A 57230-nucleotide genomic window follows, 5' to 3' on the forward strand; every position below is an offset into this window, starting at 1 on the left:
GGATGGATGCGTTTATCGGCAACCTGCCCGGTTCTATCGGCGAAGTATCCACGTTGGCGCTTTTAATCGGCGGCGCATTTATCGTGTTTGCCCGCATTGCTTCTTGGCGCATTATTGCCGGCGTGATGATTGGTATGATTGCCATGTCTTCGCTGTTTAATGTTATCGGTTCGGACACCAATCCGATGTTCAGCATGCCTTGGTACTGGCATCTGGTTGTTGGCGGCTTCGCCATCGGGATGCTGTTTATGGCGACTGACCCTGTTTCCGCCTCCTTTACCAATGTCGGCAAATGGTGGTACGGCGCGCTAATCGGCGTGATGTGCGTGTTAATCCGCGTGGTCAATCCGGCTTACCCCGAGGGCATGATGTTGGCGATTCTGTTTGCCAACCTGTTTGCCCCGATTTTCGACTATTTCGTCGCACAAGCGAACATCAAACGCAGAAAGGCGCGCAGCAATGGCTAAGAAATTCGATAAAGACAGCTTCAGCGGCACGCTGATTGTGGTGTTGGCGGTCAGCCTGATTTGCTCGGTCATCGTGGCGGGCGCGGTTGTCGGCTTGAAACCGGTGCAGGAAAAACAAAAGGTTCAGGATAAGCAAAGCTACATCCTGAGCGTTGCCGGTTTGCTCGATAAAAATACCGACATCAGCAAAACCTTTGCCGACCGCATCGAACAACGCGTGGTCGATTTGGCGACCGGCGAATATGTGAAAGACGCGCCGAAAGACTTCAGCGCGCGCGTTGCCGCCAAAGACCCTGCGCAAAGCATCCAAATCAAACCCGAAGACGATTTGGCAGGCATCAAAAGCCGCGCCAAATACACCGAAGTTTATTTGGTAAAAGGCGATGACGGCAAAGTCAGCCAAATTATTCTGCCTATGCACGGCAACGGTTTGTGGTCAGTCATGTACGGCTTCGTCGCCATCCAACCTGACGGCAACACCATCAATGGCATCACTTACTACGACCAAGGCGAGACTCCGGGCTTGGGTGGCGAAATCGGCAATCCGTTGTGGCAACAAAAATTCGTCGGTAAAAAACTCTTTGACGAACAAGGCAAACTTGCCCTGCACGTCGGCAAAGGCGCAGGTTCGGATAAAGAACACGGCGTAGATGCACTCTCCGGTGCATCGCTGACTTCCAAAGGCGTACAAGGCTCGTTCGACTACTGGTTCGGCGAAAACGGCTATATCCCCTACCTGAACAAATTGAAATCAGCAGGAGCACAATAATGGCTGATATGAAACGCTTGAAACATTTGATGTTTTCACCCTTTATCGACAACAACCCGATTGCCTTGCAGGTTTTGGGTATTTGTTCGGCGCTGGCGGTTACCACCAAACTTCAGACGGCCATCGTGATGGGTATTTCCGTCAGTTTGGTAACCGGTTTTTCCAGCTTCTTCATCTCGCTGGTGCGCAATTACATTCCAAACAGCATCCGCATTATCGTGCAGATGGCGATTGTCGCGTCGCTGGTTACGCTGGTTGACCAATTATTGCAGGCCTATGCTTACGAATTGTCCAAACAGCTCTCTGTATTCGTCGGTCTGATTATTACCAACTGTATCGTGATGGGTCGCGCTGAAGCCTTCGCCATGAAAGAGCCGCCGCTGGAAAGCTTGGTGGACGGTATCGGTCAGGGCGCGGGTTACGGCATGTTGCTGATTATCATCGCCAGCATCCGCGAATTGATCGGTTCAGGCAAACTCTTTGGGTACACCATTTTCCAAACCGTACAAGACGGCGGCTGGTATCAAACTAACGGCCTTTTCTTGCTGGCACCGAGCGCGTTCTTCATCATCGGCTTTTTGATTTGGGGTTTGCGCACATGGAAACCCGAACAGGCGGAGAAATAAGACATGGAACACTATTTAAGCCTTTTTGTGAAATCCGTCTTCATTGAAAACATGGCGCTGTCCTTCTTCTTGGGCATGTGTACTTTTCTGGCGGTATCGAAAAAAGTATCCACCGCATTCGGCTTGGGCGTTGCCGTTACCTTCGTACTCGGCCTGTCCGTCCCAGCCAACCAGCTCGTTTACTCGCTGCTCAAAGACGGCGCGATTGTCGAAGGCGTGGATTTAACCTTCCTGAAATTCATCACCTTCATCGGCGTAATTGCGGCTTTGGTGCAGATTTTGGAAATGTTCTTGGACAAATTCTTCCCTGCTCTCTACAACGCACTGGGTATTTACCTGCCGCTGATTACCGTAAACTGCGCGATTTTCGGTGCCGTTTCGTTTATGGCGCAACGCGAATATAACTTCGGCGAATCCGTCGTGTACGGCTTCGGCGCGGGCTTGGGCTGGATGTTGGCGATTGTCGCTTTGGCGGGCATTACCGAAAAAATGAAATATTCGGACGCTCCCAAAGGCCTCAAAGGACTGGGCATCACCTTCATCTCCGCCGGCCTGATGGCGATGGCGTTTATGTCGTTCTCCGGCATCCAGTTATAAGAAAGGATTCGGCATGGAAATTATTTTAGGTATCGTGATGTTCACCGTCATCGTCTTGGCTTTGGCACTGATGATTCTGTTTGCCAAATCTAAGCTGGTGAGCGAAGGCGACATCACCATCAAAGTCAATGATGAAAAAGAGCTGACTATGCCCGCCGGCGGCAAACTGCTAGGCGCGCTTGCTAGCCAAGGCATCTTCGTTCCCTCCGCCTGCGGTGGCGGCGGTTCGTGCGGACAATGTCGCGTTGTCGTGAAAAGTGGCGGCGGCGACATTCTGCCGACCGAGTTGTCCCACATCAGCAAACGCGAAGCACGCGAAGGCTGCCGACTGTCTTGTCAGGTCAACGTCAAAACCGACATGGACATCGAAGTACCGGAAGAAGTGTTCGGCGTGAAAAAATGGGAATGCACCGTCATTTCCAATGAAAACAAAGCCACGTTCATTAAAGAACTCAAGCTTGCCATTCCCGAAGGCGAAGAAGTTCCCTTCCGTGCCGGTGGCTATATCCAAATCGAAGCCCCGCCGCACACCGTTGCCTACAAAGACTTCGACATTCCTAAGGAATATCACGAAGACTGGGATAAATACAATCTGTGGCAATATGTTTCGAAAGTGGATGAGCCGATTTTGCGCGCATACTCCATGGCTTCATATCCAGAAGAAAAAGGCATCATCATGCTGAACGTGCGTATCGCCACGCCGCCTCCGCGCGTACCCGATGCGCCTCCAGGACAAATGTCGTCCTACATCTGGTCGCTCAAACCCGGCGATAAAGTAACCATCTCCGGTCCGTTCGGCGAATTCTTTGCCAAAGACACCGATGCTGAAATGGTATTCATCGGCGGCGGTGCAGGTATGGCGCCGATGCGCTCCCACATTTTCGACCAGCTGAAACGTTTGAACTCCAAACGCAAAATCACCTTCTGGTACGGCGCACGCTCCAAACGCGAAATGTTCTATGTTGAAGACTTCGACCAACTGGCAGCAGAGTTCCCGAACTTCACATGGCACGTCGCCTTATCCGACCCGTTGCCGGAAGACAACTGGGACGGCTACACAGGCTTCATCCACAACGTGGTTTACGAAAACCACCTGAAAAACCACGAAGCACCGGAAGACTGCGAATTCTATATGTGCGGCCCGCCGATCATGAACCAGTCCGTCATCAAAATGCTCAAAGACTTGGGCGTGGAAGATGAAAATATCCTCTTGGATGACTTCGGCGGTTAAGTATTCGGCTTCAAATACAAAAGGAAGAAACCTCGGTTTCTTCCTTTTTTTGTTTAGATAAAGATGAAGGTCGTCTGCAAACAGGAAAACGGGTTCCGCTAAAATTTTCAGACGACCTTTGGACTTTTCAGAAAAATAGCATTGTTCTCACTTATTTTGAGAATTATTTTGCTATATTGTTCATGATGAACGATTCAGACGAGTTGCAAGATGTTTGACAATGTTATCTGCTGCTTGACGTTTATCTGTTTCTGGAAATGAAATCTCATTTTCATCATCAATAATGGTGATTTGATTAGTCGTTTTTCCCATTGACAGGGAAATTTGATTTGCAATCAGCATCGGGATATTTTTCCTGATTTTTTTGACTCTGGCATATTCTAGGATGTGTTCGCTTTCAGCGGCAAACCCGACACAGAATGGAGGGGTAGGTAAAGAAGCAATGGAAGCGAGAATATCAGGGTTTTCCGTTAATTCGATAACAGGAACTTTACCGGAACCATCTTTTTTCATTTTTTGAGAACTGCTATTTTTCACCTTATAGTCAGCAACAGCTGCAACGGAGATAAATACATCTTGGTCGGTAATATGATTGTGAACAGCGCGGAACATTTCTTCAGCGCTTACGGCTTGTTCTGTATGTAAAAGTCCGGTCGGAATAGTAGTTTGGAGTTGTCCATAGATCAAAGTTACTTTAGCCCCTGCAGCCCGGCATGCCCGTGCTAAAGCCGTACCCATCTGTCCGCTAGAGATGTTTGTAATACCGCGTACGGGATCGATGGCTTCAAACGTTGCTCCGGCTGTGATCAAAATACGTTTGCCTAATAAGATTTTGGGTATCCATAAGTCGGAAATTAAATCAGCCAAATCAGCTGCTTCAAGCATTCGGCCAAGTCCAATTTCCCCACAGGCCTGTTCGCCATACGCCGGCTGAAAGACAGTAATACCGTCTGAACGTAGTTGTTCGATGTTGCGTAGATTGGCAGGATTGTTCCACATCTCTACATTCATGGCAGGAGCAACTGCTAAAGGACATTTCCGTGCGGCAACAAGATTAGTCAGGAGGTTATCCGCAATGCCATGGGAAATTTTTGCGATCGTATTGGCTGTTGCCGGTGTAATGACCAACGCATCTGCCTCACGTGTTAAATTAATATGAGCCATGCCATTTCCTAAGCCATTTTCATGCGTATCTGTTAAAACAGGATTTCCGCTTAAGGCCTGAAAAGTCAGTGGTGAAATAAATTCGGTTGATGCTTTGCTCATTACCACACTGACTGAATGTCCCTGTTTTTTCAATAAGCGTACCAACTCGCAAGACTTATAAGCGGCAATGCCGCCACTAATACCCAGCAGAATATGTTTACTCATGACTAAAATACATGTTCAAAATATGTTTATACTAACATGGATAAAGAACAAACAAGCAATTTTGAGGAAGGCCTATACCTATATATGTCAACGAGGCGATGCAATATTCAGGAGGGCAAATATTTTCTGAATGAGCAAGATTGGTAAAATATGATGCGAAATTGAATAACAAAGGTCGTCTGAAAGAGATTTCAGACGACCTTTGGTGTTGTTGGCGGTTGTGTTGTTTGTCGGTGTGTGAGTTGGATGGTTTTGGGTTGTTTGGGTTTGGATTGATGGTGTTTTGAAAGTTCTGCAATAGTATCTGAAATAAAAGTTCTTGAATTTCAGTTTGTTGAAGTGTTTTGTAGAATTTTTTGTTGTTTGGGAGTTGACGGTTTTTGAGGGGAGGGGTATAGTTCGGTTCTTCGCTGCTTTGGCGGTGATTGAACGAACTAATAAGTATATCACAGTTGGTCTGATTTTTCGAGGTTTTGAAAAAAGTTTTGATTGACAATGATTTGAAATGCTTTATAATTCGTTTTCGCTCTTTAACAAAACAGATTACCGATAAGTGTGAGTGCGACAGCCTCACACTGTTTAAAAGACAGACAAGATGATGTTTTAGACATTGTCCTGTCAGTTTCTTTGAAACAGACCAGAAGTTAAAAAGTTAGAGATTGAACATAAGAGTTTGATCCTGGCTCAGATTGAACGCTGGCGGCATGCTTTACACATGCAAGTCGGACGGCAGCACAGAGAAGCTTGCTTCTTGGGTGGCGAGTGGCGAACGGGTGAGTAACATATCGGAACGTACCGAGCAGTGGGGGATAACTAATCGAAAGATTAGCTAATACCGCATATTTTCTGAGGAAGAAAGCAGGGGACCATTTGGCCTTGCGCTGTTTGAGCGGCCGATATCTGATTAGCTAGTTGGTGGGGTAAAGGCCTACCAAGGCGACGATCAGTAGCGGGTCTGAGAGGATGATCCGCCACACTGGGACTGAGACACGGCCCAGACTCCTACGGGAGGCAGCAGTGGGGAATTTTGGACAATGGGCGCAAGCCTGATCCAGCCATGCCGCGTGTCTGAAGAAGGCCTTCGGGTTGTAAAGGACTTTTGTCAGGGAAGAAAAGGGCGGGGTTAATACCCCTGTCTGATGACGGTACCTGAAGAATAAGCACCGGCTAACTACGTGCCAGCAGCCGCGGTAATACGTAGGGTGCGAGCGTTAATCGGAATTACTGGGCGTAAAGCGGGCGCAGACGGTTACTTAAGCAGGATGTGAAATCCCCGGGCTCAACCTGGGAACTGCGTTCTGAACTGGGTGACTAGAGTGTGTCAGAGGGAGGTAGAATTCCACGTGTAGCAGTGAAATGCGTAGAGATGTGGAGGAATACCGATGGCGAAGGCAGCCTCCTGGGATAACACTGACGTTCATGCCCGAAAGCGTGGGTAGCAAACAGGATTAGATACCCTGGTAGTCCACGCCCTAAACGATGTCGATTAGCTGTTGGGCAGCTTGACTGCTTAGTAGCGAAGCTAACGCGTGAAATCGACCGCCTGGGGAGTACGGTCGCAAGATTAAAACTCAAAGGAATTGACGGGGACCCGCACAAGCGGTGGATGATGTGGATTAATTCGATGCAACGCGAAGAACCTTACCTGGTCTTGACATGTACGGAACCCTCCAGAGACGGAGGGGTGCCTTCGGGAGCCGTAACACAGGTGCTGCATGGCTGTCGTCAGCTCGTGTCGTGAGATGTTGGGTTAAGTCCCGCAACGAGCGCAACCCTTGTCATTAGTTGCCATCATTAAGTTGGGCACTCTAATGAGACTGCCGGTGACAAGCCGGAGGAAGGTGGGGATGACGTCAAGTCCTCATGGCCCTTATGACCAGGGCTTCACACGTCATACAATGGTCGGTACAGAGGGTAGCCAAGCCGCGAGGTGGAGCCAATCTCACAAAACCGATCGTAGTCCGGATTGCACTCTGCAACTCGAGTGCATGAAGTCGGAATCGCTAGTAATCGCAGGTCAGCATACTGCGGTGAATACGTTCCCGGGTCTTGTACACACCGCCCGTCACACCATGGGAGTGGGGGATACCAGAAGTAGGTAGGGTAACCGCAAGGAGCCCGCTTACCACGGTATGCTTCATGACTGGGGTGAAGTCGTAACAAGGTAGCCGTAGGGGAACCTGCGGCTGGATCACCTCCTTTCTAGAGAAAGAAGAGGCTGTTGCATTCACACTTATCGGTAAACTGTAGAAGATGCGGAAAAATGCTTGAGTGAAGACAAGATTCGCTTAAGAAGAGAATCCGGGTTTGTAGCTCAGCTGGTTAGAGCACACGCTTGATAAGCGTGGGGTCGGAGGTTCAAGTCCTCCCAGACCCACCAAGAACGGGGGCATAGCTCAGTTGGTAGAGCACCTGCTTTGCAAGCAGGGGGTCATCGGTTCGATCCCGTTTGCCTCCACCAATACTTTCCAAATCAAAGCGAGTTAAAAAGGCAGTGTAACTGCTTTCTTTTTTTCTAAAGAGGAGTCTGCTGACGAATCAGTTTGACGGGAAAAGAAAGGCTGCTATAATAATCAGCTCATTTTGATTTGCGAAGTAAATAGCAATATTGAACGCATCGATCTTTAACAAATTGGAAAGCCGAAATCAACAAACAAAGACAATGTGTCTGTTTTTGATGATTGACCGATTGCAAACGGTCAGTTGTCTCCTGGATAGGAAAAGAAAAACAGGTGCAGTATTTGGGTGATGATTGTATCGACTTAATCCCGAAAGACAAAAGGCGGGATTAAGACACAACAAGCAGTAAGCTTTATCAAAGTAGGAAATTCAAGTTTGATGTTCTCGTCAACGGAATGTCAGGCAAAGTCAGAGAAGTTCTTGAAATGATAGAGTCAAGTGAATAAGTGCATCAGGTGGATGCCTTGGCGATGATAGGCGACGAAGGACGTGTAAGCCTGCGAAAAGCGTGGGGGAGCTGGCAATAAAGCTATGATCCCGCGATGTCCGAATGGGGAAACCCACTGCATTCTGTGCAGTATCCTAAGTTGAATACATAGACTTAGAGAAGCGAACCCGGAGAACTGAACCATCTAAGTACCCGGAGGAAAAGAAATCAACCGAGATTCCGCAAGTAGTGGCGAGCGAACGCGGAGGAGCCTGTACGTGATAACTGTTGAGATAGAAGAACAAGCTGGGAAGCTTGACCATAGTGGGTGATAGTCCCGTATTCGAAATCTCAACAGTGGTACTAAGCGTACGAAAAGTAGGGCGGGACACGTGAAATCCTGTCTGAATATGGGGGGACCATCCTCCAAGGCTAAATACTCATCATCGACCGATAGTGAACCAGTACCGTGAGGGAAAGGCGAAAAGAACCCCGGGAGGGGAGTGAAATAGAACCTGAAACCTGATGCATACAAACAGTGGGAGCACCCTTGTGGTGTGACTGCGTACCTTTTGTATAATGGGTCAACGACTTACATTCAGTAGCGAGCTTAACCGAATAGGGGAGGCGTAGGGAAACCGAGTCTTAATAGGGCGAACAGTTGCTGGGTGTAGACCCGAAACCGAGTGATCTATCCATGGCCAGGTTGAAGGTGCCGTAACAGGTACTGGAGGACCGAACCCACGCATGTTGCAAAATGCGGGGATGAGCTGTGGATAGGGGTGAAAGGCTAAACAAACTCGGAGATAGCTGGTTCTCCCCGAAAACTATTTAGGTAGTGCCTCGAGCAAGACACTGATGGGGGTAAAGCACTGTTATGGCTAGGGGGTTATTGCAACTTACCAACCCATGGCAAACTAAGAATACCATCAAGTGGTTCCTCGGGAGACAGACAGCGGGTGCTAACGTCCGTTGTCAAGAGGGAAACAACCCAGACCGCCAGCTAAGGTCCCAAATGATAGATTAAGTGGTAAACGAAGTGGGAAGGCCCAGACAGCCAGGATGTTGGCTTAGAAGCAGCCATCATTTAAAGAAAGCGTAATAGCTCACTGGTCGAGTCGTCCTGCGCGGAAGATGTAACGGGGCTCAAATCTATAACCGAAGCTGCGGATGCTAGTTTACTAGCATGGTAGGGGAGCGTTCTGTAGGCCGATGAAGGTGCATTGTAAAGTGTGCTGGAGGTATCAGAAGTGCGAATGTTGACATGAGTAGCGATAAAGCGGGTGAAAAGCCCGCTCGCCGAAAGCCCAAGGTTTCCTACGCAACGTTCATCGGCGTAGGGTGAGTCGGCCCCTAAGGCGAGGCAGAAATGCGTAGTCGATGGGAAACAGGTTAATATTCCTGTACTTGATTCAAATGCGATGTGGGGACGGAGAAGGTTAGGTTAGCAAGCTGTTGGAATAGCTTGTTTAAGCCGGTAGGTGGAAGACTTAGGCAAATCCGGGTCTTCTTAACACCGAGAAGTGACGACGAGTGTCTACGGACATGAAGTAACCGATACCACGCTTCCAGGAAAAGCCACTAAGCTTCAGTTTGAATTGAACCGTACCGCAAACCGACACAGGTGGGCAGGATGAGAATTCTAAGGCGCTTGAGAGAACTCGGGAGAAGGAACTCGGCAAATTGATACCGTAACTTCGGGAGAAGGTATGCCCTCTAAGGTTAAGGACTTGCTCCGTAAGCCCTGGAGGGTCGCAGAGAATAGGTGGCTGCGACTGTTTATTAAAAACACAGCACTCTGCTAACACGAAAGTGGACGTATAGGGTGTGACGCCTGCCCGGTGCTGGAAGGTTAATTGAAGATGTGAGAGCATCGGATCGAAGCCCCAGTAAACGGCGGCCGTAACTATAACGGTCCTAAGGTAGCGAAATTCCTTGTCGGGTAAGTTCCGACCCGCACGAATGGCGTAACGATGGCCACACTGTCTCCTCCCGAGACTCAGCGAAGTTGAAGTGGTTGTGAAGATGCAATCTACCCGCTGCTAGACGGAAAGACCCCGTGAACCTTTACTGTAGCTTTGCATTGGACTTTGAAGTCACTTGTGTAGGATAGGTGGGAGGCTTTGAAGCAGAGACGCCAGTCTCTGTGGAGCCGTCCTTGAAATACCACCCTGGTGTCTTTGAGGTTCTAACCCAGACCCGTTATCCGGGTCGGGGACCGTGCATGGTAGGCAGTTTGACTGGGGCGGTCTCCTCCCAAAGAGTAACGGAGGAGTTCGAAGGTTACCTAGGTCCGGTCGGAAATCGGACTGATAGTGCAATGGCAAAAGGTAGCTTAACTGCGAGACCGACAAGTCGAGCAGGTGCGAAAGCAGGACATAGTGATCCGGTGGTTCTGTATGGAAGGGCCATCGCTCAACGGATAAAAGGTACTCCGGGGATAACAGGCTGATTCCGCCCAAGAGTTCATATCGACGGCGGAGTTTGGCACCTCGATGTCGGCTCATCACATCCTGGGGCTGTAGTCGGTCCCAAGGGTATGGCTGTTCGCCATTTAAAGTGGTACGTGAGCTGGGTTTAAAACGTCGTGAGACAGTTTGGTCCCTATCTGCAGTGGGCGTTGGAAGTTTGACGGGGGCTGCTCCTAGTACGAGAGGACCGGAGTGGACGAACCTCTGGTGTACCGGTTGTAACGCCAGTTGCATAGCCGGGTAGCTAAGTTCGGAAGAGATAAGCGCTGAAAGCATCTAAGCGCGAAACTCGCCTGAAGATGAGACTTCCCTTGCGGTTTAACCGCACTAAAGAGTCGTTCGAGACCAGGACGTTGATAGGTGGGGTGTGGAAGCGCGGTAACGCGTGAAGCTAACCCATACTAATTGCTCGTGAGGCTTGACTCTATCATTTGAAGAACTTCAAATAAAAAGCTTACTGACTGATTCAGTCATCACCGAATATATTGATTGAGGCTTTACCGATTTGTACAGTTTAAGTTTGGCGGCCATAGCGAGTTGGTCCCACGCCTTCCCATCCCGAACAGGACCGTGAAACGACTCAGCGCCGATGATAGTGTGGTTCTTCCATGCGAAAGTAGGTCACTGCCAAACACCTATTCTAAGCCCCCGACAGATGTCGGGGGCTTTTACTTTGAATCGTTGACAAGTTTGGCGAACCGGACCCTCCTGCCTTGATAGCGGCGGTGGGGCGGAATGGGGTAATACTCCGAATGCTCCGGTTGCAGAAGAATGGACTTTTGAGAATGTGGATGGGGCCGCTTCGAAATTGAGGTGGGTTAGTAGATGTTGTAGAATCAATACATTGAGAGATAGTAAAGTTAGAAATATTTAAAATTGTTTGAATTAAAATGATGTAAAGTATATGATGATAAGATATATAGTGGTAACGTCTCCCCGGTGTTACCGTCCATATTAACGAAATGATAGGAAAACGCCCTTATGAAAAAACTCCTCTTTGCCGCACTCTCCGTTTTAACTGCCTCGCTGTCGCTGGCAGCCGTCAACATCAATACCGCCTCTTCTTCCGAATTGGAAGCCCTGCCCGGCATCGGTCCGGCCAAAGCGAAAGCCATTGTGGACTACCGTCAGCAGCATGGTGCCTTCAAATCGGTGGAAGAGCTCAAAAACGTCAAAGGCATCGGCGAGGGTATCTTCTCCAAACTGAAGGCCGAAGCAACCGTCGCGCCCGCACCTGCAAACTCAAAAGCTAAAAACGCCGTCCCATCACCTAAAAAATAACCCCATCCGCGTATTCGTGAAATTGCAGGTGAATACGATGGTCAAACTAAAAAACGTCCAGTTCCGGAAGGGAGTGGGCGTTTTTGTTTGTCGAACCGATCTTGTTACCGTCGCTCAGAGTGGGAATAGGACAATGTGAGACCTTTGAAAAAATAGTCTGTTAACGAAATTTGACGCATAAAAATGCGCCAAAAATTTTTAATTGACTAAAACCTTCTTAATATTGAGCAAAAAGTAGGAAAAATCAGAAAGGTTTTGCATTTTGAAAATGAGATTGAGTATAAAATTTTAGTAACCTATGTTATTGCAAAGGTCTCAATATACCGTTTCGGCAATTCCTGCAATATTGTGAAATTGTACTCATATGAATGGTAATGATCTGATATAAGAAAACATCGAGTTGTTACACAACAGGTTGAGAAAAATAAGCCTGTAAAACCTCAAAAGGCACTCCCTTCAGACCTTTATATAACTTTACTTTATTTTATTTTATAAAAATTCACAAATCATTGCAGTTTATTTTACTGGTATTCTGAATCCCTAAATAGAAACTCATCATGCCATATTTCCATCAAGGTGAGGATTACACGTTTTGCCCTCCTGTTGATCTGCGGTCAGGTAACTCGAATAAAGTTCTAACCAATACTGCCCTCATAACAAGTCATACCGAAAGCATGGTTGGCTGAGCTTTTGTATCGCGTACTTATTGTCAGAGTAAACGCATTTAATCAGGTGTTCGGTCAGAATTTTGACTGTTCTGTCTGAGGTTTTGTCCAGCAAAATGGCAGTATATAACTTTATTGAAAATCCGTCGATAGCGATAAACAGGTAACCAAAAGCTTATTGGTGCTTTTTGTCCTTTGAATAGCGGTGGCCTTTTGGTACCCAAATGATGTAAATACTCAATTATATTTAGGTCATGAATTATTATTCAGCTATATGATGTAAAGGAGTAAAGTTAGAATAGAGAGTCGTCTGAAAAGGAGGGTAGGATTAAGTTTGCTTTTCAGACGACTTTTATAATTTTAGACTTTTGAAATGGTGGATATTCATAGTAAGCATATAGCTTTGAAATTATGTATTGATTATGGTTTGTTTACAAAAGCTTGATGCTAACAGTTTTTTAATTTATTTGTCCTATAAATAGGAGTTAAGCGATTAGAATCTTCGTGCAGGTATGATTCAGCAGTTAGAGAGCGGGAGTAACTATAGCCGGCCATAAAAATATGGAAGAAGTTTATTTTTATTTGGGGCGGAAGGTGGTACAAATGGCGGTATCGGTTTCAATGAAATCACCGCCGATTAAATCTACGCAATAAGGAATGGCGCCGAATAGACCTGGTACAACGATGCTGCCATCTTCCGAACGTACGCCGCCCAATGTTTCAGCAATGGCTTTCGGTCGGCCGGGTAGATTCACAATCAGGCTGTTGCCACGAATGCCTGCTGTTTGGCGTGACAAAATGGCTGTGGGTACATAATGCAGGCTGATACGGCGCATTTGTTCGCCAAAACCGGGCAGTTCTTTGTCTAATACGGCTTGCGTGGCTTCGGGGGTGATGTCGCGAGGGGCAGGTCCTGTGCCGCCGGTGGTAAAAATCACATCGCAATGCTCTTCATCTGCCATATGGATAAGCACGCTTTTGATTTCGTCTTGATCGTCAGGAATAAGGGCTTCTACATAACGGATCGGATTGAGGACGGCTTTGTCAAGCCAGCTTTTGAGTGCGGGAATTCCTTCATCGGCATACACGCCGCTGCTGGCGCGGTCACTGGTGGAAATTAGGCCGATGGTGATGGTAGGGAGTGTGTTCATGATAATAGCAGACCCAAAAGATAGAAAACTACATTGTACCTGATTAGCTGTATCTGTTGTGGGTGTTGGCAATGTGCAAAATAGCAGGACTTAAAATACATATCTTCAGGTAAAGGCTAGCTTGAGAAGTTGTCTATAAAAATCATTTCTCAATAAATGTACTCAATCTCAAATAGGATGATATTCTGATTATCTCCTCATTATTGTTCTGCTCAACAAGTAGTTAGCTATGAATGAAATCTTGTGCATAAATTGCCTCAGCCGCTTTATTTCCTATTGACGGAGAATTTGATAATAAAAAATGCCTGTCTGAAAGTTTCCTCTCAGGCAGGCATTGCTCTTCACTAAGTTTTCAGACGACCTTAACCTGCCGGTTCGTCCATCCAATCCACTTTGTTCATTTTACGCACAATCACCCATTCATCACGGTTAGAGCCTACTGTGCCGTAGTAGTTGAAGCTGTACGCCAATTGCGCGTAGCCGCCTATCATGTGGGTCGGGTTCAAGACCGCCTTGGTTACCGAGTTGTGGATACCGCCGCGTTTTTTGGTGGTTTCTGCCGCCGGAGTATGTACCAGTTTTTCCTGAGCGTGGTACATCAAAATCATAGTTTCGGGAATACGCTGGCTCACAATCACACGGCAGGCAATCGAACCGTTGGTGTTGAACACTTCCACCCAGTCGTTATCCACCAAACCGGCTTTCTTGGCATCGATTTCGGAAATCCACACGTGCGGGCCGCCGCGTGAGAGCGTGAGCATACGCAGGTTTTCAGAATAGGTACTGTGGATACCCCACTTCTGGTGCGGTGTGAGGAAGTTGAGTGTGATTTCCGGATTGCCGTTAGGCATTTTGCCCAGCAGCTGTTTGGTGGTTTTGGTGTCCACCGCCGGACGGTACACGCAGAAAGCAGCACCGAAATCGCGCATCCACTTGTGGTCTTGGTAGAACTGCTGGCGGCCGGTCAGCGTGCGCCACGGAATCAGCTCGTGCACATTGGTATAGCCGGCGGTGTAGCACACTTCTTCGCTCTCCACTCCCGACCAAATCGGCGAGGTAACAATCTTGCGCGGCTGGGCGACGATGTCGTGAAAGCGGATTTGCGTGTGCTCGCTGGCATTAATCAGATGTGTATGGTCGCGGCCTGTAGCTTTGCCCAAGGCTTGCCAAGCCTTTTTTGCCACATGTCCGTTGGTTTCCGGAGCGAGGGTTAATATCATCTCGCAGGCATCAATGGCAGTTTCGATTTTCGGTTGACCTTTTCCGACCCCTTCGGCTTGTACGCCGTTGAGTTTACGTAGGAATTCAACTTCATGTTTGGTATCCCAAGCCATACCTTTACCGTTATTGTTGACTTTTTCCAGCAGCGGGCCGACAGAAGTGAATTTCTCGTAAATCGCGCCGTAATCACGTTCCACCACGGTCATCGCCGGCATGGTTTTGCCCGGGATGGGTTCGCACTCGCCCAGTTTCCAATCTTTCGGGTCGAACGGCTGACCGAGTTCCTGCGGGCTGTCGTGCATCAGCGGCGTGAGCACGATGTCTTTGCGTACGCCCAAGTAGTCTTTGGCCAGCTCGCTGAATTTTTTGGCCAGGCCTTTGTAGATTTCCCAGTCAGACCTGCTCTGCCACAAAGGCTGCACCGCTTCGGTAAACGGATGGATGAACGGGTGCATGTCGGACGTGTTCAGATCGTATTTCTCGTACCAAGTGGCGGTCGGGAAAATCACGTCGGCGTACAGGCAGGTGGTGTTCATGCGGAAATCCAGGAGCGTGAACAAATCCAGCTTGCCTTCCACTCCTTCCCGCTGCTTCACTTCGGCAGGTTTCAGGCAGTCGTCTTCGTCGCTCATCAGGCCGTTTTGCGTGCCGAGCAGGTATTTCAGGAAATATTCGTGGCCTTTGCCGGACGAACCCAAAATGTTGGAACGCCAAATAAACATATTGCGCGGCCAGTTTTTCGGGTTTTCCGGATCGTTGCAGGACATGTCCAGCGTGCCTTCTTTCAGGCCTTTGACCACATAGTCGGCGGGCGACATACCCGCCGCCTCGGCTGCATCGGTAACGTCCAGCGGGTTGGTTTCCAACTGCGGCGCACTCGGCGTCCAGCCCATGCGTTCGGCTTTGGCGTTGTAGTCGATCATGGTCAGGCGGCGCATATCGTCGCCCGCGTCGGACGTGAGCAGCTCGTCGGCGGACACGGTTTCGTGGCGGTACTGGCCGGTGTGGTTGTAGAAGAAGGACGTGCCGGCCATCTGGCGCGCGGGGCGGTGCCAGTCGAGCGCGAAAGTCAGCGGCGCCCAGCCGGACTGCGGACGCAGTTTTTCCTGGCCTACATAATGGCACCAGCCGCCGCCGGACTTGCCGATGGTGCCGCACATCATCAGCATGTTGATCAGGCCGCGATAGTTCATGTCCAGGTAATACCAGTGGTTCAGGCCGGCGCCGACGATAATCATCGAGCGGCCTTTGGTATCGTGCGCGTTTTTGGCGAACTCGCGGGCTACCTGAATCACGCGTTCGGGCGCAACGCCAGTGTGTTTTTCCTGCCATTTCGGCGTGTAGGGTTTGTCGTCAAAGTAGTCTTTGGCTACGTTCTCGTCGCCCAAGCCGTTGTCCACGCCGTATTGCGCTACCAGGAGGTCGAATACGGTGGCCACCAGCTGGCTGCTGCCGTCGGCCAAGGTGATGCGTTTTACCGGTACTTTGCGGAAGGTTTTTTCTTCGTCGAATTCGCCGCCGAAGTAATCGAAACCAACGCGTACCACGTCATCGGCGCACGCCTTCAGCGACAAGGCTGCCTGAACATCCTGGTCATTCTGAGCCTTGGTTTCCAGATTCCATTTTTGGCTGCCATCCCAACGGAAGCCGATGGAGCCGTTGGGCAGCATCAGGCTGTTGGTTTTCTCGTTCCACGCCAGCACTTTCCAATCGGGATTCTTCTCTTCGCCGAAGTTGTCGCTCAGATGAGAAGCGCGCAGGGTGTATTCGGGGCGGTAGCCTTCGCCGTCTTCCTTCAGGCACACCAGCACCGGCATATCGGTCAGGCGGCGGCAATAGTCTTGGAAATAGTCGGATGGATTGTCGATATGGAATTCTTTGAGGATAACGTGCCCCATCGCCATTGCCAGCGCGGCATCCGTACCTTGGCGCGGTGCCAGCCAGATATCGCTGAACTTGGCCATTTCGCCGAAGTCGGAAGATATGGCAACGGTTTTGGTGCCTTTGTAGCGCACTTCGGTATAGAAGTGGGCATCGGGCGTGCGTGTCATCGGCACGTTGGAACCCCAGACCAGAAGATAATTGGAGTTATACCAATCGGCGGATTCGGCCACGTCGGTTTGCTCACCCCAAGTCTGCGGTGAAGCAGGCGGCAGGTCGCAATACCAATCGTAGAACGACAGCGGTACGCCACCGATCAAGCCGAGATAGCGTGCGCCAGCGGCATAGCTGACCATAGACATGGCGGGAATCGGCGAGAAGCCGATAACACGGTCGGGGCCGTATTTCTTGATGGTGTAGCAGTTGGCTGCGGCCACCATTTCATAAGCTTCGTCCCAGTTGGAACGCACGAAGCCGCCCAAACCGCGCTGGGATTTGTAGGATTTGGAGCGCTCAGGATCTTCCACAATCCATTTCCATGCTTCGATCGGGTCTTTGGTTTTACGCGCTTCGCGCCACAGCTCAGCCAGCGCGCCGCGCATCATCGGATATTTGATGCGCTGGGCAGAGTAAACATACCAACTGTACGACGCGCCGCGTGGGCAGCCGCGTGGTTCATGGTTGGGCAAATCCGGACGGGTGCGCGGATAGTCGGTCTGCTGGGTTTCCCAAGTAATCAGGCCGTTTTTCACATAAACTTTCCAGCTGCACGAACCGGTACAGTTCACACCGTGAGTGGAACGTACCACTTTATCGTGTTGCCAGCGGCTACGGTAGGCATTTTCCCATTTGCGGTCTTCTTCGGTCAGTACGCCGTGTCCGTTGGCAAAGGGCTCATGTTTTTGGCTGAAAAATTTCAGTCGGTCTAAAAAGTGGCTCATGGCGGGTTCCTTATGGTTATTATTCCGGTCAGTATGTGTAACCAGAATAGTTTTCTACGTCTGCAATATAAAATAGTTGAAGACTAGATAATATGCTCCGAAAGGGGTTGCCGTAAAGAAAAAAGAAGGAAAAAGATAATACTTTTGATGCTAGTGGTTAGTTATTTTGGCTTATATGCACAGGCTTGGGCAGGGGAATATGTCGAATTGATATTTTCGGCATCGGAGAGCGATGTTTTTGCTTCGAGCACCAAGGCAGGTCGTCTGAAAAGAAAGCCTACATGCTTTTTACTGTGTGTCTATTTAAAATACCTGCTTTTTAACCATTCAGACGACCGTTTTCCATATAAAGCACTTCATCTGCTAATGCGTTTGTATCGGCAGAATCGTGGCTGATGATGAGCATGGGTACTGATAATTCGCTTTGCAGCTCTCCTACCAGTTGGCGCATTTGTTGGCGCAGATCGGCATCTAGGGCAGAGAACGGTTCATCCAATAGCAGCCATTTCGGACGGGTGATACAGGCACGGGCTAGGGCTGTACGCTGTTTCTGACCGCCGGAAATTTGGTGCGGATAATGGCCGGAGATATGTTGCAGCTGCATCCGTTCCAGCCACAGGAGTACCGATTCTGTAAGGTTACGGTTTGAAGGATTGTACCAGCCGTGTTGTAGTCCGAAAGCGATATTTTGTGCCACAGTCAGATGGGGGAATAGGGCGTAGTCTTGAAACATTAGCCCAACTTGCCGTTGTTGCGGCGGCAACCAGATTTTCTGTGCCGTATCGCCATAGATTTGCCCGTTAATGCGGACATATCCTTGTGCAGGAGGCAGAAGGCCGGCCAATAGTTGCAGGGTCAGACTTTTGCCGGAGCCGGATGGGCCGATAATGGCCAGCCGGCGGGCTTTGCTTCGACAGCAAACGTCTAAATTAAAACGTTTTTTGCCTGCAGCCACTTGTGCTTGTAAGGAGAAATCGAATATCCAGTCCGTATGGTTCATGTGCGATCCTTAGGTTTGGCTAAACGGGAAGTCGTCCATAAAACCGTAATGCAGACGGTAGAAATCAGCAGTACCAGTTGGTTGGCCAAGGAGTCGTTCCCCGCCTGAACAGCTTCATATACGGCAATGGAGAGAGTTTGGGTTTGACCAGGAATGCTACCGGCAATCATTAGTGTGGCACCGAATTCGCCCAATGCTCGGGCAAACGCTAACAGAAGGCCGACCAGCAGGCCTCGCCAGGCCAAAGGGAGGGTAACGCGCAGGAAAACGGCACTTTCCGATAAACCCAGCACTCGGGCGGCTTGTTCCAATTGCGGGTTGACGCCTTCAAAGGCTGCACGGGCAGGTTTGAAAACCAAGGGAAAGGTAACGACCATCGCAGCTAAGACCGCACCCTGCCAAGTAAAAATTAAGCGGATGTCGAAGGTATGGTTTAACCATTGTCCGATGGTGCCATTACGGCCGAACAAAACCAGCAGGTAGTAACCGAGTACAGTAGGCGGTAGCACCATGGGCAGGGTCAGGACTGTGTCGAGCAGGTCGCGGCCGGAGAAATTCCGCCTGGCAAGCAGAAATCCGACAGCAATGCCCAGCAGTAAATTGAGGAAAGTGGCCCAGAAGGCCACTTTTAACGATAGGCCGAGTGCCGGCCAAACATCTTGCCACATATTTCAGACTACATGAAAAAAGGTTTATGGGTGGCTAAAGCCGTATTTGTTTAATACTTGGCGGCCTTTTGGAGACAGTACAAAGTTGAGGAAACGTTGCGCTTCGGCTTTATCATTGCTGTCAGTGCTGACCGCAATCGGGTAGGAAACTGGAGTATCGAGCGGAATGGTGGCGGTAATACGCACTTTTTGGGGCATCAGCACCGCATCAGTACGATATACAAAGCCTGCATCCACTTCTCCTCGAGCGACATAGTCAAGGGAGTGGCGAACGTTTTGAGTAGTGATGATTTTCGGCTGGAGGGCAGTAAACAGGCCAGCTTTTTCCAGAGCGGCTTTGGCATAACGCCCTACCGGTACGCTTTCCGGGTTGCTCAACGCGATACGGTTGATGGCGGGACGCTTGAGATCTTGTAGTGAGGACGCAGAAGTACGGCTGTTCTTTGGAACAATCAATACCAGGTCATTGCGCACAAAAGTACGGCGGGTAGAGGTATCCACTGCATTTTTTTCAGCGGCCATGTCCATGGTTTTTTGGTCGGCAAAGGCTACCACGTCTACCGGTGCACCTTGCAGCAGTTGTTGCAGTAAGACACCTGATCCGGCGGTGTTCAGTTTTACATCTACATCGGGATGTTGGTGTTTGTATTGAGCAGCAATTTCTTGAAACGCATCTTTTAGGCTGGCAGCGGCGGAAACAGTTATATCTTTAGCTTGCAATGGCAAGGCAGCCAGCATCAAAGTAGCTAGAGCAGTTAAGCGGGACAGGTGGTTCATGTCGTGATCCTTTAATCGAAAAAGAAAAGGTAGATGAAAATAGCAGGAACTGAGATGTGCAGCCATTGGTAGAAGGAATTAAACGGTAATATACTACTAAAGTTGTAGTTATAATGGATGCATTGCTAAATAATTTGGATATTAAAAACCGCCGTAGCCTGTAAGTGGACAGACAAGGGCGGTAAGGATGGTTGGATGTTGATGTTTGGAGGTTGCTATAAATTATTCTGACGGCAACCCTTCAGGATTGGCCAGCCAGGCAGATGCCTGACCATCACTATAGAATTCCTGTTTCCAAATCGGCACTTCGGCTTTGATGGTGTCAATAATGAAACGGCAGGCGGCAAAAGCGGCATCGCGATGTCCGGCGGTAACACCTACCCAGACTGCCATATCGCCTACTTCCAAGCGGCCGTAACGATGGACGCAAACAGCATCTTCGATAGCAAAACGCTGTTTGGCTTGTGCCAATACAGCTTCTCCTTGTTTGCATGCCAATGCTTCGTAAGTGCTGTATACCAAATAATCCACCCGGCTGCCGTCGTTTTGACGGCGTACCCAGCCTTCAAAGCAGGTGAAGGCACCGCATTGCTCGTTGTCGAGCATGCGCCGGCGTAAGACTGCAGCGTCTATGGCTTGTTCAGTTAGATCAAAAAACATTTCAACCTCCAGCAATGGGTGGAATAAAGGCAACGGTATCGCCGGTTTGCAGGGGTTGCTGCCAAGGGCAAAAGGCGTGGTTGACTGCGGCGCGCAAGCGGTTTTGCGGTAAATCCCAATCATACTCGGCAGCCAGCTCGGCATAGAGGGCGGCAACATCGGTGGCATGGGTAAGCCTGATTTCCTGTTCTTTACCACTTTGTTCGCGTAAGGCGGCAAAGTAGAGGACGGTGATGCGCATCGGCTCAACGGTTGAAGTCATGTTTGCCTCCGGACTTGTGAACCAGGCGTATTTGTTCAATGCGGATATCGTGACTTAGTGCCTTGGTCATATCGTAAACGGTGAGTGCCGCCACAGATACTGCGGTCAGTGCTTCCATTTCCACCCCCGTTTTGTGAGATACCGCTACTTCGGCTTGGATATGCAGGCGGTATTCATCATCTTCATAGTTCAAGGCGAGCTTGCAGCGTTCCAACATCATTGGGTGACACAACGGAATGAGCTGGGAGGTATTTTTAGCAGCCATGATGCCGGCCAGACGAGCTACTTCGCTCACTGTGCCTTTGGCGGTTTGGCCATTGGCTGCTTGGATTTGGGCATACACATCCGGTGGGAAAACCACCCAGCCCTCGGCTACGGCTACGCGGCGGGTGGTCACTTTTTCGCCGACATCTACCATACGGCTTCGGCTGTGTTCGTCTAAATGAGTCAGGGACATTAAATACTCCGTTTTGAGATGGCTTTATTCGGTCAGGCAATTTATTTCAGACGACCCCAGGCAGTGTTTTGGCAGCTGCCACGGCGTGTTCGAAATCGGCAGGTGTGTTGAAATTGGATACCGCTTGCCAGGTATCAGGCATAACGATGGTTTGACAAAGCTGTGTATCCAGCCAAGCGGTTACTTTGCGTTTGCCTTGTGCCAGATAAGTTTGCAAATCGTGCCGCACGGCTACCGGCCAATGCGACATTAAGGGATGGGGACGGCCGCTGTCGGCATCTGCCAGCAGGGTAATACCCTGTTGCCAAGCAGGTTGATGCGAGCCTTCGGTCAGTAGTTTGATTACTACTTCGGGGTGTAGGAGGGTGTCGCAGGCCAGTACATAAATTCCGGTTGCACCTTGCCGGTGTGCTTGTTGCAGTGCCGGCAGAATGGCGGCCAGCGGTCCCTGTCGTTCGGGGAGAGCGTCATTAAGATAATAAGCACGCCCTGTGTCAGGATAAATCTGACCGGCGGCTGCTAGCCAAACAGGACGGTTAGGATGGGTTTGTTGAATCAGCTTATGTATCAGGGAAACGCCATCGAATGGAAGTAAGGCTTTAGGCGTACCCATACGGCTGCTGAGACCACCACATAAAATCAATAACGGCTCATTACGGGTAGCGGTTACGCCAGCCATTTCAACCACCAATCATGGATAGGTCACGGATCAGGCCGAATTTGCGGTCGTGCAGGAAGTGGTGCTCCGGTTTTTCCGCCATCAGTTCGTGCAAGTGCTTCTGCAGACCGGCTTGGTCGCCGCTGCTAAGCCATGGGCGCAAATCATAAGCGATACCGCCGAATAGACACAAGTGCATTTTACCTTGCGCAGTGACTCTCAGCCGGTTGCAACTTTGGCAGAAATCTTTGCTGTAAGGTGCGATAAAGCCTATGCCGCCGGCGAAATCGCGGTGGCGGTATTCCCGTGCCGGACCGGCATGTGCCGAACGCGGTACCAATTGCCAGCCTTCTGCTTGCAGGCCTGTTTCTATGGTAGCGGCAGAAAAATGTTGTTTGCCGAAAAAGGCAGTGTTGTCTCGCGTTTGCATCAGCTCGATAAAGCGTAAGGTAACCGGACGGTGGCGGACGAAATCCAGCGCATCGGCCAAGGTGCGGGACATATAACGGCGCAGTAATAAAGTGTTGACTTTGATGTCGTAAAAACCCTGCTCTAAGATGCCGTCCAAAGCACGAATAATGTTGTTGCATTCACGCTTTCCGGTAATTTGATAAAACACTTCCGGATCGAAGCTGTCAATACTGATGTTCAGTTTGTCGATGCCGGCGGCGCGGTATAGCGGAAACAGTTTTGCCAGTTTAAAGGCATTGGTGGTAAGGGCTACGCTTTCGATTTGCGGTTGGGCACGGCAAATGGCAATGATATCTGCTAAATCACGCCGCAGTGTCGGCTCGCCTCCGGTTAAGCGGATTTTTCGGGTTCCGCTGCGTGCGAAGGTTTGAGCCAGGGTTTCGATTTCAGGTAATGTCAATTCATCGGGTTTGGCTTTGCCAATATAGCCGTCAGGCAGGCAATACGTACAGCGATAGTTGCATAAGTCGGTTACCGACAGACGCAGGTAGGTTAGCCGACGGTTAAAAGAATCGGTTAACGCGCTCATAGAAAAGCCTCTGTAAATGGTTGGATAGTAACGGTAGCGCCGGCAGGTAGGTTACCTGCCTCGGCAGGTAGGATAATGTAGCCATTGGCACGGCTGACACCCCATACACGGTGGGAATCCTGTTCGCCGGCGGGGGAAGCTTCCCATGTGCCGTCGGCAGTTTGTGTCAATACGGCACGCTGGATGTCCATACGACCAGGAGATTTTTTTACTTGCTGAGATAATACGGCCTGCAAACGGAAAGGTTGGGGAATGTCTTGTGCCCCACATAACTGCCAGAGTGCGGCTTTCAAAAACAAGTCGAAACCTACATAGCCGGAAACGGGATTGCCGGGCAGACCGAAATACCAAGTTTTCAACATTTGACCGAATACAAACGGTTTGCCCGGTTTGATGGCGACTTTATAGTGATGGATAGCTCCCAGGCGATTGACTGCTTCACGCATATAATCGTAATCGCCTACCGATACGCCGCCAGAAGTAATCACTACGTCAGCCATACATGAAGCTTCGTTCAATGTATGCAGCACGCTTTCCAAATCGTCGGCAGCTTGTCCCAAATCCAAAACTTCCACCGGCATGGCAGCCAAGCGTGCCATTAAGGTGTGGCGATTGCTGTCGTAAACTTGCCCATTGTCGGTGGCAGGCGTGCCGGGTTCGTTAAGTTCGTCGCCCGTAGACAGCACGGCTACTTTGATTTTGCGGTAAACCGGTACTTGTCCGATACCAATAGCAGCCAACAGCATCACGTCTGCAGGGCGGAGGATACGGCCGGCGGTAAGCACTGTATCGCCGGCTGCCACTTCCTCGCCGCCGTAGCGGATATTGGCACCAACGGCTACGTCTTGGGTAAGGATAATGGCGTTGCCTTCGGTTTTAGTGTTTTCTTGCAATACTACGCAGGTACTGCCGGGTGGAACCACAGCCCCGGTCATGATACGGATGCAGCCGTCTTTGGGCAGGTCGCCGGCGAAAGGTTTACCTGCGGCAGATTCGCCTACTATCTGCCAACAGCTTCCGGCGGCAGCATCAGACGGTAGGGCGTAGCCGTCCATGGCGGAAATGTTGGTAGCGGGAATGTTTAGGGCGGACACCATGTCCTCGGCTAAAACGCGCCCTATGCTTTGGGCAACAGGAATATGCTCGATTTCAGGCAGACGTGGTGTGCGGGTGATGTGTTCATGAATCAGGGTTTGCAGTTCGCTGACGGATGTAAGTGCCATGGTGTGTGTCTCCTGTGCTGCAAGTTGTCTTCCAGTAATTTAACTGTTTGGAAATTTGTGGGATAGGGGATACTGGTTGAATATCCGTCATGGTAAAGCAGTAAAAATCAGATTTGAATGCATACAAAGCATTTGGCAGTGGTCAAAAGACATAGTTGGATTAATACTTTAGAATTAGTAATGATAAAGACAGGTCGTCTGAAAGCTTTCAGACGGCCTGTGTACTTAGTGTTCGGACATCAGCATTTGGCTTCAGCGCCTTTACGGGTGTAATACCACCAGTTAAGTGCCGCACAAATTGCATAGAATATGATAAAGCCAATCAGGGCGGCATTTACACCACCGGTTAGGTCGATGGATGTGCCGTAGCTTTTCGGAATGAAGAAGCCGCCATAGGCTGCAAAGGCGGCAGTAAAGCCGATTACGGCTGCGCCTTCTTTGGTAGCATCCAAACGGGCTTGCTCTTCACTGACTTTGCCTTCTTCGGCAAATTTTTGGTGCATATTAAGGAAAATTACCGGTACCTGCATAAAGGTAGAACCATTACCAATTCCGGTGAGTGTAAATAGAGCCAGGAAGCAGGCAAAGAAGCCCCAGAAGTTGCCGCCTTCACCATTGTTGGGAAGGAAGAAAATTACGCCGCATACCGCCACAATCATGCCGATGAAAACAAATTGGGTAATCAGTGCGCCGCTTTTGATTTTGTCAGAGATCCAGCCGCCGAATGGGCGGGCCAAAGCACCGACCAAAGGGCCGAGGAAGGCATATTTTACAGGATCAATCCCGGTAAACTGACTCTTGATCAGCAAGGGGAAGCCTGCGGCAAAACCGATGAAGGAGCCGAAAGTGCCCAAATAAAGGATGCACATAATCCAGTTATGCTTGCGGCTGAAAATCACGGCCTGGTCTTTGAAGCTGGCTTTGGCGGAAGCCAAATCGTTCATGCCAAACCAAGCGGCTAGGGTGGAAAGAATAATGAAAGGCACCCAGATAAAGCCGGCGTTTTGTAACCAAATTTGTTTGGTTACATCGCCTTTCGTCCAAGTTTGCGGCTCTCCACCAAGGGCTCCGAAGACACCTGCAGTAATAATGAGCGGTACGACAAACTGTACGGCAGATACCCCCAGATTGCCCAAGCCTGCATTCAGGCCGAGAGCAGTGCCTTTTTCGGCTTTGGGGAAAAAGAAACTGATATTGGACATGCTGGAGGAGAAGTTGCCGCCGCCGAAGCCGCACAGGAGCGCCAGTACCATCATGGTAATGTAGCTGGTGTTCGGGTTTTGAACGGCAAAACCCAAGCCGATAGCCGGCAGCAGCAGGCTGGCGGTAGAGATGGCCGTCCATTTGCGGCCGCCGAATATGGGCACCATGAAAGAATAGAAGATACGCAAGGTCGCCCCGGATAAGGCGGGCAGGGCGGCCAGCCAGAAGAGCTGGTTTTCGCTGTATTTGAAGCCGATATTGGGCAGGTTGACTACCGCCACGCTCCATACTTGCCAGATAGCGAAGGCAAGGAGGAGGGCAGGGATAGAAATCCACAAATTGCGGGTGGCAATTTTTTTACCTGTTTGCTGCCAGAAGGTTTTATCTTCCGGCTGCCAATGTTCGATAAGATGAGACATAAAAAGGGCTCCTTCTGATAGGTGTTGGGTCGTCTGAAAATTTTCAGACGAACTACAGATTTAGGATTGACGCTCTTTTAAGGCTTTCATATCACTTTCGCGTTTGGCTTTAAACGAAAAGTGCATCCAAATCAGCGAAACGCAGACTGTACCGTAGAGCAGCATGAAAGAAGTAGAGCGAATGCCAGTCCAGTCTTCCAATGCGCCGAACATAATCGGCAGAAGGAAACCGCCCAGGCCACCGGCCAGGCCGACAATACCGGATACGGCACCGATATTATCGGGATAGTCGTCAGCTACAAACTTGAATACGGAAGCTTTGCCTACCGCAGTGGCTACACCCACTGTGAACATTAGTATCGTGAATACGGTTACATTGAGACCGAGGTGCATGGTTAGCGAACCGCCGTCGGTCGTGCGGATGGAAAGATCGGTTTGCGGGTAGGAGAGTATGAAGAAACATATCCAAATCAACCACATTACCGCCCAAGTTACCTTATATGCACCGAATTTGTCGGAAAGGTAGCCGCCGAAAGCACGCAGTACACCTCCCGGCAGTGAGAAGCAGGCTGCCAAAAATGCCGCCGTTTGCAGTGGCATACCGTATTCGCCCACATAGTATTTGGTCATCCACAATGCCAGTGCCACATAGCCGCCGAAGACTACGGAGTAATATTGGCTGTATCGCAGCACGCCCGGGTCTTTCAAGAGTGCTAATTGTTCTTTCAACGTAACGTTGGAAGAGACCAAGTGTTTGGGATCGTGATAGCTGGTAAACCAAAAGAGTATCGCGGTAGCCAGCATAATGGCTGAGTATACGGTAGGGACAATCTGCCAAGTTCCAAAGGTAACAATCAGCCAGGCGGCAAGGAATTTATTGATTGCACTACCTGCATTGCCCGCGCCGAATATCCCCATTGCCACGCCTTGTTGGTGTTTGGGGAACCAGCGTGCCACATAGGGAGTACCTACCGAGAACGAACCGCCGGCCAAGCCCATCACCAGACCGATTACCAAGAAATGCCAATATTGATTGGCGTAGCGCATCAGAAAAATGGTTGGTACGGATAGGATCATCAAGGTAAACAGCACGATACGGCCGCCAAATTTATCGGTAAGGATGCCTAACGGTACACGGATCAGCGCACCGGAAAGCACCGGCAGAGCAATCAGAATGCCGTATTGGGTTTGGTTAAACCCCATTTCTTCCTGAACTTTGATGCCGACAACGGCCAGCATCATCCAAATCATAAAACAGACAGTAAAAGATAGAGTGCTGGAGAATAGCACCGAGTAGCGTTTGTAAGTTTCCGAGGCCATCTTGCTGCCCCTTCCTTTCTAGTGGTTTACCATAAGTTAATCGGATTTTTACACAGCTTTAACTTACGCGTTCGCGAGCTATCACGCATTGCTCTGAAGCATGGACATAGCAAAGCATTGGAATAGTAGAAATTAGTCTTAAATAAGCAGGGTACTAGTTATTTAGGCGTAGATACATAGGATGGTACGCTTTGGCTTTGTAAAACGTCAAGCATTGTAGAAAAAGGTCGTCTGAAAACCATTTCAGACGACCTTTTGCATATGTTGGAAATTTTCTGTTTCAAATTAAAACGCCTAACATGACTTGATTGGCATTGAAAACGGCAGTGGCCGGTCGGTCCTGTTCTAGGGCAAGCGTTTCGCTGCTGTAGAGTGTAATGGTTGCACATAAGTTAATTTCATTATTAATATCAAGTGTAACGACATTGTTGACTGACCCTTGTTCCACACGTTTCACAGTGCCGTGCAGGCAGTTTTCTGCCGATAATGTCATGGGTGCGAGGTCAGTCGCCAGTACGACCGATGCTGCTTTAATCATGGCGATAACCGGGCTGCCGACAGACAGTTTCAAACGCTTTAGGCTGAAACTGCTGATTTGTGCATGAATTTCGATACCGCCTGCGCTGGCAAGGGTAACCAGGCATGAGCCGTTGCTGTGTTCGATGTGGGTTACCGTACCGGCCAGTTGATTGCGGGCACTGCTTTTCATGAGTGTTCCTTATGCTGAAGTATTCTTAAAAAGGAGAGTGGGTGGTCAGAGCGGCTGTGGTACATTATGTTGAACGGCATAAACGGCAGCCTGTACGCGGCTGGATAATTCAAGTTTGCGCAAAATACTCTGCACATGTACTTTGATGGTGGATTCCGCCAGATTAAGCTTACGTGCAATGATTTTGTTACTGTGCCCGGCAGCTAGGTAGCCAAGAATTTCCAATTCCCGCGTTGTCAGTGCATCCAACGCCCTGGTTGCTGGAGGGGTATTGGGTTGAATCAGAGATTGTACCAAGCGGGCAGTCATCTCAGGTGAAAAAACATTATCGCCTTCTGCTGCTTTGCGGATGGCATCAACCAGAAAATCCGCATGGATGTTTTTTAGTAAAAAGCCGCGCGCCCCGAGACGCATGCACTCAGTTAAATCTTCGCTATCTTCAGAGACAGTCAGCATTACCACTACCTGTTCAGGCCGACTGCTAAGGATTTGAGCCAAAGCTTCGCGCCCGTTCATTACAGGCATGTCCAAGTCTAGCAATACAACGTCGGGATCGGTTTGCTCAACTAATTTCACACCGCTGAGACCGTCAGCTGCTTCACCGACTACTTCATAGTTATCCTGTCTGGTCAGTAGGGCTTTTATACCGCTACGGAACAGGGTATGGTCGTCTATCAAGGCAATGCGGATAGTTTCATTCAAACTCATCTTTTAAAAGTCTTTCTGGTTGCGGTAAGGTAAATATGGGGGGTATCGTCTATGCTGTAATCCAATTCGAGGCGGCGTGAATGCGTAATGTCCGATTTCTTATAATATTCAGACCGATATGAAGATGGGAAATAAGTCGGTGCTAAATGAGCCTAGTACTTTATAATTAACCATATATTTCATCAAGTAGGTTGGCTTGTGTCGTTTGGTGAATTGGATGGATAGGGTATTTAAAATAGCCAACCTGATCGTAATAATAAAACAGGCTATCCGAAAATTCTTCGGATAGCCTGTTAAAAATTTAAAGAAATCAGCGGCGGCGAACCAGTTGCCATGCGCGGCCGAGATAAGCAACGCTGGCGAAGCCGCTCCATACGTGCACCAAGCGGGTGAATGGGAAAATGACAAACAAGCCCATGCCCATTACCATATGCAATTTAAACAGAAAGCTTACATCTTTGATATAGTTGGCAGCTTCACCGCGGAAGGTTACAATATGTTGAGCCCAGCTCATCAGTTTCACCATTTCATGACCGTCTGTATGACTCATGCTCACAAAGATAGTCAACAAACCCAAACCCAAGGTGGTGATGAGCCAAAGCAATACCAGTTTGTCACGCCAAGTGGTGTTTGCAGCCAAGCGGTCGCATTTCAGACGACGTTGCAGCAAGATAATTAAGCCGATCATTGCGGTTGTGCCGAAGATGCCGCCCATTACCATCGCAAAGATTTGTTTGGCACCGTGGGAAACGCCTAGAGCATCCCAAAACCATAAAGGGGTGAGCAGTCCGAACAAGTGTCCGAAGAATACGGCTATGATGCCGACGTGAAATAGTATATTACCTAAGCGCAACTGGCCTTCGTAAAGGAGTTGGCTGGATTCGCTTTTCCATGAATATTGCTCACGGTCGAAGCGCACGAGGCTGCCGAAGAAGAAGATTGCAAGAGCAATATAGGGGAAGATGCCGAAGAAGAATTGGTGCAGGGTATTCATGTTCATACTCCTTTTGAGTCCGCCTGAAAAGCGGCTTTAGGATAAAACTGTACGGTTTCGACGCTTGGTTTTAGCAGTGGCTCGGTGCCGGAAATATCTGGGCCGAATGTTTCCATGGCTTCGTCCATATCGCGCACGGGGGGCTCGATGAGAGGTTGTGGTGCGACCGGACTGAGCGCGGTAATGCCTTGCAGCAATACGGCGTAAGGCGAACCGCTTTTCTCAAGATTTCCTCCGATGTGGGCGATCACATGTACGGCATCGCCCAAGAGTTTTTGTGCGTGTTCTGACGGCACTTGGCTTAAGTATTCCAGCAGTGCGGGCAGATAGTCGGGCAATTCGTCGTCGCCCAACTCGAAGCCGTGGTTGCGGTATTCTTGCAATAAGTCCACCATCGCGCTGCCGCGGTCTCGGTCTTCGCCGTAAACATGCTCGAAAATATAGAGTGCGTGGTTGCGATTGCGGTCGAAGGTAGCAACGTAGTTTTCCTGCAATTCGCGCAGATTGTGATTGCCTAGGTAGTCTAAAAAGTTTTTCAGACGACCTTCCTGTGATTGCAGTTCGAGCCATTCTTTCAAGGCAGCCTGAAACTCAGGCAGAGCTTCGATCATCTCGGCTTCAGGATAGCACAACAGCGCGGAAAACCATTTGTAAACGGGATTCGCGCTCATCAACGTACTCCTTCTTCACGATTTTTTTCCGCATCTTTGCGCAGACCGTGGAAAATAATCGGTGTGCCTTTGCGTTTGCCAAACAGGCTTTCTTCGCTGCTGCCGCCGGAGCAGCCGTTGCCGAAGGTAAAGCCGCAGCTGGCTTTATCGCCGAAACTGTTTTCAACCATTTCTTTGTGTGAAGTCGGGATGACGAAGCGGTCTTCATAATTGGCAATAGCCATGATTTGATACATGTCTTCGACCATTTCGGGCGTAAGGCCGGTACCTTCCAGTGCTTGAGCCGGTGTTTCACCGTGAACCACTTGTCCGCGTTTGAAGCGGCGCATAGCAATCATGCGCTCCAGTGCTTCTTTGATTGGCTCAATTTTGCCGGCGGTGAGCAGGTTGGCCAGATATCTCAGCGGGATACGCATTTCATCCACGCTTGGGATAATACCGTTTTCGCCCACCAAACCGTTTTCGATGGCAGATTGAATCGGTGAAAGCGGCGGGATGTACCAAACCATTGGCAAGGTGCGGTATTCCGGGTGCAGCGGGAATGCCACTTTCCATTCCATTGCCATTTTGTACACGGGCGATTTTTGGGCAGCATCAAGCCAGCTTTGGCTGATACCTTGTTTCAATGCTTCGCGTTGTACTTCGGGGTCATGCGGGTTGAGGAATACGCCCAGTTGCTGTTCGTACAGGTCTTGCGGATTTTCCACTGACGCGGCTTCTTCGATTTTGTCTGCATCGTACAGCAGTACGCCCAAATAGCGGATGCGGCCTACGCAGGTTTCGGAACACACGGTCGGCTGGCCGCCTTCGATACGCGGATAGCAGAATGTACATTTTTCAGCTTTGCCGGAAGTCCAGTTGTAGTAGATTTTTTTGTAGGGGCAGCCGGATACGCACATACGCCAGCCACGGCATTTGTCTTGGTCGATCAGTACGATGCCGTCGTCTTCGCGTTTGTAGATGCTGCCTGACGGGCAGGATGCCACACAGGTCGGGTTCAAACAATGCTCGCACAGGCGCGGCAGGTACATCATGAAGGTTTGTTCGAACGCAGCGTGCATGTCTTTTTGAATGCCTTCAAACAGTACATCTTTTGCACGTTTTTCAAATTCGCCTGCCAAATCGTCTTCCCAGTTCGGACCCCATTCCACTTTGTCCATTTTTTTGCCGGTGAGCACAGAGACAGGACGGGCGGTCGGCGGCGTTTTCATTTTCGGCGCGTTTTGCAGATGCTCGTAATCGTAGGTGAACGGCTCGTAGTAGTCGTCGATTTGCGGCATGTTCGGGTTGGCAAAAATATTCGCCAAAATCTTCAATTTGCCGCCTTGCTTAGGTACCAGTTTGCCGTTGGGTTTGCGCACCCAGCCGCCATTCCATTTGTTTTGGTCTTCCCAGTTTTTCGGAAAGCCGATGCCTGGCTTGGTTTCGACGTTGTTAAACCACGCATACTCTACGCCGTCACGCGAAGTCCAGACGTTCTTGCAGGTAACGGAGCAGGTATGGCAGCCGATACATTTGTCTAAGTTCAGAACCATGCCGACTTGTGCTCTGATTTTCATGGTAGTGTTCCTTTTGGTTTGGTTTCTAGATGGCCTGTCTAGCAAGCCATTTGAACATGGCTGTTAATTATGGGGTGGTAATGGTAGCTTATTTTAAAAAATTTTGACGCTTAGGAGTTTATAGGAGCGCATACAAGAAAAATATGCATAGAAAGCGTAGCCTAAGACAGCAAAATAAGGGGGTAAGGCTGTCTTAAGGAGTAAAAGTATATACTACTTTGGGAGTATCGAGTAGGGGTTGAAAAAATAGTTACGGTTGTCTTCATCAAAATAAGAAAGACAGTGGAAACAGCAGACTTCATAACCATAAAATTGAAAAATACACATATGAATAAGGCAGTCTGCCGTGTGGTGGGTTAATATTTTAAGGCAAGGTTCGTTTGACGGATTGCTTTATCCAGTCAAGAACGGTATCGGTATCTGCAGGTAGTTCCCCACCCGCTTCGCCTGAAAAGCTTCGCCAGTCCGGCAGGTATTTGCTTTGCAAGGTGGTTAGAACCGGAATACCTGAGCTGATAGCGGCAAGGTATTCCAACAACAAACCGCGGTTATCGATTTCTCCATGGCCAAATTTGTTAATGACTACCAAATCCGTGCCTTCCGCTATGGCTTCGCGAATCACCGAACCTGCCGCTGCCAGTGCGCCGGCGTCCAGTTTGCAGCCACTGGAATGGTTGCCGAGATTTTGGAAGATGGAAAAGCATCGGTTGTCTGCGACGGAAGCCAGCTCCGAATTACTGTGCTTACCTTCGTTGTCTATCGGATTCAATAGTCCGGCCACGCGCCATCCGTCTTGTTGCAACCGGCGCACGGCCTGCCATAATGCAGTTATCGCAGCATCGCCTTCATCAGCATATACCACGGCAGCGATGGCATAGTCTGATTGTTGTTCTATTTGATTAGACATAAATTCACTTTCAAGGGTATTGGAGTTTTGGGCAAAATCTTGCAATGTCGTTGCAAACATTAAAACGTTTGAATCTCTTGGGGCGATTGTCCGTAGATGTCAGTCGGGAAATTGCAGGGACAGTATAGCCGTCATTAGAGATAAGATGGCCCGCTCATTAAACAAAAGGTCGTCTGAAAACCGCGGTACAGGCTTTCAGACGACCTTTCTTATTGCTTAAGAACGTTGAAACAGATTATTTGGCTGCTTCAGGTTGGCTGGCGGCTGCCGCTTTATCGCCTTCTTTGGCGAAGTATTTGGCGTGGATTTTGTCGTATTCGCCGCTGTCGCGTACTTTTTTCAGCGCTTCGTTCAGCATTTTAACGGTCGCTTCGTCACCTTTGCGTACGGCAATGCCGTAGTTTTCAATCGTGAAATCAGGCAGCGTGATGAAGTCCATGCTTTTGGTCGGGTTGTTTTTCACATAGTTGGCGATGACCGCGCTGTCGCTGACCACGGCATCCACGCCGCCGTTTTCCAGCTCTTTGATGACCAAAGGAACGCTTTCAAAGCGGGCGATTTTCGGATTGTCGTTGCCCAAGAGTTTGGAAACGGAGAAGTCGCCGGTTTGACCGGTAACGACACCGACTTTCGCCATGTTTTTGAGGTCGTCTGAAGAGGCGACTTTTTTGCCTTTGGGAACGAGGACGACTTGGGTGATTTCAAAATAAGGGTCGGTGAAATCCATGGACTGCTTGCGCTCGTCGGTAATGGTTACGCCGGAGATGACGATATCCGTATCGCCGTTTTTGAGCGCGGGGAAGAGGCTGTCCCAAGGCTGGTGTTTGAATTCGACTTTGAAGTTGCTGGTTTTTGCCATGGCGTTCATCAAATCGACGTCGAAACCTTCAACGTTGCCGGCGGAATCCAAGGATTCGAAAGGGGCGAATTCGGCGTTGGCGGCAACGCGGTACACTTTGTCGGCTTTAGGGGCTGACGAGGATGCGTCTTTGCTTTGACCGTCGCAGGCGGAGAGTGCCAGCGCGGAGCAGGCGAGGGCGGCTGCAATCCATTTTTTCATGTTCATGGGGAGGTTCCTTCTTTACGGATATTAATAAATAAACGGATAGTTTAACACGGTTTGGGGAAGTCGCTACGCGTCAGTGTTCTTTTTCGCGGAAAAAAGCGTAGGTTACGTCATGGAAGAGGTCGGTATGCGGGCTGTCTTCGTAGTTCAATTCGGCGAGCGCGTCTTCGAAGGCAAGCTGGATGGACTCGACGGCTTCGTTTGCCATGTCGGACGGCAGCGAACGGATCAGACCTTTGAGGGCGGTGGCGAGAACGTGGTTCTGCATACGCAAAACGTCGTTGGCTTCTTCCAAATATTCGAGGCGTTGTTCGATGCTGCTCATGATGTGTTCCTGGGAATCTGTTAAAATACCGCATTATAGCAAATCACGGCATTCGCTATGCGCGTGAAATGAAATGACACAACGGAAGAACGAAAGCAAAAAATGGATACGAATCGTCCCGATACGCCACAACAAGCGGATGAAAGCCTGGATTGGGAAAGCCGCTTGGAAAAGCTGCGGCAAACCCGCCAATTGAACGCACCTTACACACACGCTCCTTTGGTGCGCGAATCTCAAGAGCCAGCCGTCGAGCAGAAGCCCAAAGCCAAAACCGCCAAGCTCGACGATGCCAACCGCGATGCCGTCTTGACGGAATATCTGCGCAAATGGCAGGAGGAACACAACACCATGCTGGAGGAAGACGCTGCCGAAACGGCGGAGACCGATGCAATGGTGATTTTGCAGGAAAACTGGCTGAACGCGCAGTATTCGCTGCAAATGAGTGCGACAGACAGACAAATCGAGTCCACGCGTACAGTTTGGCTGAACCCGAAACGTAAAACGGTCGAATTTGACGCACCCGTAAAAGAAGAGGCAACGTCGTCTGAAAACGAAAATCCGCAGGCGCAAGAGCAGATTTCAGACGACCCCAAAGACGAAACGCCGCCGATTACCGTCAATATCAACGTGTTGAACCCGCAGGTTATCAACCGCAGGGAAGTGTTCTGCATTTCCGAGCAAGACCTGAGCGAGCGTTTGATCAAACGCCTGCGCCCACACGTCGCCGACGCAGTCAACGGCATGATACGCACCGCCGTGCAGAAACAAATGGCGCTGTTTACCTACCAGCTCCAACAAACCCTCAGCGAACAGGCGCCCGATTTGGTGGAACAGCTTTTGGATTACAACGTGAAAAAAATCCTGAACGACATCAAATACGAAATGAAATACAGTCAGGGAAACAAAAAAGCGTGATCACGCCGCCGCTTCAGGTATCGGACTGAAAATGCTGATTTTTCCGCCGATTTTGTATATAATGGTGGCTCACGTTATCGTGATTTAACTCCTTTCAAATAATTTATGCCCGATGAACCGTCGGGCATTTTTTTGGGCACGGATTTTATGAATAAAAACAAATGGATTTGGATACTGATTGTTGCCGCAGTGGTAGTCGGTTATCAAAAAATGCAGCAGGGGCGGCAGGGTCAGGCAGCGGATGCCGTACCCACCCAAACACAGACCCAAACCCAAGCGGAAAAACGCCCATCCGAACAGCCCCAGCCTGAGCAGCCTTCATCCAAAAAGTCGGAACCGAAGCAGCCGAAGAACGACCGCCAAGCAGGACAGGGCAGCGCGGAACAAATATTGCAGCAAGCCTTTGAAAACCAAGAGAGCGATATTCAGGTGAAGGGCTCAGGTACGGTTCTGAAAACGCTGCCCGACGACAACCAAGGCACGCGCCATCAGCGTTTTATCTTGAAACTGTCGAGCGGGCAAACGCTTTTAGTGGCGCACAACATCGACCTCGCCGACAAAATTAAAGGCTTGAAAAAAGGCGATAAAGTCGGCTTCTACGGCGAATACGAATGGTCGGAGCAGGGCGGCGTCCTCCATTGGACGCACCACGACCCCGCAGGCCGCCATACCGACGGCTGGTTGGAGCACAACGGACGGGTTTATCAATAAAAGCTTGGAAAGATTGCAAAAGGTCGTCTGAAAAACGTTTTCAGACGACCTTGGATTCGGATTTCAAGTGCAACACTAGTGTATCAGTGGTTTGAACAGATTCAAGAATAAAACACTTGGCGTTTCGTAGCCAAGTGTTTTTCTTGGCCGGTGGTTCAATTCATCTTGAACCCTGCGTATCTCCCGATTGCTGATGTTTCGGAAATCGGTTTGTTTGGGGAAATATTGGCGGATGAGTCCGTTGGTGTTCTCATTCAGCCCTTTCTCCCAAGAATGGTAGGGGCGGCAAAAATAGGTTTTCGCCTTCAATGCTTCGGCTATTTTGGTGTGTTGATAGAACTCTTTGCCGTTATCCATAGTGATGGTGTGCACTCTGGCTTTATGTGCCTTTAATGCCCTAACGGCTGCCAGAGCAGTGTCTTCGGCTTTGAGGCTATCCAATTTGCAGACGATGGTGTAGCGGGTAACGCGTTCGACCAAGGTCAGTAATGCGCTTTTCTGTCCTTTGCCGACGATGGTGTCGGCTTCCCAATCGCCGATGCGGGCTTTCTGGTCGACGATGGCGGGTCGGTTTTCTATGCCGACGCGGTTGGGCACTTTGCCTCTGGTCCATGTGCTGCCGTAGCGTTTGCGGTAGGGTTTGCTGCATATTCTGAGGTGTTGCCACAAGGTGCCGCCGTTGCTTTTGTCTTGGCGGAGGTAGCGGTAAATGGTGCTGTGGTGGAGTGTTATCCCGTGATGTTTGCGCAGGTAGGCGCATACTTGTTCGGGACTGAGTTTGCGGCGGATAAGGGTGTCGATGTGTTGAATCAGCTGCGAATCAAGCTTATAGGGCTTTCGCTTACGCTGTTTGATAGTCCGGCTCTGCTTCTGTGCTTTTTCGGCACTGTATTGCTGCCCTTGGGTGCGGTGCCGTCTGATTTCGCGGCTGATGGTGCTTTTGTGGCGGTTAAGCTGTTTGGCGATTTCTGTGACGGTGCAGTGGCGGGACAGGTATTGGATATGGTATCGTTCGTCTTGGGTCAGTTGTGTGTAGCTCATGGCAATCTTTCTTGCAGGAAAGGCCGTATGCTACCGCATACTGGCCTTTTTCTGTTAGGGAAAGTTGCACTTCAAATGCGAATCCGCCGACCTTCTCTTATGGTTCAAATAATTTTTATTTCTTCGCCGCCCTTCTCGCGCGGATGACTTCGATCACGCCCGGCAGGATGGAAATCACGATAATCGCCACCATCACCAACGCCAGATTGTTTTTCACCACCGGAATATTGGCGAAGAAATAGCCGGCATAGGAAAACGATACTACCCACAATACCGCGCCGATGATGTTGTAGCGGATGAAAGTGCCGTAGTGCATGCTGCCCATGCCTGCGACAAACGGAGCAAACGTGCGCACAATCGGGACGAAGCGGGCGATGATGATGGTTTTGCCGCCGTGTTTTTCGTAGAACGCGTGGGTTTTCTCCAGATACGACTGGCGGAAGATTTTGGAATCGGGGTTGGCAAAGAGTTTGCGCCCGAAAAACTTGCCGATCATGAAGTTGGCGGCATCGCCCAAAATCGCGGCGGCCAAAAGCAGTGCAATCATGACATGAATATTCATGCTGCCGACCGCGGCAATCCCGCCCGCGGCAAACAGCAGCGAATCGCCCGGTAGAAACGGCGTAACCACCAAGCCCGTTTCGCAGAAAATAATCAAAAACAACACCGCGTAAATCCATACGCCGTATTGCGCGGAAATCTCGACCAAATGCTGGTCGATGTGGAGGATAAAATCAATAAGGGTCGAAATCACGAAATCTTCCTGAAATGAAAAAGACAGGGGTCGTCTGAAAACAGACGCGTCGCCAAATGTCTGCCATTGTATATGAAACCCATGCCGCGCGCCCCTTTTTCAGACGACCCCGCGCCTTGATACGCGCTGACAAAACAACGTACAATAAACCCGATTCCAACCCATCCGGTATGCCTTTGTGAACCAGCTTATTTTCGACTTCGCCGAACGCGGCTATCCCGGTTTCGACAAATTCCTCGGAACGGAAAATGCCGAACTGGTCTATGTGTTACAGCATAAACACGACCCGTTTATCTACGTCTGGGGCGAAGAAGGCGCGGGCAAAAGCCACCTGTTGCGCGCGTGGGTTGCCCAAGCGCTCGACGCGGGGAAAAAAGCCGTCTATATCGACGCCGCCGCCACGCCCCTGACCGAAGCTGCCCTTGAAGCCGACTACCTCGCCATCGACCAAATCGAAAAACTGGGCAACGAAGAACAAGCCCTCCTGTTTGCCGTATTCAACCGTTTCCGCAACAGCGGCAAAGGCTTTCTGCTGTTAAGTTCAGAACACACCCCCCAACAGCTCGTCATCCGCGAAGACTTGCGCACCCGCATGGCGTACTGCCTCGTTTACGAAGTCAAACCCCTGACCGACCAAGAAAAAATCGACGCGCTCGTCAGTATGGCGGCGGCGCGCCAAGTTACCATAGACCCCGAAATCTTCGAATACCTGCTCAACCACTGGCGGCGCGACATGGACAGCCTGATGCAGATGCTCGACACGCTGGACAACTACGCCGTTACCATGGGCAAACGCATCACCCTGCCGCTTCTGCGCCAGCTTTTGAAACAACAGGAAACCCAATGAAAAACCTCGCCATTTTCGACCTCGACAACACCCTTATCAACACCGATTCCGACCACTCTTGGCCGCAATACCTCATTAAAAAAGGGCTGGTTGACGCTGCCGAAACCGAAGCACAAAACGAAAAATTCTACCGCGACTACCAAAACGGCTGCCTCGACATCGACGCCTTCCTCAAATTCCACCTCGCCCCGCTCGCCCGTTACAGCAAAGAAGAGCTGGCGGAATTTCACCGCGAATTTATGGCAGAGTTCATCACGCCCTACATTTCGCCCATGCAGCGTATGCTGGTACAGAGCCACCAAATGGCGGGCGACGAAACCCTAGTTATCTCCTCGACCAACGAGTTCATCATCACCCCCATCTGCCACCTTTTCGGCATCACCAACATCATCGGTACCCAACTCGAAACCGGTGCCGACGGCCGCTACACCGGCAACTACATCGGCACGCCCAGCCTCAAAGAAGGCAAAATCACCCGCCTGAACCAATGGCTCGCCGAACGCGGCGAAACGCTCGAAAGCTATGGCAAAACCTATTTTTACAGCGACTCCAAAAACGACCTGCCGCTGCTGCGCCTCGTCAACGAACCCATCGCCGTCAACCCCGATGCCGAGCTGGAACAGGAAGCCAAAGCAAAAGGTTGGCCGATATTGAACTTCAAATAAGCAACACCGCGCCCGCCGCCCAAACGGGCGCAATATCGTAACGTGGGCTTCACCCTCGAAAACAAAGGTCGTCTGAAAATAGCACAACCCCGTAGCGTGGGCTTCGCCCGCGAAAAACAAAGGTCGTCTGAAAATAGCACACCCCCGTAGCGTGGGCTTCGCCCGCGAAAAACAAAGGTCGTCTGAAAATAGCACAACCCCGTAGCGTGTGCTTAGCCCACGGAAAACAAAGGGTCGTCTGAAAACCAATAAAAACAAATTCCCCCTAAACCCTCTACAAATCGACAAATAAGGAAAACACCCATGTCCATCCGCGCCATCATCCCCGCCCTGATGCTTGCCTTCGTCCTACCCGCAACCGCGCAAACCGTCAACCCGGCAGAATACGCCCCCGCATCCCAAAATCCCGCACAACCCATCAAACCCGTCAAACTATCCATCTTGGTTTCCCCCGAAGGCAAAGCCGTAGAAGTCCACATCCTCGAATCCAGCGGTTATGAAGGGCTCGACGAAACAGCCGTCGCAACCGCCAAAAAAGACAAATACAAAGCCGCCGGATACTGGGTGAAATATAAAGGAACCATCGAGTTTAAAAACCAATAGGTCGGCGGATTCGCATTTGAAGTGCAACTTTCCCTAACAGAAAAAGGCCAGTATGCGGTAGCATACGGCCTTTCCTGCAAGAAAGATTGCCATGAGCTACACACAACTGACCCAAGACGAACGATACCATATCCAATACCTGTCCCGCCACTGCACCATCGCCGAAATCGCCAAACAGCTTAACCGACACAAAAGCACCATCAGCCGCGAAATCAGACGGCACCGCACCCAAGGGCAGCAATACAGCGCCGAAAAAGCCCAGCGGCAAAGCCGGACTACCAAACAGCGCCAGCGAAAGCCCTATAAGCTCGATTCGCAACTGATTCAGCACATCGACACCCTTATCCGCCGCAAACTCAGTCCTGAACAAGTATGCGCCTACCTGAGCAAACACCACCAAATCACGCTCCACCACAGCACCATTTACCGCTACCTTCGCCAAGACAAAAGCAACGGCGGCACGTTGTGGCAACACCTCAGAATATGCAGCAAACCCTACCGCAAACGCTACGGCAGCACATGGACCAGAGGCAAAGTGCCCAACCGCGTCGGCATAGAAAACCGACCCGCTATCGTCGACCAGAAAACCCGCATCGGCGATTGGGAAGCCGACACCATCATCGGCAAAGGACAGAAAAGCGCATTACTGACCTTGGTCGAACGCGTTACCCGCTACACCATCGTCTGCAAATTGGATAGCCTCAAAGCCGAAGACACTGCTCTGGCAGCCGTTAGGGCATTAAAGGCACATAAAGCCAGAGTGCACACCATCACCATGGACAACGGCAAAGAGTTCTACCAACACACCAAAATAGCCAAAGCATTGAAGGCGGAGACTTATTTTTGCCGCCCCTACCATTCTTGGGAAAAAGGGCTGAATGAGAACACCAACGGACTCATCCGACAATATTTCCCCAAGCAAACCGATTTCCGAAACATCAGCGATCGGGAGATACGCAGGGTTCAAGATGAGTTGAACCACCGGCCAAGAAAAACACTTGGCTACGAAACGCCAAGTGTTTTATTCTTGAATCTGTTCAAACCACTGATACACTAGTGTTGCACTTGAAATCCGAATCCAAGGTCGTCTGAAATGTCCGCGTTCAAACCCGTCATCGTTACCACTACCGCACCGACCCGCGAAGAAGCCGAAAAAATCGGCGGCCTGCTTTTGGAAAAACACCTCGCCGCCTGCGTGCAATACGAAACCATCACCAGCCAATACCTTTGGAACGGCGAAATCTGCCGCGACGACGAAATCCGCATCACCATCAAAACCTCGCGCCACTGCTACCGCGAAATCCAAAAAACCATCATCGCCAACCACAGCTACGAATGCCCACAAATCCTGATGCAAAACGTATCGCGCGGATACGCCCCCTATTTGCGCTGGCTGAAGCAGAGTTTAGGTTGATAAAACAGCCGCGCCGTCTGAAAAACGCTCAAGCATCATTATGAATTTACAGGGAAGTCCACTATAATGACGGCTTTTGATTTTCAGACGACCTCCGTCTGCATCCGCAATCCCAAACCAAAAGGAAACCCATGTTCCGCACCATGCTCGGCGGCAAGATACACCGCGCCACCGTTACCGAAGCCGACCTCAATTACGTCGGCAGCATCACCATAGACCAAGACCTGCTCGACGCCGCAGGCATCCTCGTTAACGAAAAAGTCGCCATCGTCAACAACAACAACGGCGAACGCTTCGAAACCTACACCATTCCCGGCGAACGCGGCAGCGGCGTCGTCTGCCTCAACGGTGCCGCAGCACGGCTCGTCCAAAAAGGCGACATCGTGATCATCATGTCCTACGTTATGCTGTCCGAACCCGAAATCGCCGCGCACGAACCCAAAGTCGTCCTTGTGGACGAACACAACAAAATCCGCGACATCCTCTCCTACGAGCCGCCGCACACCGTCCTATAAAACACAAAGGTCGTCTGAAACCGCAAAATCCGCTTTCAGACGACCTTTCAGCCATTTTCAGACGACCTTCGAGAAAGCCCCATCATCATGAACATCCGCATCAACAACCTCACCGTCGGCAACGACCTCCCCTTTACCCTGTTCGGCGGCATCAACGTTTTGGAAGACCTCGATTCCACCCTCAAAGCCTGCGAACAATACGTCAAAGTAACCGACAAACTCGGCATTCCCTACGTCTTCAAAGCCTCCTTCGACAAAGCCAACCGCTCCTCCATCCACTCCTTCCGCGGCGTCGGCTTGGACGAAGGCATGAAAATCTTCCAAGCCGTCAAACGCGAGTTTAACGTTCCTGTCATCACCGACGTCCACGAACCCTACCAATGCGCCCCCGTCGCCGAAGTCTGCGACGTCATCCAACTGCCCGCCTTCCTCGCCCGCCAAACCGACCTCGTCGTCGCCATGGCAAAAACCGGCAACGTCATCAACATCAAAAAACCCCAGTTCCTCAGCCCTTCGCAGATGAAAAACATCGTCGAAAAATTCCAAGAAGCGGGCAACGGACAAATCATCCTGTGCGAACGCGGCGCCAACTTCGGCTACGACAACCTCGTCGTCGATATGCTCGGCTTCGGCGTCATGAAACAAACCTGCGGCGGCCTGCCCGTCATCTTCGACGTCACACACTCCCTGCAAACCCGCGAATCCGGTGCTGCCGCATCCGGCGGACGGCGCGCGCAAGTGCTGGACTTGGCGCTCGCCGGCATGGCAACCCGCCTCGCAGGCCTCTTCCTCGAATCACACCCCAACCCCGACCAAGCCAAATGCGACGGCCCCAGCGCCCTGCCGCTTGCCCAACTGGAAGACTTCTTGACCCGCGTCAAAGCCATAGACGAAACTGTCAAATCCTTCGCGCCTATGGACATCCGTTAACGGGTATTGCAAACGAAAGGTCGTCTGAAAAGCAGAAAACGGTTTTCAGACGACCTCTTCAACCCATAATAAACCCACCGACTATACGGGAATAGCTCAATCGGCTACAATTCCGTTTCACAAACAAATAAATTCAAAAACTTATGAAATGTCCGTTTTGTCAGCATCCCAATACTCAAGTCACCGATTCGCGGCTCTTGGAAGAGACGAACAGTATCCGCCGCCGCCGCCGTTGCGTGGAATGCGGGCAACGGTTCAGTACGTTTGAAACGGTCGAAATGCGGATGCCGCAGGTCATTAAATCCAACGGTACGCGCGTGGCGTTTAATCCGCACAAGCTGAGAACCAGTTTGGAACGGGCTTTGCACAAACGCCCGATCGCCCAGGAAAAAATCGATGAAACGGTCGCGCTGATTGAGCAGCGTCTGTATCAGTCGGGCAACAAGGAAGTGCCGTCGCGCATGGTGGGGGAAATGGCGATGGAGGAGTTGGCAAAAATCGATCAGGTCGCCTATGTCCGTTTTGCTTCCGTGTATAAAAGTTTCAACGACGTGTCCGAGTTTACTCAGGCAATCGCCACGCTGGTGCAGACCGACGGGAAATAGGTCGTCTGAAAGCGGTGTGTTGATGATGAAGAGGATGTTTATGAAAAGAGTTTTATCCGTAGCCGCCGCACTATTCTGCCTTGCCGCCTGCAGCCCCGAGCAGAACAATGCCGCGCCGAAAGCCGCCTCCGATACGGTTCAAACGCTGACGAGCATGGACGGCAAAATTTCCATCTCCGTTCACAACAGCCACTTCACCGACATCATCGCCGATTCCGCCCGCCATCCGAAAAACGTTCCCGCCTCCAGCCTGATTCTGCTCCAACACGACCCTGAGGCGCGCATTACGATTTATGCGGCAAACAACGGTCCAGCCCAAACGGATGCCAAAGCCTATTTCGCCGAACTCAAAACCGCGCTGCAATCAGACGAAACTCAAAATGTCCGCGTCGGCATCGCCACCGACAACCGCATGAATTACCAAACCGACCGCGAAGACCGGCAAGGAAAGTTCAACCAATACTGCATCGCTATTCACGAAGCCAATATCTATACCGTTTGCGCGTACAGCCATCACGCGGGTCAGAAGGAATTGTCGGAAGTATTGAAAGAATTGAGCTTGTCGCGTTAATGCTTCGACGAACGGAATACGCGAAAGAAAAGGTCGTCTGAAAACGGAAAACTTTAAGAAATCCACATTATGTTTGATTGTATTGATACCCAAATGATGCAAAACGCCCTTGCCCTTGCGCGGCTCGGGCGTTTTTCCACTTCTCCCAACCCGCGCGTCGGCTGCGTGATTGCACACGGCAGCCAAATCGTCGGGCAGGGGTTTCATGTCAAAGCGGGCGAACCGCATGCCGAAGTGCATGCGCTGCGGCAGGCGGGCGAAATGGCGCGCGGGGCGACGGCTTATGTGACGCTCGAACCGTGCAGCCATTATGGCCGTACACCGCCCTGCGCCGAAGCCCTAATCGGCTCGGGCGTGTCGCGCGTGGTCGCCGCCATGACCGACCCCAATCCGCTGGTGGCAGGCAAAGGTTTGGCAATGCTGGAAGCCGCAGGCATCCGCACCGAAAGCGGTTTGCTGGAAACCGAAGCGCGCGAACTCAACCGCGGTTTCCTCTCCCGTATCGAACGCGGCCGCCCGTTTGTCCGCGTTAAATGCGCCGCCAGCTTGGACGGCAAAACCGCGCTCGCCGACGGACGCAGCTACTGGATTACTGGCGAAGCGGCAAGAGCGGACGTACAAACCTTACGCGCGGAAAGCTGCGCCGTCTTAACCGGCATCGGCACAGTGCTTGCCGACAATCCGCGCCTCAACGTCCGCGCCTTCCCGACGCTGCGCCAGCCCGCGCGTATCGTGTTGGACAGCAAACTGCAAACGCCGTTGGGCAGCCACATGGTTTCAGACGACCTCAGCCCCACTATCATCGTAACCGCCGTCGATGATGAAGAACGTCTCAAACCATACCGCGCGTTCCATCATATCCGCCTCTTGAGGTCGTCTGAAAACGCCGCCGGACGCATAGACCTTGCCGCCCTGTTGCCTCAGTTGGCAGAGCTGGGCTACGGCGAGATTATGGTCGAAGCGGGCGCGACGCTGACCTCCACCTTTATCGAAGCAGGCTTGGCAGATGAAATCGTGCTGTACCAAGCGCCGAAAATCTTAGGCGAAGGCAGAAGCCTGCTCACCCTCCCCGCCAACCCTGCCGTTTTGACTTCGGAAGGCGAATGGGAAAGCCGTTCGGTAGAGCTGATCGGGCAGGACGTAAAATGGGTTTTGCGTAAAAAATAGGCTGATAATTGGATTTTGAGACTGTTTTAGTTATCTAGGAAAATCCCAGTTATTTTGTTACTAGAGCAGGGGAAAGGCCGTCAGAAGCTTTGGAAATGCTTTTAAACCCGCCGTTTATGCCGACATGGCAAGCGTATTGCATGGTTTTTAAATGTTAATTTCTTTAAAATTCAGTGTGATATGTTCTGCTCTGATATAATACTCGGGCAAGGCGTTCGGAAGCCGGCGTCTTGTCTTTTTTCAACTTTTAGATACTAAGGAACTCATATGTGCGGTATCGTCGGCGCCATCCGCGCCAATCACAATGTAGTCGATTTTCTGACCGACGGTCTCAAACGCCTTGAATATCGAGGCTATGACTCGTCGGGTATTGCAGTAAACATGGACGGCAAAATCAAGCGCGTGCGCCGTGTCGGCCGCGTGCAGCTGATGGAGGACGCCGCGCGAGAAAAAGGCGTGTTCGGCCATATCGGCATCGGCCATACCCGCTGGGCGACCCACGGTGGCGTAACCGAACCCAACGCCCACCCCCACATCTCCGGCGGCATGATTGCCGTCGTCCACAACGGCATCATCGAAAACTTCGAAGCCGAACGCGAACGCCTCAAAGCCTTGGGTTACACCTTCGAATCGCAAACCGACACCGAAGTCATCGCACACAGCGTCAATCACGAATACACCCAGAACGGCGGCAAACTGTTTGAAGCCGTCCGCGCTGCCACCGCCCGTTTCCACGGCGCATACGCCATCGCCGTGATGGCGCAGGACAAACCCGAAGAAATGGTCGTTGCGCGCATGGGCTGCCCGCTCTTGGTGGCATTGGGCGATCAAGAAACCTTCATCGCCTCCGACGTATCCGCCGTCATCGCCTTTACCCGCCGCATCGCCTATTTGGAAGACGGCGACATCGCCGTATTGAGCGCGAATGGCATCGACAAACTGATTGACAAAACCGGTGCCGAAACCCAACGCAAAGTCAAAGTATCCGAGTTGTCACTCGCTTCGCTGGAGTTGGGCCCTTACAGCCACTTCATGCAAAAAGAAATCCACGAACAGCCGCGCGCCATCGCCGATACCGCCGAAGTCTTCCTTGACGGCGGCTTCGAACCCGAAAACTTCGGCGCGAACGCACGCGAAGTGTTCGACGATATTCACAGCATCAAAATCCTCGCCTGCGGCACGTCCTACTACGCCGCGCTGACCGCCAAATACTGGCTCGAATCCATCGCCAAAATCCCGACCGACGTCGAAATCGCCAGCGAATACCGCTACCGCGACGTGATTGCCGATCCGAAACAACTGATCATCACCATCTCCCAATCCGGCGAAACCTTGGACACGATGGAAGCCCTGAAATACGCGCAGTCTTTGGGACACCAACACAGCCTGTCCATCTGCAACGTCATGGAATCCGCCCTGCCGCGCGAAAGCGAATTGGTGCTGTACACCCGCGCCGGTGCAGAAATCGGCGTCGCTTCCACCAAAGCGTTCACCACGCAACTGGTTGTATTGTTTGGCTTGGCGGTGACGCTGGGCAAACAACGCGGCTTTGTTTCCGCCGAAAAAGCGCGCGAATACGTCGAAGAACTGCGCCAACTGCCCGGCAGCATCCAACACGCCCTCAACCTTGAGCCGCAAATCGCCGCGTGGGCGCAAAAATTCGCCAAGAAAAACAGCGCACTGTTTTTAGGTCGAGGCATCCACTTCCCGATCGCTCTCGAAGGCGCGTTGAAGCTGAAAGAAATCACCTACATCCACGCCGAAGCCTATCCCGCAGGCGAATTGAAACATGGCCCGCTGGCATTGGTGGACGAAAACATGCCCGTCGTCGTCATCGCGCCGAACGACGGTTTGTTGGACAAAGTCAAAGCCAATATGCAGGAAGTCGGTGCACGCGGCGGCGAACTCTTCGTTTTCGCCGATTTGGACAGCAATTTCAACGCCACCGACGGCGTGCACGTCATCCGCGCCCCGCGCCACGTCGGCGTACTCTCGCCGATCGTGCACACCATCCCCGTGCAGCTCCTGTCCTACCATGCCGCCCTCGCACGCGGCACGGACGTGGACAAACCGCGCAACCTGGCGAAATCGGTTACAGTTGAATAAAGCCCGATTTGAACGGTAAAAGGTCGTCTGAAAACTTTTGAACTGCACCCCAAAAGTTGGACACATCCCCTCCAACTCACAAGGTGCAGTTTTTTATGAGCAAATATACATTACACTTCAAATACCAAGCCGTACTCCACTACCTGCACATACGCAGCCAACAGCGTACCGCAGACCATTACGGCATCTCCCGAACCCACCTGCGGCGATGGATACGCGCCTATCAAGAAGGCGGCATCGGCGCACTCGAACATCCCCAATCCAAAACCATGACCGACCACCGCAAAAACCCCTTCATCGCCGACAAACCCGACAACGAAAAAACACAGGCAGAACTTATCGAAGAGTTGTGCTATATGCGCGCAGAGGTTGCCTACCTAAAGGAGTTAAAAGCCCTCAGCCAAAAGCAGACCGCAAAGGACAAAGCCAAACCGTCCAAGCACTGAGGGCGCAACACCCGCTCAAATACCTGCCGCACATCGCAAACCTGCCCAAAAGCAGCTTTTACTACCACCACCAAGACCGACCCGACCCCGATGAAGCCGACAAAGCCCTCCTTGTCGAAACCTACCGGCGGCATAAAGGACGCTACGGGCAAAGGCGCATTGCCGCAACATTGGATTAGAACCGCAAAAAAGCAGCTCGGTTGATGAAACAGATGGGGCTGAAAGCCAAAATACGGGCGAAAAAAGCCTACCGCCATCCCGCCATGGGCGAGATATCGGAACACCTCCTCAAACGCCGGTTCACAGCCCGAAAGCCCAACGAAAAATGGCTGACCGACGTGACCGAACTCAAAGGAAGCGACGGCAAACTGTACCTCTCGCCAATCTTGGACTTGTTCAACCGAGAAATCGTCGCCTACGCCATGAGCCGCAGAGCCGACAGCGAAATGGTGAAGGAAATGCTCGAAAAAGCCGCACCCCGTCTGACTGATAAGGGAACAATGCTGCATTCCGACCAAGGTGTGCTGTACCGTACGGCGGAATATAGGAAATTGATTGCAAAACATTCCATGGTTCAAAGCATGTCGCGTAAGGCGAACTGTTGGGACAATGCGCCGATGGAAAGCTTCTTTGCGGTGTTGAAGACGGAGTGTTTCTATAACGCAGGAGAATTGACGGTGGATGAATTGATGAAGCAGATAGATGACTATATGGATTACTACAACCGGGAGCGTTGCAGTTTGAAATTGAAAAAGCTGAGTCCTGTCGCATACAGAACCCAGCTTGCACAGAGCGCCTGAATAGGCTTTTATGAGTGTCCAAGATTTGGGGGCCAGTTCACTTTTCAGACGACCTTTTTGTTGGTTTGTTTCACACTTCGATTTTGTTGGGTGTGAAGGTTTCCCATTTGTTGCAGGCGGGGCAGTGCCAGAAGAAGACTTGGGATTTGAAGTGGCAGTTGCGGCAACGGTACATGACGCTGCGTTGAAGTTGGCGGCCGATGACGGAGCGCATCATGTCGGCATCGGCTTTCCACGCGGGATTCATGGTGCTGATTTTCAAACCCAGCAGGCGGTACACGCCGTTGAGGTCGGGTTTTTGGCGCACGAGTTCGACGGCAAGTTGGGCGGCTTCGCTTTCGCCTTTGAGCAGCAGGGCTTTTTCGTAGATGACGTTGATGAGGTCTAAATCGGGGAAGGTCTGCATATAGCCAATGAGCCGGTTCAGTCCTTCTTCCTGTTTGCCTTGGGCGGCATAGGCTTCGTAGAGTTTCTCGCCGACCATGCTCAGGTAGGCATGGTTTTGTTGCTCGATGGCGCCGTATGCCTCGACAGCGGCGGGGAAATTGCCCTGTTTGGTTTCGATGTCGCCCAAAATCATATTAGCGCGGGCGCATTTTTTGTTGGCGTCCAAAGCTTTTTGGACGTTGTAACGGGCGGCGTCAAGATTGGATTTAAACAGCGCGGTTTGGGCAAGTTCGCAATAAAACTGTGCAATTTCAAATTGGTAGGTTTGCTCGTCGTGGCTGAGGAGTTGCGCGGTTTCGATGGCTTTTTCCCAGTCGCGGTCTTGCTGGTAGATGCTGAGCAGGTGCTGACGGGCTTCGCGCGCCATGTTGCCTTCCTGTAAGCCGATGAAGATTTGTTCTGCGCGGTCAACCAAGCCTGCGCTTTGGTAGTTTTGTGCGAGTTCGAACAATACCCGCGCGCGTTTTTCGTTGACGGTATCGGGCGAGTCGAGCAGGGCTTGGTGCATATTGATGGCTTTGTCGTTTTCGCCGCGCTGACGGTAGAGTTTGCCCAAGGTCAGGTTGAGGTCGTAAGACTGCGGCTGCTGGTCGATGACTTCCGCCAGCTCGCGGGCAGCACGGCCGCTGTTGCGGTCAACCAATGCGTCCAGACTTTTGTAAAAGCCGGCAGGCACGCTTTTCGCCTGTTTCAACACGGTTTTCATGTCGATACGGGCGGCAAACCAGCCCATGGCGAAGAAGACGGGCAAAAGGGTAATGGGCAGGAGGATGACCCACAATTCGTTGTCCATGTGATTCCTTTTTTAAGGCTTGGGCGTTTGTACGGGTTGTTTGGCAGGGGCCGTCGTTTGCGGCGCAGGTTGCTGCGGTACGGGGGCGGCAAGGTCTTTTTCGCTCAAATGCGCGTGTTTTTTGACTTCAGCACGCAGGCGGTTGTTTTCGCTGCGCAGCGCCAAAAGTCTGCCGAACAGGGCGAACATGCCGAATACGATACCGATGACAAACGCGCCGAAGAGGACGACAATCAGCGGTAAATCGGCTTTCTGACCGGGCAGGTAGTGGAAGGCGACGCTGTCGGTATTGATGACGGCGAGCAGTAAAAACAATAATAAAATGATGACTTTGATAATGGTGTAAATCAGTTTCATGGATGTCTCCGGCGGTATGCCTGTCGGAAAGTTTTGAAAAGGTCGTCTGAAAATTCGGTAGGGCGGTCGATAGGGATTCCGTTTCCGAATCCGTTTGCCGCAGATGCGGCTTAGTTTAAACGATTTGGATTGTTTCGGATAGGATGTGCGGCAGTTTTCAGACGACCTCGGGCTTCATTATATATATGTAGTAAACAGTAGGCATGATTGCTGACAATTTGTATGCTCATCGGAATAGGCGGTTGCCCGTATTTCGTTATCAGGCAAGGGCTTGGACGGAAGCTGATTTTGAAACGGGCATTCGGACTTGTCAAAACCATCTCTACAGGCGTATCTTTCAACTTTTAATATCTAAACAGAACCAAACAGAATAAGAAAGGCAATCACCATGAGCAGACCCGTACCCGCCGTGTTCGGCAGCGTCTTCCACGCCCAAATGCCCGTTATCGCCCACAAGGACGGCAAATGGCAGCCGATCGAATGGCAAACTTCCTCAGACCTCACCCTCGCGCCCGGCGCGCACGCCCTGCATTACGGCAGCGAATGCTTTGAAGGTTTAAAAGCATTCCGTCAGGCAAACGGCAAAATCGTCTTGTTCCGCCCGACGGCAAACATCGCCCGTATGCAGCAAAGCGCAGACATTTTGCATCTGCCGCGCCCCGAAACCGAAGCCTATCTGAATGCCCTGATCGAATTGGTCAAACGCGCCGCCGACGAAATTCCCGATGCGCCTGCTGCGTTGTATCTGCGCCCGACGCTCATCGGTACCGACCCCGTTATCGGCAAAGCCGGTTCGCCGTCCGAAACTGCGCTGCTCTATATCCTCGCGTCTCCGGTCGGCGATTATTTCAAAGCCGGTTCGCCCGTGAAAATTTTGGTTGAAACCGAGCACATCCGCTGCGCACCGCACATGGGCCGCGTCAAATGCGGCGGCAACTACGCCTCCGCCATGCCTTGGGTGTTGAAGGCAAAAGCCGAACACGGTGCAAATCAAGTCCTGTTCTGCCCGAACGGCGACGTACAGGAAACCGGCGCGTCCAACTTTATCCTGATTAAAGGCAACGAAATCATCACCAAACCGTTGACCGACGAATTCCTCCACGGCGTTACCCGTGATTCCGTGCTGACCGTCGCTAAAGACTTGGGCTACACCGTCAGCGAACGCAATTTCACCGTGGACGAACTCAAAGCCGCAGTCGAAGAGGGCGCGGAAGCAATTCTGACCGGCACTGCCGCCGTCATCTCGCCCGTAACCTCTTTTGTCATTGACGGAAAAGAAATCGAAGTGAAGAGCCAAGAACGCGGCTACGCTTTGCGCAAAGCCTTGACCGACATCCAATACGGTTTGGCGGAAGACAAACATGGCTGGTTGGTTGAAGTGTGCTGATTTGATTTTGTATTGATGCAATCGGTGGAAAGGTTGTCTGAAAAGGATAAAATGCTTTTCAGACAACCTTTTTTATGGCTAATGGAAATAGAAAAATTCCTGCCTGCCGTCATTTTTCATCGGTGGTAGGTACAACACCTTAATATTGTAGATTTTTGATGGCGGGGTCGTCTGAACATACTGTTCGGATGATGGATTAATTTTAATCGGAAAGGTGTTTACTTGCCTTGCATCCATCATTGCAAAAGGGATAACGTTATATGGAAGAACCGCAAATACACCTACGACGCGATAAGCAGATTAGGCCGCATGACAAGCGGCGACATGCCCCGCCATTTTGGCAGGCGGACAGGCCGTATCTGCACGAACACCATATTTCCGATGCGCGCTTCCGCAGGCTGGGCTACATCATGGCGATGTTGGCGGGTGCGATTAATGCGGGCGGTTTCTTTGCGTTTTCACGCTACACGTCGCACGTTACCGGCTCGATGTCGCTGCTGGCGGACGCTGTTTATCTGCGCGAATGGATAACGGCGGCGGTGGCTTTAATCAGCGTGTTGTGTTTTGTGGTCGGTGCGGTGCATTCGGGCTGGGTGGTTTTGTGGACGCAGCAGAAGCGGTTTCGTGGCAGCTTCGGTTTTTCCATGTGGTTGGAAGCGGTTTATCTGCTGATATTCGGCTTGTTCGGACTCACGGCATCTCAATGGAACATCGGGAACGGGAGTTTGGTTTTCCCGTCGTTGGCTTTGTTTTTAATGTGTTTCATCATGGGAATGCACAATACGGTGATGACGCTTTTGTCCGGCGGTGCCATCCGTTCGACGCACATGACCGGCACGGCGACCGACTTGGGCATCGAGCTTTCGCGTGCGCTGTATTACTCGAAAAAACATCATCCGCGCCTGCCGCATGTGCATGTCAATAAGCCGAAGATGTGGCTTTTGGGTGGAATGATGTGGTCGTTTTTGTTGGGTGGGGTGATTGGTGCGTGGGGCTATCATCAGATAGGCCACCATTTTGCCTTGCCGGTCGCGCTGGTGTTGTTTGTGTTGGGCGCGGGATCGGTCGGTTACGATGTGCGTTTGAGGCTGAAATATATGTTGATAAGGTATGTCCGCCGCCGTTATGGAAAAGAATAGGTGTTGCAAACGCCTTGAGGAACCAAACTTCATTACGGCAATCTTACTGAATACGCAGAATAGAAAACCGGAATGTCAGTTTGCGGTCAGTTAGGTAATATCGGGTTAAGCGAGATTTACTGTGCCGCAATCCTGGCTATCATGCTGTTTCAATCTGTTTTGAAGGGTTTGCAGCCCGCCGAAACATTGTTGAAATACATCAAGCCGCTTTTCAGACGACCTTCTGTGTCTGAGCGGTATTTTTTGAAAGGAAATCTCAATGAAATTCTTGAAACCTTTGACCGTTGCCGCATTGGCCATTCCTTTGGCTCTGACCGGCTGCGTAACCGATCCTGTAAGCGGACAACGCAACACCAGCAAAACCGCCATGTACGGCTTGGGCGGTGCGGCAGTGTGCGGCATCGTCGGCGCACTGACCCACGGCGGTAAAGGCGCGCGCAATTCCGCGTTGGCGTGTGGCGCGATTGGTGCGGGCGTAGGCGGCTACATGGACTATCAAGAGAAAAAACTGCGCGAAAACCTGAAAAACACCAACATCGAAGTGGAACGCCAAGGCAACCAAATCAAACTGGTGATGCCTGAAAACGTTACCTTCGCTACCGGCAGCGCGGCATTGAGCGATCACGCGCGAAACGCTCTGGCGACCGCCTCCGAAACGCTGGTGCAATATCCCGACACGACTTTGACGATTAACGGCCATACCGACAACACCGGCAACGATGCCATCAACGAGCCGCTGTCCCGCAACCGCGCGCTTGCCGTTGCCGACTACCTGCAATCGCGCGGCGTGAACGGCTCGCGCCTGATCACAGCCGGCTACGGCTCACGCCATCCTATCGCGTCTAACGCCACTGCCGAAGGCCGCGCCCAAAACCGCCGCGTCGAGATTTTGATCAATCCCGACCAAAACGCCATCAAAGCGGCGCAACAGCAAATGTAAGCTATCCGTCTCAGGATAAAGTTTAAAGGTCGTCTGAAATCAAATCAGGTTTCAGACGACCTTTTCATATGGAAGTAATGCGGGCCGGATGTCCGAATACTTCAGGGCAATTTGAGCTAGGGGGCAATGAATGCTGGAAACGCAGGAAACAAAAAAAGGAGGCAATCCCCCACAGGATTGCCCCAATACCTCAAATCAGAGATTTACGCTTCACAAACAATACAGGCTTTCGCCTGCGGCTTTACCTGCACGGCTCAACTCCGTGCGGGTAAACTTTTGTTCCGAGGGAGTGAAGCTCGGAACATCCGCTGCAAATCAAAGGATTTGCTGCTGGAAACCGGAGTATCAAATCTGTCAGTGCGTCTGTAATTCGATGTAGCGAAATTTACTCGAAAAATTTGGGTTTGCCAAGTGTTTAACATTATTTTTATATGCTAAATTTATATTTATAATATTTCAAAAAATATAAATTATTTGAAATATAAAATCTTATATTTATATTTTTATTCTAAATAAGCATTTTTTTTACATAAATTCAGCATTATATTTTTATTAGTTTATTTGTTATAATTGATTCTTCTGAAATGTTATTTTATAACAGTTTGATTTTAAATGAAATTAAATTTAACATATTAACTAAAATTTCGTATTGCTTTTATGTTTTTTGAGTTTGGTTTGATTTTTTCGTGGTATTTGGGATTTGATGGGGCTGAATATCTAAGTTATCCAAAGAGTTAATGTGAGATATTCTCAATTTGAAATTTGTTACTATTGTTGCTAATTTTCGATTTAATAGAAATAATAAAAGCCCGTATATGACGGGCTTTGTTTTTTGATGTAACTGTATGTAATTCAATAAAATCCCTGTTCGCCTTCGGGACGGGTTTTGAAGCGTTTGTGCAGCCAGAAATATTGTTCGGGATTTTCCCTTGCCCGTGCTTCGATAAAGTCGTTCATGCGCTGGGTGTCGGCTACAACGTCGTCTGAAGGGAAGTTTTCCCATGCAGGATAGAAACGCAGCGTAACGGTGTTGTCGGCATTGCGCGTCGGAATGGCGGGGATGACTTTGGCTTTCGTCATGCCGGCGATGCGGCTTAAGCCTGTAATCGTGGCGGTGGGAATACCGAAGAAGTTGACGAAGATGGAGTCGTTGCGGCCGAAATCCTGATCGGGCAGGTAAAGGAAAGGGGCGTCGCTTTTTCGCAGTTGCTTGATAATCGCGCGCAGGCCTTCGGTGCGACCGATGAGGAAGACGTTGTTGTAGCGGTGGCGGCCTTTGAGAATTTGTTCGTCCAGCGCTTTATTTTTTTGGTGCGAATACATGCTGGTCAGCGGCACGTCCTGATTAAGGGTGTAAACCGCCATTTCAAACGCGGTAAAGTGCGGATAAAGCAGGATGACTTTTTCGCCCGCCGCGAGCGCGTTATCGAGATGGTGTTTGTCTTGATAATGCACGAGTTTGCGCAGCCTGTCGGCAGGCGCGTACCAATACAGGCCATATTCGAGCATCAGCTTCGCCATGTGCTGAAAATGGCGTTTGAGCACGGCTTTGCGTTTGTCTTCGCTCCATTCGGGAAAGCATTTTCTGAGGTTGGTTTCGCCGACTCTGCGGCGCGGTTTGACGGCGTAATAGGCGAGGATGCCCACTGCGTCGGCGATTTTGTGTATAACTTTGAAGGGCAGAAGCTGGATGAGGTAGAGGAGGAAAAAGGCGGCTTTCATGTCGTCTGTCGCGGGATGGTGCGGGAAAAAGGGAATTATAACGGAAAGGTCTGTTGTTCAGTCAGAGAGTAGGAGTCTGAGTAAACTTGTTTTGGCGAAACCCGCTACGCTCGTTTTCAGACGATCTTTTCACCATTGGAAGCGTCCCCGTTTGACTTTCATTCCGTTGGGGTTCAACTGTGCGGCAAGTCCGTGGTTGCGCAGGGCATGGGTCAGGGCGACGGCGAGGCCGTCGGCGGCATCGGATTGGGGCGTGCCGGAAAGGGAGAGCATTTGCACGACCATGTGTTGTACTTGTTCTTTCGCTGCCTTGCCTTTGCCGACGACGGCCTGTTTGACTTGCAAGGCAGTGTATTCGGATACGGGCAAGCCATGCATGACCAATGCTGCTAATGCCGCGCCGCGCGCCTGTCCGAGCATGAGTGTGGAGGCAGGATTGACGTTGACGAATACCTGCTCCACGGCGGCCTGTTGCGGCTGGTAAGTTCGGACGATTTCATCGATATGGCGTACGATGACGGCGATGCGTTCCGACAGCGGCGCGTCCGGAGGAGTTTTGATGCAGCCGGATGCGATGTAGAAATGCTCGCGGCCGCGGACGTCGATGACGCCGAAGCCGGTTACGCGGCTGCCGGGGTCTATGCCTAGGATGCGGGTGGTTTGTGAAGCGGAAGTCATGATTATGCTGTTGAGGCGGGGAAACTGGGATTATAGTGAAATCAATATGAAACGGATATGGGTTGCAAGGTGTCTTTTCAGACGACGTTTTCACGATTTATGGTTTGTTTACGCAAGAGGGGCATATACTGGTTGGCCAAATTGGTTATCGCTATTCGGGTGTGTAAGAAATATTTGAAAGGAACGGAAAAGATGAAACCCTTGTATATTTTGGTTGCTGCATTGACGGCTTTGCCTGTGTTGGCGACGGCAGAAGTCCGCCTCTATGGAGAAATCAAAAGCGGCGTCGAAGCATCGCGCATCAAATCGGGAGGCAGTTCGGTATCACATAGCGGTGTATATGATTCGGGCAGTTATATCGGTTTGCGCGGCTCGCTACCCATCGGTAGTGGGAATAATGTGTTGTTTCAGGCAGAACAGGATACGCCGGTAGGTTCGCGCAGAATGTCGCGCACGGTTTGGCATAGTCCTTCCCCCCATGCGGGCAATATGGGAGACGATGCGGCAGGGCAGTTTGGGAAATATTGAATTTTTGTCGTTTGTGTAATGAAAAGGTCGTCTGAAAACGGATTTGGGGGTTTCAGACGACCTTTACCTTTTTGTTTAAGCTTCCTTGTTTAAACCTAGCTTTTCAGCGATTTTGTTCCACACGGCTTCCAGCGGAATGGCTTTGAGCAGGCGTGTGTTGTCGGATGTGTTGATGCTGTCGGGGTGGGGTAGGTCGCCGAAATCGCCTGCCCAAATAACCTCGGCATTGTCGGAATAGGGATGCCATCTGTCCAGCCATGAGGGGCCGAACAGGGCGATTTGCGGCTTGTCCAGCGCGGCGGCGATGTGCATGGGCGCGGAATCTACGCCGATGAAGAGTTTGCAGCCGTCGATGGCGGCAGCCAGTTCGCGCAGGTTGAGGTCGCCCGACAGTATCCATAGTTTTCCGCCTTCGGGAATTTTGACGCGTTCTACAACCGCATCAACCATTTGTTGTTCGGTTGCTGAGGGAGCGGCGGTTAAAACGACGTTTTGACCGTGGTTGAGCAGTAATTGGACGATGGCGGCGTTTTTGCCGTCTTCCCAGCATTTGAATTCCCAACGTGCGCCCGGGTGAAATAAGACATAATCCTCCCCATTCCAGCCTTGTTCTTGCAGTTTGCTTTGCAAATTTGAGCGGGAATCATCGCCGATTACCATCATCACTTTTACCGGAGGTGTTTCCTCTGGTCGGATAAGCGGCGGCAAAACGTTCATATGGTATTCGGTAATGTGGCAGCCGCGTCCGGCTTCGGGGTTGAGGAAGTCGTGGCACCAACGCCAGAAAAAGTGGTCGCGTTTGATATGGCTGATGCCGACGCTGCATTGTGCGCAGAATTTGGCGAGTATTGCCGAGCGCCATTGGTCGGACAGGTTGAACGCCCAGTCGTACCCGCGTTTTTTCAGGCGCGAGAACAGCTTTTTCTCTTCGGACAGCTGGGTTTTCAAGCCCTGCTTTTTCCAGGAGCGGTCTATGGTGAAGATTTCGGCAATTTCGGGATTAT

Annotated in this window: 55 protein-coding genes, 2 tRNA genes, 3 rRNA genes and 1 pseudogene (2 of these 61 cut by a window edge); 32 read left to right on the forward strand and 29 right to left on the reverse strand. The window is 50.9% G+C overall.

What is annotated here, in order from left to right; translation table 11 throughout:
• The 5 genes in view from J7445_RS00270 to nqrF are tightly spaced (at most 13 nt apart) and all read left to right on the forward strand, a layout consistent with a single transcriptional unit that may run on beyond the window.
• Nucleotides 1-467, forward strand: the end of a protein-coding gene (locus tag J7445_RS00270; RefSeq protein WP_070538639.1) for an NADH:ubiquinone reductase (Na(+)-transporting) subunit B. Its footprint begins 766 nt before the window's first position; 467 of the gene's 1233 nt are visible here — the last part of the coding sequence; its start codon lies off the left edge, out of view; the stop codon is at nt 465-467.
• Nucleotides 460-1236 carry a Na(+)-translocating NADH-quinone reductase subunit C gene (locus tag J7445_RS00275; RefSeq protein WP_009425722.1) on the forward strand — a complete coding sequence of 259 codons (777 nt, stop codon included), beginning with the start codon at nt 460-462 and terminating at the stop codon, nt 1234-1236. The genes J7445_RS00270 and J7445_RS00275 overlap by 8 nt, the downstream gene beginning before the upstream one ends.
• A complete protein-coding gene (locus J7445_RS00280) occupies nt 1236-1862 on the forward strand; it encodes an NADH:ubiquinone reductase (Na(+)-transporting) subunit D (RefSeq protein WP_003741088.1) in 627 nt (208 codons plus the stop codon). The genes J7445_RS00275 and J7445_RS00280 overlap by 1 nt, the downstream gene beginning before the upstream one ends.
• Nucleotides 1863-1865: 3 nt before the next feature.
• The gene (nqrE, locus tag J7445_RS00285) at nt 1866-2459 is read left to right on the forward strand and encodes an NADH:ubiquinone reductase (Na(+)-transporting) subunit E (protein ID WP_003741087.1); all 594 of its coding nucleotides are present in this window, start codon (nt 1866-1868) and stop codon (nt 2457-2459) included.
• Between the two features lie 13 nt (nt 2460-2472).
• Complete coding sequence (nqrF, locus tag J7445_RS00290) at nt 2473-3690, forward strand: NADH:ubiquinone reductase (Na(+)-transporting) subunit F (RefSeq protein ID WP_049230621.1); 1218 nt, start codon at nt 2473-2475, stop codon at nt 3688-3690.
• A 180-nt stretch (nt 3691-3870) separates the two neighbouring features.
• On the opposite strand, the gene coaBC is transcribed toward nqrF, so the two are convergent.
• On the reverse strand, nt 3871-5061 hold the full coding sequence (gene coaBC / locus J7445_RS00295; protein WP_070654856.1) for a bifunctional phosphopantothenoylcysteine decarboxylase/phosphopantothenate--cysteine ligase CoaBC: 1191 nt from the start codon (nt 5059-5061) through the stop codon (nt 3871-3873).
• 661 nt (nt 5062-5722) lie between these two features.
• Between coaBC and J7445_RS00300 the strand changes: the two genes are divergently transcribed.
• The 6 genes from J7445_RS00300 (at nt 5723) to J7445_RS00325 (ending at nt 11700) form a co-directional block, all read left to right on the forward strand.
• Nucleotides 5723-7263 (forward strand): 16S ribosomal RNA (locus J7445_RS00300).
• 101 nt (nt 7264-7364) lie between these two features.
• A tRNA-Ile gene (locus J7445_RS00305) sits at nt 7365-7441 on the forward strand.
• Nucleotides 7442-7446: 5 nt separating this feature from the next.
• Nucleotides 7447-7522: transfer RNA gene (locus tag J7445_RS00310), tRNA-Ala, on the forward strand.
• 431 nt (nt 7523-7953) lie between these two features.
• Nucleotides 7954-10845 (forward strand): 23S ribosomal RNA (locus J7445_RS00315).
• Nucleotides 10846-10938: 93 nt separating this feature from the next.
• A 5S ribosomal RNA gene (rrf, locus tag J7445_RS00320) occupies nt 10939-11052 on the forward strand.
• Together the 16S, 23S and 5S rRNA genes with 2 tRNA genes alongside form the textbook arrangement of a ribosomal RNA operon.
• A 348-nt stretch (nt 11053-11400) precedes the next feature.
• A complete protein-coding gene (locus J7445_RS00325; protein WP_209283050.1) occupies nt 11401-11700 on the forward strand; it encodes a ComEA family DNA-binding protein in 300 nt (99 codons plus the stop codon).
• Between the two features lie 1243 nt (nt 11701-12943).
• Here J7445_RS00325 and mog read toward each other — a convergent pair.
• From mog to J7445_RS00430, 21 genes are all read right to left on the reverse strand, one after another.
• Complete coding sequence (gene mog / locus J7445_RS00330) at nt 12944-13516, reverse strand: molybdopterin adenylyltransferase (protein WP_019269898.1); 573 nt, start codon at nt 13514-13516, stop codon at nt 12944-12946.
• A gap of 362 nt (nt 13517-13878) precedes the next feature.
• Nucleotides 13879-17559: a nitrate reductase subunit alpha gene (locus tag J7445_RS00335; RefSeq protein WP_070654478.1), complete on the reverse strand. Its 3681-nt coding sequence runs from the start codon at nt 17557-17559 to the stop codon at nt 13879-13881.
• 319 nt (nt 17560-17878) lie between these two features.
• Complete coding sequence (locus J7445_RS00340) at nt 17879-18559, reverse strand: ATP-binding cassette domain-containing protein (protein ID WP_039406817.1); 681 nt, start codon at nt 18557-18559, stop codon at nt 17879-17881.
• Nucleotides 18556-19227, reverse strand: coding sequence for a molybdate ABC transporter permease subunit (modB, locus tag J7445_RS00345; protein WP_019269900.1), 672 nt, complete (start codon nt 19225-19227; stop codon nt 18556-18558). The genes J7445_RS00340 and modB overlap by 4 nt, the downstream gene beginning before the upstream one ends.
• 24 nt (nt 19228-19251) lie before the next feature.
• Nucleotides 19252-20004, reverse strand: a complete 753-nt coding sequence (gene modA / locus J7445_RS00350) for a molybdate ABC transporter substrate-binding protein (protein ID WP_019269901.1) — start codon at nt 20002-20004, stop codon at nt 19252-19254.
• Nucleotides 20005-20226: 222 nt separating this feature from the next.
• The gene (locus tag J7445_RS00355; RefSeq protein WP_070654477.1) at nt 20227-20664 is read right to left on the reverse strand and encodes a molybdenum cofactor biosynthesis protein MoaE; all 438 of its coding nucleotides are present in this window, start codon (nt 20662-20664) and stop codon (nt 20227-20229) included.
• A gap of 1 nt (nt 20665) precedes the next feature.
• Nucleotides 20666-20926 carry a molybdopterin converting factor subunit 1 gene (gene moaD, locus J7445_RS00360; protein WP_083310339.1) on the reverse strand — a complete coding sequence of 87 codons (261 nt, stop codon included), beginning with the start codon at nt 20924-20926 and terminating at the stop codon, nt 20666-20668.
• A complete protein-coding gene (gene moaC / locus J7445_RS00365) occupies nt 20910-21383 on the reverse strand; it encodes a cyclic pyranopterin monophosphate synthase MoaC (protein ID WP_070654475.1) in 474 nt (157 codons plus the stop codon). Before moaC ends, moaD begins: the two co-directional genes overlap by 17 nt.
• A 46-nt stretch (nt 21384-21429) precedes the next feature.
• Nucleotides 21430-22062 carry a molybdenum cofactor guanylyltransferase gene (mobA, locus tag J7445_RS00370; protein ID WP_083310338.1) on the reverse strand — a complete coding sequence of 211 codons (633 nt, stop codon included), beginning with the start codon at nt 22060-22062 and terminating at the stop codon, nt 21430-21432.
• Between the two features lies 1 nt (nt 22063).
• Nucleotides 22064-23041, reverse strand: coding sequence for a GTP 3',8-cyclase MoaA (gene moaA / locus J7445_RS00375; protein ID WP_019269906.1), 978 nt, complete (start codon nt 23039-23041; stop codon nt 22064-22066).
• Nucleotides 23038-24264, reverse strand: coding sequence for a molybdopterin molybdotransferase MoeA (gene moeA / locus J7445_RS00380; protein WP_070654474.1), 1227 nt, complete (start codon nt 24262-24264; stop codon nt 23038-23040). The genes moaA and moeA overlap by 4 nt, the downstream gene beginning before the upstream one ends.
• Nucleotides 24265-24503: 239 nt before the next feature.
• Nucleotides 24504-25886, reverse strand: coding sequence for a NarK family nitrate/nitrite MFS transporter (locus J7445_RS00385; RefSeq protein ID WP_039406800.1), 1383 nt, complete (start codon nt 25884-25886; stop codon nt 24504-24506).
• A 60-nt stretch (nt 25887-25946) separates the two neighbouring features.
• Nucleotides 25947-27206 (reverse strand): MFS transporter, encoded by a 1260-nt coding sequence (locus J7445_RS00390; protein WP_060974575.1) that lies wholly within the window; start codon nt 27204-27206, stop codon nt 25947-25949.
• 280 nt (nt 27207-27486) lie between these two features.
• Nucleotides 27487-27915 (reverse strand): TOBE domain-containing protein, encoded by a 429-nt coding sequence (locus J7445_RS00395; protein WP_019269909.1) that lies wholly within the window; start codon nt 27913-27915, stop codon nt 27487-27489.
• A 45-nt stretch (nt 27916-27960) separates the two neighbouring features.
• Complete coding sequence (locus J7445_RS00400; RefSeq protein WP_019269910.1) at nt 27961-28623, reverse strand: response regulator; 663 nt, start codon at nt 28621-28623, stop codon at nt 27961-27963.
• 310 nt (nt 28624-28933) lie between these two features.
• Nucleotides 28934-29617, reverse strand: a complete 684-nt coding sequence (gene narI / locus J7445_RS00405; RefSeq protein WP_425326069.1) for a respiratory nitrate reductase subunit gamma — start codon at nt 29615-29617, stop codon at nt 28934-28936.
• A gap of 2 nt (nt 29618-29619) precedes the next feature.
• A complete protein-coding gene (gene narJ / locus J7445_RS00410; RefSeq protein ID WP_070654471.1) occupies nt 29620-30288 on the reverse strand; it encodes a nitrate reductase molybdenum cofactor assembly chaperone in 669 nt (222 codons plus the stop codon).
• Complete coding sequence (narH, locus tag J7445_RS00415; protein WP_070654470.1) at nt 30288-31847, reverse strand: nitrate reductase subunit beta; 1560 nt, start codon at nt 31845-31847, stop codon at nt 30288-30290. Before narH ends, narJ begins: the two co-directional genes overlap by 1 nt.
• Before the next feature lie 364 nt (nt 31848-32211).
• Nucleotides 32212-32814, reverse strand: coding sequence for a DUF2478 domain-containing protein (locus J7445_RS00420; protein ID WP_083310337.1), 603 nt, complete (start codon nt 32812-32814; stop codon nt 32212-32214).
• Between the two features lie 175 nt (nt 32815-32989).
• The gene (locus tag J7445_RS00425; protein WP_070654469.1) at nt 32990-33820 is read right to left on the reverse strand and encodes a basic amino acid ABC transporter substrate-binding protein; all 831 of its coding nucleotides are present in this window, start codon (nt 33818-33820) and stop codon (nt 32990-32992) included.
• 73 nt (nt 33821-33893) lie between these two features.
• On the reverse strand, nt 33894-34145 hold the full coding sequence (locus J7445_RS00430; protein WP_016687175.1) for an NGO1151 family protein: 252 nt from the start codon (nt 34143-34145) through the stop codon (nt 33894-33896).
• A gap of 102 nt (nt 34146-34247) precedes the next feature.
• On the opposite strand from J7445_RS00430, the gene J7445_RS00435 reads away from it, so the two are divergent.
• Both J7445_RS00435 and J7445_RS00440 read left to right on the forward strand, forming a co-directional pair.
• Nucleotides 34248-35060, forward strand: a complete 813-nt coding sequence (locus tag J7445_RS00435) for a hypothetical protein (RefSeq protein ID WP_070654468.1) — start codon at nt 34248-34250, stop codon at nt 35058-35060.
• A 105-nt stretch (nt 35061-35165) separates the two neighbouring features.
• Nucleotides 35166-35771 carry a DUF3465 domain-containing protein gene (locus J7445_RS00440; RefSeq protein WP_209283083.1) on the forward strand — a complete coding sequence of 202 codons (606 nt, stop codon included), beginning with the start codon at nt 35166-35168 and terminating at the stop codon, nt 35769-35771.
• Nucleotides 35772-35846: 75 nt separating this feature from the next.
• On the opposite strand, the gene J7445_RS00445 is transcribed toward J7445_RS00440, so the two are convergent.
• Nucleotides 35847-36812 (reverse strand): IS30 family transposase, encoded by a 966-nt coding sequence (locus tag J7445_RS00445; protein ID WP_209283031.1) that lies wholly within the window; start codon nt 36810-36812, stop codon nt 35847-35849.
• A 115-nt stretch (nt 36813-36927) separates the two neighbouring features.
• Complete coding sequence (locus J7445_RS00450) at nt 36928-37566, reverse strand: DedA family protein (protein ID WP_019269919.1); 639 nt, start codon at nt 37564-37566, stop codon at nt 36928-36930.
• Nucleotides 37567-37622: 56 nt separating this feature from the next.
• Between J7445_RS00450 and J7445_RS12320 the strand changes: the two genes are divergently transcribed.
• From J7445_RS12320 to J7445_RS00520, 15 genes and pseudogenes are all read left to right on the forward strand, one after another.
• Entirely contained in the window at nt 37623-37748 is a 126-nt protein-coding gene (locus J7445_RS12320; RefSeq protein WP_019269920.1) for a hypothetical protein, read from the forward strand.
• Nucleotides 37745-38413 carry a DnaA regulatory inactivator Hda gene (hda, locus tag J7445_RS00455; protein ID WP_019269921.1) on the forward strand — a complete coding sequence of 223 codons (669 nt, stop codon included), beginning with the start codon at nt 37745-37747 and terminating at the stop codon, nt 38411-38413. The genes J7445_RS12320 and hda overlap by 4 nt, the downstream gene beginning before the upstream one ends.
• The gene (locus tag J7445_RS00460; RefSeq protein ID WP_070656545.1) at nt 38410-39078 is read left to right on the forward strand and encodes a histidinol-phosphatase; all 669 of its coding nucleotides are present in this window, start codon (nt 38410-38412) and stop codon (nt 39076-39078) included. Before hda ends, J7445_RS00460 begins: the two co-directional genes overlap by 4 nt.
• A gap of 303 nt (nt 39079-39381) precedes the next feature.
• Nucleotides 39382-39681, forward strand: a complete 300-nt coding sequence (locus J7445_RS00465) for a TonB family protein (protein ID WP_070656547.1) — start codon at nt 39382-39384, stop codon at nt 39679-39681.
• Between the two features lie 91 nt (nt 39682-39772).
• Nucleotides 39773-40738 (forward strand): IS30 family transposase, encoded by a 966-nt coding sequence (locus J7445_RS00470; protein ID WP_209283084.1) that lies wholly within the window; start codon nt 39773-39775, stop codon nt 40736-40738.
• A 36-nt stretch (nt 40739-40774) separates the two neighbouring features.
• Nucleotides 40775-41095, forward strand: a complete 321-nt coding sequence (cutA, locus tag J7445_RS00475) for a divalent-cation tolerance protein CutA (protein WP_070654577.1) — start codon at nt 40775-40777, stop codon at nt 41093-41095.
• Nucleotides 41096-41226: 131 nt separating this feature from the next.
• Nucleotides 41227-41610 (forward strand): aspartate 1-decarboxylase, encoded by a 384-nt coding sequence (gene panD, locus J7445_RS00480; protein WP_003767516.1) that lies wholly within the window; start codon nt 41227-41229, stop codon nt 41608-41610.
• A gap of 87 nt (nt 41611-41697) precedes the next feature.
• Complete coding sequence (gene kdsA, locus J7445_RS00485; protein WP_019269924.1) at nt 41698-42540, forward strand: 3-deoxy-8-phosphooctulonate synthase; 843 nt, start codon at nt 41698-41700, stop codon at nt 42538-42540.
• A 143-nt stretch (nt 42541-42683) separates the two neighbouring features.
• The gene (nrdR, locus tag J7445_RS00490) at nt 42684-43145 is read left to right on the forward strand and encodes a transcriptional regulator NrdR (protein WP_003776195.1); all 462 of its coding nucleotides are present in this window, start codon (nt 42684-42686) and stop codon (nt 43143-43145) included.
• A gap of 40 nt (nt 43146-43185) precedes the next feature.
• A complete protein-coding gene (locus J7445_RS00495) occupies nt 43186-43716 on the forward strand; it encodes a hypothetical protein (RefSeq protein ID WP_244969490.1) in 531 nt (176 codons plus the stop codon).
• Between the two features lie 69 nt (nt 43717-43785).
• Nucleotides 43786-44883 carry a bifunctional diaminohydroxyphosphoribosylaminopyrimidine deaminase/5-amino-6-(5-phosphoribosylamino)uracil reductase RibD gene (gene ribD / locus J7445_RS00500; protein ID WP_070654573.1) on the forward strand — a complete coding sequence of 366 codons (1098 nt, stop codon included), beginning with the start codon at nt 43786-43788 and terminating at the stop codon, nt 44881-44883.
• A gap of 267 nt (nt 44884-45150) precedes the next feature.
• A complete protein-coding gene (gene glmS, locus J7445_RS00505) occupies nt 45151-46989 on the forward strand; it encodes a glutamine--fructose-6-phosphate transaminase (isomerizing) (protein WP_070654571.1) in 1839 nt (612 codons plus the stop codon).
• A gap of 95 nt (nt 46990-47084) precedes the next feature.
• Nucleotides 47085-47435 carry a helix-turn-helix domain-containing protein gene (locus J7445_RS00510; RefSeq protein WP_244969474.1) on the forward strand — a complete coding sequence of 117 codons (351 nt, stop codon included), beginning with the start codon at nt 47085-47087 and terminating at the stop codon, nt 47433-47435.
• Complete coding sequence (locus tag J7445_RS00515) at nt 47339-47614, forward strand: hypothetical protein (protein ID WP_209283085.1); 276 nt, start codon at nt 47339-47341, stop codon at nt 47612-47614. Before J7445_RS00510 ends, J7445_RS00515 begins: the two co-directional genes overlap by 97 nt.
• Nucleotides 47615-47626: 12 nt before the next feature.
• Nucleotides 47627-48235, forward strand: a pseudogene (locus J7445_RS00520) (IS3 family transposase); the annotation flags it as partial.
• Nucleotides 48236-48305: 70 nt separating this feature from the next.
• On the opposite strand, the gene lapB reads toward J7445_RS00520, so the two are convergent.
• The gene (gene lapB / locus J7445_RS00525) at nt 48306-49475 is read right to left on the reverse strand and encodes a lipopolysaccharide assembly protein LapB (RefSeq protein ID WP_016687605.1); all 1170 of its coding nucleotides are present in this window, start codon (nt 49473-49475) and stop codon (nt 48306-48308) included.
• A gap of 12 nt (nt 49476-49487) precedes the next feature.
• A complete protein-coding gene (locus J7445_RS00530; RefSeq protein WP_009311116.1) occupies nt 49488-49832 on the reverse strand; it encodes a LapA family protein in 345 nt (114 codons plus the stop codon).
• Between the two features lie 388 nt (nt 49833-50220).
• Here J7445_RS00530 and ilvE point away from each other — a divergent pair, with 388 nt between their 5' ends.
• From ilvE to J7445_RS00545, 3 genes are all read left to right on the forward strand, one after another.
• Nucleotides 50221-51219 (forward strand): branched-chain-amino-acid transaminase, encoded by a 999-nt coding sequence (gene ilvE, locus J7445_RS00535; RefSeq protein WP_070654490.1) that lies wholly within the window; start codon nt 50221-50223, stop codon nt 51217-51219.
• A 260-nt stretch (nt 51220-51479) separates the two neighbouring features.
• Nucleotides 51480-52358 (forward strand): YoaK family protein, encoded by an 879-nt coding sequence (locus J7445_RS00540; RefSeq protein ID WP_070654489.1) that lies wholly within the window; start codon nt 51480-51482, stop codon nt 52356-52358.
• A 259-nt stretch (nt 52359-52617) separates the two neighbouring features.
• Nucleotides 52618-53298 carry a YiaD family glycine zipper/OmpA-like lipoprotein gene (locus tag J7445_RS00545; protein WP_070654488.1) on the forward strand — a complete coding sequence of 227 codons (681 nt, stop codon included), beginning with the start codon at nt 52618-52620 and terminating at the stop codon, nt 53296-53298.
• Nucleotides 53299-54150: 852 nt separating this feature from the next.
• On the opposite strand, the gene J7445_RS00550 is transcribed toward J7445_RS00545, so the two are convergent.
• Complete coding sequence (locus tag J7445_RS00550) at nt 54151-55020, reverse strand: lipid A biosynthesis lauroyl acyltransferase (protein WP_070540267.1); 870 nt, start codon at nt 55018-55020, stop codon at nt 54151-54153.
• Nucleotides 55021-55149: 129 nt separating this feature from the next.
• Nucleotides 55150-55698, reverse strand: a complete 549-nt coding sequence (ruvC, locus tag J7445_RS00555; protein WP_070440089.1) for a crossover junction endodeoxyribonuclease RuvC — start codon at nt 55696-55698, stop codon at nt 55150-55152.
• Between the two features lie 192 nt (nt 55699-55890).
• Between ruvC and J7445_RS00560 the strand changes: the two genes are divergently transcribed.
• A complete protein-coding gene (locus tag J7445_RS00560; RefSeq protein ID WP_070654494.1) occupies nt 55891-56226 on the forward strand; it encodes a porin in 336 nt (111 codons plus the stop codon).
• A gap of 75 nt (nt 56227-56301) precedes the next feature.
• Here the strand turns inward: J7445_RS00560 and rfaQ are convergent, their stop codons facing one another.
• Nucleotides 56302-57230, reverse strand: partial view of a putative lipopolysaccharide heptosyltransferase III gene (gene rfaQ, locus J7445_RS00565; RefSeq protein ID WP_070654487.1) — the 3' portion only. The gene runs 157 nt beyond the window's last position; the window shows 929 of its 1086 coding nt (coding positions 158-1086); its start codon lies beyond the right edge, outside the window; the stop codon is at nt 56302-56304.

The sequence above is a fragment of the Neisseria sicca genome (genome assembly GCF_017753665.1).
GTDB classification, from domain to species: Bacteria; Pseudomonadota; Gammaproteobacteria; order Burkholderiales; family Neisseriaceae; genus Neisseria; species Neisseria flava.

Bases quoted from the DNA above. Each gene is read 5' to 3' on its own strand.
- J7445_RS00275 (WP_009425722.1), top strand. From the start codon at position 460: ATGGCTAAGAAATTCGATAAAGACAGCTTCAGCGGCACGCTGATTGTG.
- J7445_RS00280 (WP_003741088.1), top strand. From the start codon at position 1,236: ATGGCTGATATGAAACGCTTGAAACATTTGATGTTTTCACCCTTTATC.
- nqrE (WP_003741087.1), top strand. From the start codon at position 1,866: ATGGAACACTATTTAAGCCTTTTTGTGAAATCCGTCTTCATTGAAAAC.
- nqrF (WP_049230621.1), top strand. From the start codon at position 2,473: ATGGAAATTATTTTAGGTATCGTGATGTTCACCGTCATCGTCTTGGCT.
- coaBC (WP_070654856.1), bottom strand. From the start codon at position 5,061: ATGAGTAAACATATTCTGCTGGGTATTAGTGGCGGCATTGCCGCTTAT.
- J7445_RS00325 (WP_209283050.1), top strand. From the start codon at position 11,401: ATGAAAAAACTCCTCTTTGCCGCACTCTCCGTTTTAACTGCCTCGCTG.
- mog (WP_019269898.1), bottom strand. From the start codon at position 13,516: ATGAACACACTCCCTACCATCACCATCGGCCTAATTTCCACCAGTGAC.
- J7445_RS00335 (WP_070654478.1), bottom strand. From the start codon at position 17,559: ATGAGCCACTTTTTAGACCGACTGAAATTTTTCAGCCAAAAACATGAG.
- J7445_RS00340 (WP_039406817.1), bottom strand. From the start codon at position 18,559: ATGAACCATACGGACTGGATATTCGATTTCTCCTTACAAGCACAAGTG.
- modB (WP_019269900.1), bottom strand. From the start codon at position 19,227: ATGTGGCAAGATGTTTGGCCGGCACTCGGCCTATCGTTAAAAGTGGCC.
- modA (WP_019269901.1), bottom strand. From the start codon at position 20,004: ATGAACCACCTGTCCCGCTTAACTGCTCTAGCTACTTTGATGCTGGCT.
- J7445_RS00355 (WP_070654477.1), bottom strand. From the start codon at position 20,664: ATGTTTTTTGATCTAACTGAACAAGCCATAGACGCTGCAGTCTTACGC.
- moaD (WP_083310339.1), bottom strand. From the start codon at position 20,926: ATGACTTCAACCGTTGAGCCGATGCGCATCACCGTCCTCTACTTTGCC.
- moaC (WP_070654475.1), bottom strand. From the start codon at position 21,383: ATGTCCCTGACTCATTTAGACGAACACAGCCGAAGCCGTATGGTAGAT.
- mobA (WP_083310338.1), bottom strand. From the start codon at position 22,062: ATGGCTGGCGTAACCGCTACCCGTAATGAGCCGTTATTGATTTTATGT.
- moaA (WP_019269906.1), bottom strand. From the start codon at position 23,041: ATGAGCGCGTTAACCGATTCTTTTAACCGTCGGCTAACCTACCTGCGT.
- moeA (WP_070654474.1), bottom strand. From the start codon at position 24,264: ATGGCACTTACATCCGTCAGCGAACTGCAAACCCTGATTCATGAACAC.
- J7445_RS00385 (WP_039406800.1), bottom strand. From the start codon at position 25,886: ATGTCTCATCTTATCGAACATTGGCAGCCGGAAGATAAAACCTTCTGG.
- J7445_RS00390 (WP_060974575.1), bottom strand. From the start codon at position 27,206: ATGGCCTCGGAAACTTACAAACGCTACTCGGTGCTATTCTCCAGCACT.
- J7445_RS00395 (WP_019269909.1), bottom strand. From the start codon at position 27,915: ATGAAAAGCAGTGCCCGCAATCAACTGGCCGGTACGGTAACCCACATC.
- J7445_RS00400 (WP_019269910.1), bottom strand. From the start codon at position 28,623: ATGAGTTTGAATGAAACTATCCGCATTGCCTTGATAGACGACCATACC.
- narI (WP_425326069.1), bottom strand. From the start codon at position 29,617: ATGAATACCCTGCACCAATTCTTCTTCGGCATCTTCCCCTATATTGCT.
- narJ (WP_070654471.1), bottom strand. From the start codon at position 30,288: ATGAGCGCGAATCCCGTTTACAAATGGTTTTCCGCGCTGTTGTGCTAT.
- narH (WP_070654470.1), bottom strand. From the start codon at position 31,847: ATGAAAATCAGAGCACAAGTCGGCATGGTTCTGAACTTAGACAAATGT.
- J7445_RS00420 (WP_083310337.1), bottom strand. From the start codon at position 32,814: ATGTTTGCAACGACATTGCAAGATTTTGCCCAAAACTCCAATACCCTT.
- J7445_RS00425 (WP_070654469.1), bottom strand. From the start codon at position 33,820: ATGAACATGAAAAAATGGATTGCAGCCGCCCTCGCCTGCTCCGCGCTG.
- J7445_RS00430 (WP_016687175.1), bottom strand. From the start codon at position 34,145: ATGAGCAGCATCGAACAACGCCTCGAATATTTGGAAGAAGCCAACGAC.
- J7445_RS00435 (WP_070654468.1), top strand. From the start codon at position 34,248: ATGGATACGAATCGTCCCGATACGCCACAACAAGCGGATGAAAGCCTG.
- J7445_RS00440 (WP_209283083.1), top strand. From the start codon at position 35,166: ATGCCCGATGAACCGTCGGGCATTTTTTTGGGCACGGATTTTATGAAT.
- J7445_RS00445 (WP_209283031.1), bottom strand. From the start codon at position 36,812: ATGAGCTACACACAACTGACCCAAGACGAACGATACCATATCCAATAC.
- J7445_RS12320 (WP_019269920.1), top strand. From the start codon at position 37,623: ATGTCTGCCATTGTATATGAAACCCATGCCGCGCGCCCCTTTTTCAGA.
- J7445_RS00460 (WP_070656545.1), top strand. From the start codon at position 38,410: ATGAAAAACCTCGCCATTTTCGACCTCGACAACACCCTTATCAACACC.
- J7445_RS00465 (WP_070656547.1), top strand. From the start codon at position 39,382: ATGTCCATCCGCGCCATCATCCCCGCCCTGATGCTTGCCTTCGTCCTA.
- J7445_RS00470 (WP_209283084.1), top strand. From the start codon at position 39,773: ATGAGCTACACACAACTGACCCAAGACGAACGATACCATATCCAATAC.
- cutA (WP_070654577.1), top strand. From the start codon at position 40,775: ATGTCCGCGTTCAAACCCGTCATCGTTACCACTACCGCACCGACCCGC.
- panD (WP_003767516.1), top strand. From the start codon at position 41,227: ATGTTCCGCACCATGCTCGGCGGCAAGATACACCGCGCCACCGTTACC.
- kdsA (WP_019269924.1), top strand. From the start codon at position 41,698: ATGAACATCCGCATCAACAACCTCACCGTCGGCAACGACCTCCCCTTT.
- nrdR (WP_003776195.1), top strand. From the start codon at position 42,684: ATGAAATGTCCGTTTTGTCAGCATCCCAATACTCAAGTCACCGATTCG.
- J7445_RS00495 (WP_244969490.1), top strand. From the start codon at position 43,186: ATGAAAAGAGTTTTATCCGTAGCCGCCGCACTATTCTGCCTTGCCGCC.
- ribD (WP_070654573.1), top strand. From the start codon at position 43,786: ATGTTTGATTGTATTGATACCCAAATGATGCAAAACGCCCTTGCCCTT.
- glmS (WP_070654571.1), top strand. From the start codon at position 45,151: ATGTGCGGTATCGTCGGCGCCATCCGCGCCAATCACAATGTAGTCGAT.
- J7445_RS00510 (WP_244969474.1), top strand. From the start codon at position 47,085: ATGAGCAAATATACATTACACTTCAAATACCAAGCCGTACTCCACTAC.
- lapB (WP_016687605.1), bottom strand. From the start codon at position 49,475: ATGGACAACGAATTGTGGGTCATCCTCCTGCCCATTACCCTTTTGCCC.
- J7445_RS00530 (WP_009311116.1), bottom strand. From the start codon at position 49,832: ATGAAACTGATTTACACCATTATCAAAGTCATCATTTTATTATTGTTT.
- ilvE (WP_070654490.1), top strand. From the start codon at position 50,221: ATGAGCAGACCCGTACCCGCCGTGTTCGGCAGCGTCTTCCACGCCCAA.
- J7445_RS00540 (WP_070654489.1), top strand. From the start codon at position 51,480: ATGGAAGAACCGCAAATACACCTACGACGCGATAAGCAGATTAGGCCG.
- J7445_RS00545 (WP_070654488.1), top strand. From the start codon at position 52,618: ATGAAATTCTTGAAACCTTTGACCGTTGCCGCATTGGCCATTCCTTTG.
- J7445_RS00550 (WP_070540267.1), bottom strand. From the start codon at position 55,020: ATGAAAGCCGCCTTTTTCCTCCTCTACCTCATCCAGCTTCTGCCCTTC.
- ruvC (WP_070440089.1), bottom strand. From the start codon at position 55,698: ATGACTTCCGCTTCACAAACCACCCGCATCCTAGGCATAGACCCCGGC.
- J7445_RS00560 (WP_070654494.1), top strand. From the start codon at position 55,891: ATGAAACCCTTGTATATTTTGGTTGCTGCATTGACGGCTTTGCCTGTG.